The sequence below is a fragment of the Prosthecobacter sp. genome (assembly GCF_044232965.1).
Lineage (GTDB): Bacteria > Verrucomicrobiota > Verrucomicrobiia > Verrucomicrobiales > Verrucomicrobiaceae > Prosthecobacter.
This window is the reverse complement of the sequence record NZ_JBIIKX010000010.1, coordinates 1-55,776: the sequence shown is the minus strand read 5'-3', so window position 1 is coordinate 55,776 and position 55,776 is coordinate 1. Positions and strand designations below refer to the sequence as shown.

Sequence of the window (55,776 nt, the reverse complement as noted above, 5' to 3'; positions counted from 1 at the left end):
CCGAAGCTTATGACGTCGTCCTCAACGGCTACGAACTCGGCGGCGGCTCCATCCGAATCCACGAGAAAGACCTTCAAGCCAAGATGTTCAGCATCCTCGGCGTGAATGAAGAGGAACAGGCTCACAAATTCGGCCATCTCCTCGACGCCTTCCGATTCGGCGCTCCTCCGCACGGCGGTCTCGCCCTCGGCCTCGATCGCGTTGCCATGCTCGTCAGCGGCGAGGACAGCATCCGCGAAGTGATCGCCTTCCCGAAGAACAACAAGGGAGCCGACCTGATGACCGACAGCCCGACGACCATCGACTTCAAGACGCTGCGCGAGATTTACATTCAGAGCACCTTCAAGGAGAAGAAGCCAGAAGCAGGGCAGCCAGAATCCAAGTAGGTCGGCTTCAGCAAACCTGGAGTTGGCTGGCCCGATTGCAGCGCAACCGGGCCGCTTTGACGCAGAATAACCTTGTTGCGAAGCCTCCCCGGAACCGCCACACTCGCGGCCCACCTTCCCAGCTCAACGCCATGCGCTTCCCCGCGCTTTCCACCCTTCTTTTGCTTCTCATGTCGATCGCCAGCCCGTCGCATGCCGCCAGCGCCTCCGTCGAGTCCGTGACTTGGGGGAAAACCGCCGCAGGTGAAGAGGTAAAGCTGTTCACACTGCGCAATGTCGGTGGCATGGAAGCCAGGATCACCAATTGGGGCGGCTACATCGTCTCGCTGAAGGTGGCGGACAAAAACGGCAAGTTTGACGACGTGGTGCTAGGGTTTGACTCGCTGGACGGTTATCTCGCCAAGAATCCCTTCTTCGGCTGCATCACGGGCCGCTACGCCAACCGCATCGGCGGCGCGAAGTTCAAGATCGACGGTGTGGAGCACAACGTGACGCCAAACTCCGGCAAAAATCACATCCACGGCGGCAAACTCGGCTTCGACAAGAAAGTGTGGGCCGCAAAGGAGATCACTGATGGCGTGGAACTCAGCTACACCAGCGCTGACGGTGAAGAAGGTTTCCCCGGCACACTGAAATGTACCGTGACCTACACGCTCACGAAGGACAATGGCCTGCAAATCGGCTACCAGGCCACCACGGACAAGCCAACCGTCCTGAACCTCACCAACCACGCCTACTTCAACCTCGCCGGAGAAGGCAGCGGAGACATTCTGGGCCATGAGTTGACGATCCCAACAGATCAAGTCACCGCCACAGATGACGATCTGATCACCACCGGAGAAATCGTGAGCATCAAGGGCACGCCGCTCGATTTCACCGCGCCGCACACGATTGGCGAGCGCATCGGCGCGGACTTCAAGCCACTCATCCAGGGCATCGGCTACGATCACAACTACGTCCTCTCCGGCAGCGGCCTGAAGCTCGCCGCCATCGTGAAGGAAGCGAAAAGCGGGCGCGTGATGACCGTGCGCACGACGGAGCCCGGTGTGCAGCTATACACCGGCAATCACCTCAACGGCGTGAAGGGCAAGGGCGGTCATGTTTACAAAACCCGCCACGGATTCTGCCTCGAAACCCAGCATTATCCCGACAGCCCGAACAAGCCGAACTTTCCCAGCGTGATCCTGCGTCCGGGCGAGACCTTTCAGAGCACCACGATTTACCAGTTTTCTGCCGAGTGAGCGCCACCACCGTCCTGACCGATCGAGTCCCCCTGTTTGAAACCGAGCCGCCCGCCTTCGTGCAGGAGCAGGATTTCGCCGCCCGCCAGTATCGCGGTCGTCGCGACAACCAGGAGGACTACTATGCCTTTGCCGATGCCGCCGAACCCGAAGAGCGCAGCCTGGAGCGCCTGCTCCTGGTCGTAGGTGATGGCCTCGGCGCCCACGCTGGTGGCAGCGTGGCGAGCTACATCGGTGTGAACGCCTTTGTGCGCGCCTTCCATGAGCAAGACGGGCCGGTGGCATGGAAGCTCAAGCACGCGGTCGAGACCGCGAACGAAACGCTCGGCTTCATCACCAGCCGCATGCCCAGCGTGGCCCCGCCCATGGGCACCACGATGGTGGGCGCGCTCATCACGCCGAAGACCCTGCAATGGATCAGCGTGGGCGACTCGCCGCTGTTTCTCTTCCGTGAGGGTGCCTTGATCCGCCTCAATGCCGACCACAGCCTCTCCCCGCTCATCGACGCCCGCGCCGAGCGCGGTGAGATCACTCACGAAGAGGCAGCAAACCACCCCGACCGTCACACGCTCCAGGCCGCTCTGCTCGGCATGCCTTTGATGATGATCGACGCCCCCAATGATCCGATGCCGCTGAAATCAGGCGACATCGTCATCTCTGCCAGCGACGGCATTTTCACTCTCACCGACAAAGCTCTGGAAGAGCTGCTCAGCTTCGGCAAGCACACCACGGCGGACAAGATCGCCGACGCGATCATCTTCGCCATTCGTCGCATCAACAATGACCGTCAGGACAACACGACGGTCGGCGTGGTAAAGATCGCCTGATCAAAGGCCCAATTCGCGTTTCACGATCTCCACGCCGGCGCACATGCTGGCGAGCTTCTTCTTCGCGGCCCAGCGGGCGGTTTGGGAGAGGCCGCAGTCGGGGGCGAAGACGAGTTTGTCCGCAGGCGCATGTTTCAAACACGCACGCACCGCATCGGCGATCTGCTCGGGCGTTTCGATGTGGTAGCTCTTCACGTCGATGATGCCGACGGCGACGTCGTAGCGCTCGGACATGAGTTTGATGACGTCGAGCTCGGCGTATTCGCGGTTCGCCATCTCGACGTGGACTTCATCGCAGTGGAGATCGAGGAAGGCGGGGAAAAGCGGCGCGTATTTGCGCCAGCCGACGGGATGGCCTTTGAAATTGCCAAAGCAAAGGTGCGTGCAGATGCGGGCCTTGCCGTAACCGCTGGCGACGGTGCGATTGAAGATGTCCACGAAGCGTTTCGTGTCTTCTCGGTAGCCGTAGCAGCTCATGCTGGGCTCATCGACGCAGATTTCCTCCGCGCCTGCCGCGACGAGGTCGGCGATCTCCTTGTTCACGATGGGTAACAGAGCTTCGGTGATGGCATAACGATCTGCATAACGCGTATTGGGCGAAAGTCGGCCACTCAGTGTGTAGGGGCCGGGAACGGAAACTTTGAGCTTTTTGCCCGTGTGGCCCGCGAGACGCTTCAAACGCTGAAATTCCTCCACCGCGCCGAGTCCACGAGGTGCTTTCAATTCACCGACGATCTCGTGTTTGCCACGCTGGTCGTGTGCAGGCGGTCCAAAGCGTCGCGGACTGGCCGGTTCGAGTGCGATGCCCTCGATGAAGCCGTAGAAGCTCAAGTTGAAGTCAAAACGCGTCTGCTCGCCATCCGTGATGACATCCAGCCCCGCAGTGATTTGATCCTGAATCGCCACCTGCGCCGCGTCGTCCTGCATTTCCGCGATATCGGTCGTTCCGAAGCTGCCGAGGTGCTGCGCGGAGAATTCAAGCCAGCCCGGAAACGGATAGCTGCCGATGACAGAGGTGCGAAGCGGTTGGGATTTCATGTTGTGACCATGAAACGGCAGACGAGGCCGTCATGCCACGCATGAACCGCAAAGGACAACCGATGCGGCGGGAAGGTGCATGAAGACGTCAGCCCGCTTTCGGGAAACGGCGAAGGAGCCGACGCAAAATGACCAAGAGAACAAAAACCAGAGTGCCAATCACTGCTTCCACCAAGACCAACCCCGGCATTGCATTCATCCACTGAGTTCGTTTCCACGCCTCCCAGCCCTCAATAGGAGTTGAATAATCGAATGCGATTGCTCTGCTCGAAATTCCTTCGGCAGCCAAATCCACAACCAGCCACCCCAAAATTAGCATACACACGATTGGCCCAGCAACTGTGACAAACAGGACAAGCCAAATCAGAATGTTCGCGAGGCGCTTCATGACTTCTTTCAAGCTCCCAGCTTCGCATAATACTTCGCAATCCGCCGCGCGTGCTCGTCATACGCGGCCTCGAAGAGTTCGGTGGCTTTCTCGGCTCCGACGACAGCTCCGGCGGTCAGCACCTTCGGAGGTTGGCCGGCTTTCGTGAGACGATCTGCCACTTCGGCTTTGATGGCGTTCACGAGCAAACAGCCGCCGACAGTGCTGCCGGGAGCCACAGGTGTTTCGAGGCCTTCGATCTTCACCATGGCATCACCAACGGGCGCGCCGGTATCGAGGACGATGTCCGCGAAGTCCTGGAGCTTTTTGCCGTCGCGGTGGCGGCTGGTGCTGGCCTCACTGTGCGTGGTGCTGATGATGGCGGCGACTTTGACGCCGCGCCTTTGAAACTCCTCGGCCATCTCGACGGGGACGACGTTGCAGCCGCCGCTGGAGATGACGAGGGCGCTGTCGCCGGGCTGGAGGTCGAAATTGCGCAGGATGCGGCTCGCGAAGCCGCTGACGTTTTCGAGGAACATGGCCTGGCGCTGGCCGTTCGCCCCGACGACGAGGTTGTGGAAGGTCAGCGAGAGCTCGACGATGGGATTGAAGCCCGGAAAGGAGCCATAACGCGGCCACATCTCCTCGACGAGGATGCGGCTATGACCGGAGCCGAAGACGTGGACCATTTGACCGGCGAGGATGGTCTTCGCGAAGAGGTCAGCGGTTTGCTGGATGAGCGGGAGTTGGTCGCGAACGCGTTGGAGGAGGCGTTCGGAGGCTTCGAGGTATTGGAGGGCGGGAGTCATGGAGAATTGGGATCTTTGAACCGCTGATAAGACGCTAATGGGACGCTAATGGGATTCTGATATTAGCGTCAAATCAGCGTCAAATCAGCGTCCTATTAGCGGTTAAGAAGGTTAAAGACCGCACCGAGGCATCCGGCGCTGTCACCTAGCTCCGCAGACACGAGGCGAGCATGATTTCCGCCGGGACGCCATTCGAAGGTGTCGAGCATTTGCTGGAGAGGTTTGAAGAGAAGGTCTTTGGCACCGGTGGCGATGCCGCCGCCGAGGATGACGACTTCGGGATCGAGGACGTTGATGAGGGAGGCGATGGCGGCGGCGAGATGGCGGACGGAGGTGAGCCAGACGATTTTGGCGTGCTCATCGCCTGAGGCATAGGCATCAAGCAGCGCGTGCGTGGTGGCGTAGCGGCCTTCGCCGCGTTGGGCGATGGTTTGATTGCCGATGGCGTCTTCGAGACTTCCAGGCGTGTTGAAGTCATCGCATGGCGCGTTCGAATCGATGCTGAGGTGCCCGAGATGGCCAGCGCGGCCGATTTTGCCTTGGAGAAGCCTTCCGCCGCTCCAGATCGCGCCGCCGACGCCGGTGCCGAGTGTGAGCATGAAGACATCGCGGCATTTTATCGCGGCTCCAGCCCAGACTTCGCCGAGCAGGGCGGCGTGGGCGTCATTGAGGACGCGGCAGTCGCGTTCGAGAAAGGCTGCCCAATCGAACTTTTCGAGGCCGTGCATGCGTCCGGGCATCCAGTTGATGCATTGGTCATTTGGATTGGCCAAGCCGGGCGCGGAGAGGCCGACAGCAAGCTTGGAGCCTGCCTGGGCTTCGAACTCGTGGACGATCTCGCGCACGGTGAGGGCGAAGCGTGGGGTGTTATTTTCGAACTCGCCGTCCCGCGTGGGTTTCGAGAGCGTGGCGAGCGTTTTCGCGGATTGGGTATCCACGAGCGCGGCTTTGATGTTCGTGCCGCCGAGGTCGATGCCGACTGAGAGATTCATGGTTGGGTTGGCCGAAAAAACGAAAAAAGGAAAAGACTCTGAGGTTTGTTTTTTGATCTCTTTCGTTTTTTTCGGCTATCCAATCTGCCCTTCGCTCACCGTCCACCCGCCATCGACGGCGAGGACTTGGCCGGTGATGAATTTGGAATCGGGGGAGAGCAGCATGAGCGCGGCGGCATCGCAGTCGTCGGGATGGCCGATGCGGCCGCCGTCGAGGGGTTGCTTGGTTTTGATGAACTGCATGATGTCGTCGTTGGTGGCGGCGCGTTTGGACATCGGCGTCTCGACGAGGGCGGGGGCGATGACGTTCACGCGGATGTTTTGCGGAGCGTAGTAGGCGGCGATGGATTTGCTGAAGCCGATGATGCCGGCCTTCGCCGCAGCGTAGGCGTGGGAGGCGAAATATTTCGGCGAAGGCGAGTAACCGAGCACGCTGGCCATGTTGAGGATGACGCCGCCGGTGCCTTGCTTGATGAATTGACGGATGGCGGCGCGGTTCGAGAGGATGACGGAGTTCAAGTTGAGGTCGAGCGTGTAGCGCAGGCCGTCATCAGTCATTTCGTGGAGTGGGCCGTCGCCTTGTGAGCGTCCGCTGCCGCCGGCGACGTGGTAGAGGGCGTCGAGTCGATCAAACATGGCCACGGCACGCTCAGCAGCTTCGGGCGTGGCGGCATCGGCGGCGAAACCGCGGGCCTGCGGGCCGAGTTCGGCAAGCGCGGCATCCACATTCGCCTGCGTGCGGCTGGTGATGACGACGTTCGCTCCGGCGGCGATGAGTTTTTTCGCCGCAGAAAGGCCGAGGCCGGTGGTTCCGCCCATGATGACGATGTTCTGGCAGGAGAGGGAATGCATGGGCGGAATGTCGAATGACGATTGAAGAATGTCGAATAAGGAACGTTGATGCTGGCCTCATGAACACACGCCGCGCTTTCGTCCGCAATCTCTCTGCTTTGGCTTTTACGGCTCCGTTGATGGCGGAAACGCCGAAAGTGAAGAACAAGGTCTGCTTTTTCACGAAGCACCTCATCGGCCTGGGCTATGACGACATCGCGGGGCTGGCCGCTGAGATGGGCGTGGATGGCATTGAGGCACCGGTTCGTCCCAGCGCAGGCCACATCAAGCCGGAGCAGGTCGTGGATGAGCTGCCGAAATTTGTCGAGGCGCTCAAAAAGCAGAACCTCGAAATGATGATCATGACCTCCGGCATCAACGAGGTGAGCGCGGAGCAGCGCACGGAGGAGGTGCTGCGCACGGCGGCGAAAATGGGCGTGAAGCGCTTCCGCATGAACTACTTCAAGTATGACCTGAAGCAGCCGATCTGGGAGCAGCTCCAGGCCATCCGGCCGAAGATCAAAGATCTCGTGGCTCTGTGCAAAGAGATCGGCATCCAGCCGATGTTTCAGAATCACAGCGGGCAGGATTACTTCGGCGCTCCGGTGTGGGACATCTTTTCCATCATGCGGGAGTATCCGGCCGAGCAGTTCAGCTTCGCCTTCGACATCCTGCACGCCACCTGCGAGGGCGGAAAGTCCTGGCCGCTGGAGTTCAACCTCGTCAAAGACCACATCGGTGCGGCTTACTTCAAGGATTTCAAATGGGAGGGCCGCAAGCTCGTCACCGTGCCTCTCGGCGAAGGCCAGGTGGACCCGGCCTATGGCAAGATGCTCATGAAGACCGGCTACAGCGGCCCGATCTCCCTCCACGTCGAGTATCTCGAAGGCAATCCGAAGGATGCGGCGGTGCTGAAGGGCTTCCGTGAGGCGCATCTGCGGGATTTGAAGACGCTCAAGGGGTGGTTGGGGTGGGTGTGACGCATTGTGTTAGGGGCTTGCGGCTCTATCATGCGATCTCTATGCCGCATGGGTGATCTGAGCACTTTGGAGGAGCGCCAGAATGTTCTCCCTGATCGTGGGAGCAGTGGCTTTCAGATGATGGCGGAGCAGTTCAGGATTATCGACTCGGAGATCCACCATCTCATGGCAGTCACCCACGAATTTTAACACCTCGTCGATATTCAACGATCTAAGCGCTGCAATCGAGGCTTCATGAAGCGATGGGTGTTTCGATTTCAGTGCCGCCGCAAAGGTGGTGCTGCTGCTTTGATCGGAGGCCTCTGACCATGAGAGGGTCATGTCGATGAGGAACATCGTGGCGACAAACAAGCGGGTCTGGCAAGGTGTTGTGCCGGACGAAGCTCGAGTCTGCCAGTTCAGGAAATCCATTTGGGCACGGGTGATCCACATTCCCGGCCCGCCATCTGCGCCAACGGCGGCCTGCTCAAAAAGGTCGAGGTGCTGATGGAGCTGCTCAGACCAATCCGAAATAGATCCCTGCCACAAGATGCGCTTGAGGCAGTGCTCGGCGTGTCTGGCGAACCAGTTCTCGGTGTTCGCCATTATTAGCAGTTCCGTGGCGCTATTATCTTCCGGTGTTTCCGGGGCTTGTTGCACAGGTTCATGCGCAGGCAAAGGAAAGCCTGGGACCAGATTGAGGGCGGTACCAAGGTGTTCCCGGCGTTCAAGGTCTAGGTGCATAAGGTTGGTGGTTGTTGATCTTTGCGGCTCAAGACTTCTTGAAGCCGATTTTTTGGAGGAAAGTGAGTGTGGGTGCGGTTTGCGGTTCGGTGGTAGCGCCGACTTCATGAGCCTGTTCGATGGCACTGATCACGGGCGGAGTTCCAGCTTCACTTGAGAGCGCCGTCTTGGCGGTGTCGAGCCATTGTTGCTGCGGAGGTGTGGCCGTGTGGCCTGCTGCGCCGTCGGCCCAAATACGGTGGTCTTCGATGTGGATGCGCATCCAGCCATGCCGGAACATGTCTGCGTATCCCCAGGGGATAGGCCGGTCTGCTTCGTCCGATGCGGCCTTGAGGTATTGTGCGCTTTGCAGGTGATCGCTCACCTCGAACGCAGTGCCATCGGCACGGAGCCAGAAGCGATGGCCGGGGCGTGCTGACTCCGGAGGTGTGGGCGTGTTAAACGGGTCCATGGCTGGAAATGGGTGTCTCAAGGTTCGGATGTATCAAACCGCAGGCGAATCCGAGGATTCGAGAAAGCCGGCAAGCAGAGCTTGAGATTTGGGCATGCGCCTGTTGCCAAGGCACGGCACATCCACCTCGACCATTTCCTCCTCGGGTTCCGGCGGCCTAGCTGGCGTCAATGCCTCGATCTCCCGCAGCAGTGGAGCGATGTCCTCCGAGATGCCGACTTGCTCGGCTTGCTCAGAGAGAGAATACCACTCCTCCGCGTTGGCCTTCACCCATTCGGCGGCAGGGAATTCGAGGATGGTGCGCACCACGAACTCACGTTCTCCGGTGATGACCGCAGCGGTCAGGGGCGTGATGGCTGCTGGGCAGCGGTCAACGTTGAAGTATCCCCCCGCCAGCAGGCGCTGTGCGGTCAAATATTGCCGGGGCACCAGGTGGAGGCGGCCTTCCCGCGCGGCAAAGTGCAGCGGCGTATCGCCACAGTCCCCCATGTCCCAGGGGGATTTGCCATCGGCTCCCGGTTCAAAGAGTTCCGGCGGGACATTGGCCAGCGTACCATCACGTGCAGCGCGATGCAGCGTGACGATATTCCGCACCTTGGGTTCGTTGAAGATGGCGAGGAACCAGGTCTTCGCGAGTGACTCAACCAGTTCATCCACCGATTCAAAAACCGTGATCGACGAGTAATCATCATGGCTCGTCTTTAGACGGAGGTTGGATTTGCTCAGACCGTAGATGCAATGGTAATCCAGTCCGTTATCCCAGCTCTGATGCAGGTAGATCCATCGGCCGGGTGTTTCCTCGATCACCCGGAGGTTCGCTTCATTGATGTAAAAGAAGGAGCGCACATGGGCCACGTCTTCCAACAGGTTGCGATATTGCTTCGGCAGCAGTGTTTCCGCCGATTCGTGCGTGACCATCCACCCCGTGGTTTCAAACACCTTTTCACCGAGGTTCACGCCGTAGATCTGCAGAGCACCCGTTTCATACAGGGCCAGCCCGCGGTCGAGTTCCTCGCGGGTGAAATTGCGGCTGCTCATGCATGATTGCACCACGCGGACCCCGTCCGCAAACTCTGGGTTGTCCCGGTAGTCCACCAGCATGTCTTCAAAACGGCGCACCCGGCGTCGGTGCAGTTCTTCGCAAACGATGGCCGTGGGGTAATCGACACCGCAGGAGATGTCGTCAGGATTGAGCTGGCTGGTGGGGGTAGGCTGGGTGGATTCGGATGATGTCATTCAGCACCTTACCGACCCTTGAGTGCCAAATATTGGCATTCAAATGCGACCTACACGTTAATGAATAGCCAGCGCCGATTCTGATCCACTGTCAGCCAATCCACGTGATAATTGCCTTTAAGGACAATCTTTTCGTCCTTCTCACCGGTCGGTTTTTGAATCGATCCATGGATAGGTGAAAGTCCACGAAAGAACTGGTAAATACCGTCTTGCCTTGTCCCCTCCCAGAAAAGGCGGTCATCAACAAATGCCACAAAGAAGGTGTTGCGCACACCGGCACTTTTCAACTCCTCAAGAAACATGATATCTTTGCAAAAGCTGAACATTTGTTCTGGCACTTGGCCGTTGCGAGGAAACTTAAGTTCTATGGCACAGAGAGGCTTTGAAGCGGTAGAATCTTTGATGGTGATGTCGATCTCCTTCTTCGTGAAACGTTTGTGTTGAAAAAAGTGGTCCACATTGCGCTCAAACTCAACCCGAGTCCCATTCAGCTTGCCACGCAGGAAAATCCCCAACTCAAACTGGAGACTGAATTCGTTGTATATTTCAATGTCGCCTTGAGTCACCTGAAGGGTGAATTCTTTCAAGAGTTCGGGAATGTTTTTCATGGTTTAGTTAGGTTGACTACGATCAGTGCGGCGAGCGTAGAGGATGACCAAATTGCCCCCTGCGTAATTTTGTCCGCCTGTCTGCGCTTCGAATGATGTGCCTTTTTGTGGTGGCCTGCCCTTTGGAAGTTCTGAAATCTGATCACCTGAACGAAACAACGTTTTCATTGCTGAACTGCAAGTTGATCGTTCCGCATCCATATCTGCTGCAACATCGCCAGAACGAATTCGAACCATGTTTTCTCTAGCGGCACTAATGTCAGCAAGAATTTTTTGGCGAACATCGTCTGCGGTTGGGTGTTGTCTTTTCATCGTGAAGACGAAGGTTATCGAATGAGGCTGATTTGGCTATAAATAAAAATCCTGCCGCTGGATGCGTTTTCGATTCACCCGTATCTCAAAAAGTGGTGCCGTTCAAGAAACTCCTTTGCCAAAGAGCGGTAAGCCTCGGTTCCACGTCCCAGAGGATCGTACTCGGCAATCGTCTGGCCATAGCATGGGGCTTCAGCTAAAGCGGTGGATTCGGGAATCGCCATGGGGTAGGCCACATTGCAGGAACCGTCAGGTACCAAGTGGGCATGCAATTCGTGGGCGAGCTTATCGAGTTCAGCCGTATCACCATTGAATCTGTTGATCACAAAGCCTCCCACATGCAGCCCAGGATTGACCCCACTCTCAATGACTTGCTGCATCTGGCCTAGCAAACAGCTCACAGCAGGCAACATCATAAATCCCGGCTGGAGCGGGACGAGCAATTCATCCGCCACAGCCATGGCGGCACTCGTCATGACGCCCATAGAGGGTGAGCAGTCCAAGAAAATGCAATCAAAGTCCGGGAGTGCACGCAGCTCCGCCATGACCTCACGCAGTCGGGTCAAGTGTTGACCGCGCTGGACGAGGCAAACATCCACGCTAGCAAGTTCATAGTGAGAGCGAATGACGGACAGGTTCGGCAATCGTGTGCTGCGCACGACATCTTTGGGTGACGTTCCGTCCACCAGCGCCGAATACAGGCTTCCTCCTCCCTCCATGGCAAGCCCCAGGGCTATGGTTGCGCTAGACTGAGCATCCAGATCAACGAGGAGGACACGTTTACCCAACTCGGCCAAGCTGGCGGCGAGATTGATGGCGAGGGTGGTTTTTCCCACGCCTCCAAGGGGGCTGCAAATGGCAATGATGCGCATGATAGGAATGATGTTTCTTCAGCGGGTCAACCACCCTGCTGCTGATGAGCGAGCAAGTCTTCGAGGGTGATTAACCAGTTGATCTTGTGGGCACGTTCTTCGGGTCCCCCTGGAGCCCCTTGAAGTGAGCGGATGACTTCGGCCAGGTAATCCCTGCCCTCGGGCGGGGGGTGGCGAGTGATTCTCTGGTCGTAGCGTTTCTTGTACTCGGCGCTGCGCTCCGGCAGGATGTCGCGGGTGATCAGGAAGGAATACACCATCACCTTGCAACTGCATGGCAGGCAGCCCCGGTGCGTCTCACCCATTTCATCGATCAGATCCATCCATGGTTCGAGCTCTGCGGCTGGCAGTCCCCGCAGTACCGGCAGCAAGCGGTTGAAGTCTCCCATGCCGGCATGGCCCGCCCGGAAGGCGTGGGGCGTGTGCTCCTGGTTTTGATTCGTGATGACTCGGCGGATGGTTTCGGGGTCATGCGCACGGAGCAGGGCGCTTTCAGAGGTGTTGAATGGTGTCATGCCCAACCTTCGCACAACATGAGTGCCAGATCATGGCACTCAACGGCAGAATGGTCTGGCGCAGCCCACAGGGACTGCGCAATGAATCACATCGCGCCTTTACCAGTGGCGACCCACCGTTCAGCTCAAATCAACTCCTGCGCTTTTATAGCGTGCAAAAGGATCAGCATCCTCATTCCGCCAGTCCCATCCATGAGGCATCGAGTTTCTCAACCCTGCCGCATTCAATTTTGCATCCTCCTCTTTGGTGATCGCTCGCTGGCCCGCTTGGGCATAGAGATCAAGTAGCAGCTCCAAGCCTTCGATGCTCCGTGCTTCCAGCATACGGAGTATCTCTGAAACGATGTAGCCAGTTGGAATCACATGGTCCCACACATCCTTATTTGTGCCGGTTCTCGGGGCAAGGCGGCGCAAAGTCTGATTCTGCTGCCGGTTTAACATTCGTAATAACGTGGACGAAAATGTCAGGTCATTAACCCGGACGAGGAACTGCGCATATTCAATCAAAGCAGTTTTCGGATCGGGCAGCCCAGTCATCCTTGGGACTGGCATCTTGTAGTAAAGCATGTCCGTCTTCTTCTTGAGATCCTGCTTCATTGCGTAGGCGATCTTTTCGGGCAGTTGCTGCTGTTGGATATGAAGCTCAAGCTGCTCCCTAAGGGCTTGGTTTTCCGGGCTCATCCGTTGCATCTCTCGCTTGATACTCGCCTTGCTTCTTTGAGCGCCCACATAGCCGGTCCAGTGCGCCCAGATCATCACCATCGCGGCGGTGTCGAGTTCGCAGTATTGCAGCAGCAACTGTTTGCGATTGCTTTTGAATTCCTCGGTTAGCCCCTGAAGAAAGATGAGTTCCTGATAGATGCGGATGGCTCCGGTGCCTTCCTTGACAGACTCATCATCGTCTTTCTCCTCACCCAAGGGGAGTTCCGGCAGGGTCTTGTAAGGATCGAGCGCCTGACCGGATGCATCCGCCCGGTAATACTTGGCGAACCATGGATTCTCCCACAGTGCCGATGAGTGACGCCACACGGCAGGCAGCACCGCTTTGATTGACGTGCGTCCTAGCATCTCAGGATGGAAGTAGTGTGCCAAAGTAAGCTTGTGCAGATCACGGATGCGTAGCGAATGATCACGTTTGCCTTTGGCGTTTTCGGGGCCGAGAAGCTGGTCGATCCAGTCGGCGAGATCATTGAGCTGCTTCACCTCGGAGAAGCCAGACAGGCGCAGCGCTTCGCCTTCATCAGCGGCAATCCATTCCCCGATCTGCTCCATCACCTTGCGCAGCGTGGTCTGCTCATAAGGCGACCACACATATACCGTGCCGGTATCACCAATGCAGTCGCGCAGCGTACGGGCGAAGGTGAAGTTCGGAAAATCACGTTCGGTGTTGAGCCATTCCTGATGGGACAGCTCGCCCTGCTGGTTAAGGGTATGGCAGCTCCACTGGAAGGCTACCCTCTCATAAGGCCGAAGCCCTTCGTGATGTGGCAGGACGACGTCACAGGCTTCAAAGTCGAGAAAGTGAAAGGGACGGCCAGGACCAGCCTCGTGACTCTTGAGCACGTTCTGAAGTGCGATTGGCAAGTGCTCGCTACCCTTGCCGAATGAGTTCGACCACTGCATGTGACGGCGATCCCTGTAGGAACCCTCGTTGCCGAGTTGGTCTTGCTTGAGGTCAAGCAACGAGGCTTTCCCTCTGCGGATGAGTTCAGGCACGGGATCGGGAAATTTGGTCGTTCCTATCTGCCCAACGCGGTGCATGTCTAGAATGTGAGGCTGGACTGATGCCATGGTGCCCCAGCATTCGGCAAAGCCATGAGGTGCCTTCTCTTTGCCGGGGCCGAAACGGAATTCGCATTTGCGGCAGGTGTTGTAGAGATCAGCCACCGACTCCTGAACCCGCACGACTTGACCATCGGGACCGATCAGTGCGGCCCGTTCGTCGGCCCGTTTTACTACGCGATCCATGAGAAGACCGGTTTCGCTCGTCACATCCCGCTCAGTTAGCAGCGACGTGCCCTTCAATTGCTCACGATTGCCCGAGTAGTGGACATTGGGACGGGACTTGGGCTTTTCGTTGTCCCGAATGGCAGTGAAGTGGGCCAGCGTTTCGTTGGCCGTGGCCTTGCAGCCTTTGTTGATCACGCAGAGCCAGGGCTTCACCTCAAACTCCGGGAATGCGAGCCTCAGCACATGAAGCTGAAACGTCACATCCAGGAGATAGGGCATCCACTTGGCTGCGACATCTCCATTCTGCTTCAAGAAGGGGGAGTCGCCGTCATCTTCCTCATCCTCCTCGTTGATCGAAGACGATTTCACTTCGATGAGGTGCAGGATTTTGCCCTCGCGGCGCAGGATGTCGATCCTAGCGTAGAACTTTCCAAACAACGCTGCGGCCTCAAACAAGACCGCATTGTCGCTCGCCAGCAGGAGTTCCTGCGTCCGGCTGAACGCACGCTGTGGATCGCGTTCATCCACCAAATCCACTCCATGGGGGTATTGGGCCTTCGCCACGGTTTCTACCATGAAGCCCGAGTTGGCGAGGAACTTCAGGTACTCGTTGTCATCGACCGTGGTGGGATACCCGAGTTTGCGATAATGCAGCTTGGTGGCGCAATCGAAGGCGGCTTTGAAATCGGTCTTGGTGAGATAGGGAGAGGGCATGGCAGTAGTTGCTTACATGAAGAGGGTGAAGAGCCAGATCAGCAGGGCGATCACATTCACCGCGCAGACGAACCAGCAGGGCAGCAGGATGAGTCCCCAGCCAGCGGTGAATTCACCGGTAAGTTTCAGGATGATGAGAAGCGCCTGCACACACAGGACAGCCACGGCGAAAAGAATGGTCAGCAGGTATTGCATCGGCGGGAGGAATGGATGGGTTTAACCTTACCCCCTGCCGAGTGCCATATCCTGGCACTCGACAGGGTGGTTCCTCACTCTCAGGCCGCGAGACCCAGGGTGGACGATGGTGGAAGATGTTTATCCATGAGGTAGTGGAATGAACGTTCCCCCACCTCAAGGAACCGTTGATCCACTTTCACGATATTCAGATCCCATCCACCGAAGGATAAACGAAGATTCGGTTCCGGGTTCCAGGAACGGAGTTCCGATCGTGTTTCGTTGATCCACAACTTGGAACGAAGGTTCATCAAGATTTCACCCAGTTGGTTTTCACCCTCCAAGGTGGTATCACTCCCCTTCACCAGAATCATCCCCCAGTAAGGATCTCGTTTGGAGAGTTCCACGATGGTTTTGTTTCCCGATTCCAGGAGAAGGTTCCCGAACTTGATCCAGTTACACACCAGTTTGAGGTGGATCGTGGAATCCATGATGATTCCCTTCACCTCCTCCCAATCACTCCGAATCAACGATTTGTACTTCTTCTGTTTGTTCTTCATCAACATGGGATTCTTCTCCCCGAAGATCTCCCTCTGAACAGTGGGGTGATCCACGTACTTCATCGATTGATAAAAGTGTTCCGAGGTGGGAAACTCCAGAGATCCCACGGTGATGGGGAACTCCGGGGACATGTTCGAGAAACCTCCGAACGACTCCTTGGTTTTCGAGAAAACGACACAATCACTGATTTTGTTTGTTTTGATCATGCGCCAAAGATAGAAGTGGTTAAGTGCCAGATCTTGGCACCCAAGAGAAACCTCAAAAAACCAGTGCCATGCCAATTTCACCCGGCAAATCCCCCAAGGCTCACCGTGGCGCAGCGAAACCAATGTTCGAGAGAGTCAGCGCCCTTCTGGTCTTGCTGCGGACGAAGGGTGCAGCGGCTTCGAGGGAGGACTTGGCGAAGCAGCTGAAAAGGCATGGATACCAAGCCAGCGTGCGCACGGTGCAGCGGGACATCGACTTTTTGAAACAGCAGGGTCATGACATCATTCATTCCAAAAACGGTGGATACTCCTGCAAGGGGGCGAAGGACAAGCTGCGTGGGTTGCTTAATTCACGGGAGGAGATGCTGGCGAGCATTGTGGTCATGCGCGGAGTGCTGAATGCGATCAGCAAGCTCGACCCTTCCGCCGGAGCGGATGTGCTCTTATCACAGGCGGGTGAACTGCTGGAGAAGAATCATTTGGAATATGGTGAATTGAGCAACTTCATTTCAAGCGCGGCATTATCCATGCCGCAGCGTTTGGTGCCGATCTTCCGTACTTTGGTGAAGGGCTTGATTGAAAAAAGAGCGGTGCGAATCAGCTACACCGGCAACAAAGACCGGCAGCCACGCACCCGCGTCATTCACCCCTACCACCTGCTTGAGTTCGAGGGGCGCTGGCATTGCATCTCACACTGCACGGAAGCGAAAGAGATCAGAACTTTCATGCTGTGGCGGACCCACACCGCCGAATTGCTTGATGAGACCTTCACGCGTCCGGCTGAATTTGATGATCCCAAACACTGGGAGGAGAAAGCGAAAATCTACGGCGTCTGGTCCGGCGACGGCAAGCCGATGAACGTGAAGGTAAAAATGTTCGGCTATGCAGCGCGGATCATCCAAGAAGCGGAGCGCCGCCATCCGGGGATGACAATCACCGAATCAAAGACAGGGGATGGAACGGTGGAGGTCACGTTTCAGACCCACTCTTTTGCAGACGTAACGTCCTGGATCTTGAAGTGGGGGCCGTATTGCGAGGTGCTCGGGCCGCCAGCACTGGTGAAAGAGGTCCGAGAACTGATCGAACGAATGGGCAAACTCTATGACGCACATTGAGCCGTATGTGCCCGCAAACCCACCCCGGTGTGCCCACGAACCCAGCCCGGTGTACCCACATACCCAGCCTGGATTTGCCAAATCCGACCTCGGATTTCCAAAAACCGATCTCGGATTTGGCAAATCCGAGGTGGGGGCACCCATGATCCAAGACCGGATCGTGTTTGCGCCGCCTCAGACAAAAGCGTGGTGATTTGCAGTGGAACACGCCACGGGCCTTCGCCAGCTTCTCGCGCTCCCTCCGGGGCGCGGCGGCTTGCAAAATCGAGCTGTTTCGCCGGTTCCGGTGGTTGCACCACCGGCTGTTTTCTTTCGAGCCTCCGGCTCGGGATTGGTCCTGGGCACGGCCGCCTTCCAACTCGGCCAGTAGCAGCCCACACAGCCCTTGCGTGAGTGGCTAAGCGCCCTACACTCGGCGCTCCCTTTCCCCCAAACGCATGAGCACCCACGTCAAACTTTACATTCCCGGTCCCGTCGAAGTTTCCCCTGACACCTACGCTGCGATGGCGCAGCCGATGATCGGGCATCGCGGCAAGGGATTCCAGGATCTGTATGCCGAGATCCAGCCGATGCTGCAGACGCTGTTTGGCACGAAGCAGCAGGTGTTTTTGAGCACTTCCTCGGCCTGGGGCGTGATGGAGGGCTCGATCCGCAATCTGGTGAAGAAAAAGGTTCTCAATTGCTGCAACGGGGCCTTCTCCGACAAGTGGCTGGACGTTTCCAAGCGCTGCGGCAAGGAAGCCGAGGCCTATCAGGTCGAATGGGGTCAGCCGATCATGGCGGCGGAGATCGACAAGCGTCTCGCCACCGGCGAATTCGACGCGGTGACCTTCATCCACAATGAAACCTCCACGGGCGTGCTCAGCCCCATCGCGGAGATCGCGGCGCTGAAGAAGAAGTATCCCGACGTGATGTTCATCACGGATTCGGTGTCCGGTTTCACGACGGTGCCGGTGAATTTCGACGAACTCGGCCTCGACGTGTTGCTCACGGGCAGCCAGAAGGCCTTCGCGCTGCCGCCGGGGCTGGCGCTGTTCACCGCCAGCGAGGCCGCCATGGCGCGCGCGGCGACGATCAACGACCGCGGCTACTACTTCGACTTCTTGGAGTTCAAGGCGAACGGCGAGAAGAGCATGACGCCAAGCACGCCGTGCATTTCGCTGATCTACGGCCTGCGCCATCAGCTCAACAAGATCTTCGCCGAAGGCGTGGACAACCGCTACGCACGTCACGCCAAGCTCAACGGCATGGTGCATGAGTGGGTTCGCCGGAATGGCTTCGAGTTCTTCGCGCCGGAGGGTTATCGCTCCAAGTCGCTGACCTGCGTGGCGAACAACAAGGGCATCGACGTTGCGGCCTTCATCGCCCTGCTGAAGAAGAATCATAGCATGATCATCGACGGCGGTTACGGGAAGCTGAAGGGCAAGACCTTCCGCGTCTCCAACATGGGCGACGAGAGCGAGGCGAGCATCAGCACGGTGATCGCCGCGCTGGATGACTCGCTGGCGAAGCTGTGAGCCGACTGGAAGCAGATCGGGCGTTGCCCATCCCAGGCATTCGTGCCATCATCCGCCATGATTCTTGAGCAATTCCCAGAAGTGCGTTCGCTCTCATCGTCCGAGAAGCTGCTGTTTGTCTCAGAACTTTGGAACGACCTGGAGGAACATCCTTCAGAGGTTCCGGTGTCACGGGAGATACTCGCCGAGCTGGACCGGCGAATGGATCATTTCAAGCAGCACCCGGAGGAGTTCACCACCTGGGAAGCGGTGAAACAACGCATCCTGGGATCGGCCGCATGAAAGAACTGATTCTGCTGCTCCAGGCGGACATCGACATCCAGCAGGCTTACGAACGCTACGAGGACTATCAGAAAGGACGTGGCGTGTTGTTCATGCAGCAGTTGGATGTCGTGCTCGGCCTGCTGAAAAGACATCCAGAAAGCGGAGCACGCTACGCGCATCCCTACCGACGCATGCTGATGCGCGATTTTCCGTTTGGTGTGTTCTATGACGTGCAGCCTACGCGGATCGTGGTGGTGACGATCACCGATCTGCGGCAAAACCCGTCCGTCATTCATCGCAAAGTCTTTGGCCCGGCATGACTTCTCCCACTGTGAAGCCTGCTTTTGGCGGATTAAAACATGCGCGAGGTGAATCTGGGCGCATTTTCAGACGTTCTACCCTCTGACATGGCCAAAACCCTCCGCGCACTGCTTCCCCTCGTCATCCTAGCCGCCTGCGGCTGGTATGGATGGTGGCTGATCACGCATAAGCCGGAGATGAAGACGATGGAGACCAAGCCGGTGCTGGTGACGGTGGAGGGCATCACCTTGAAGAAGACGAGCTATCCGGTGCGGGTGGCCTCGCAGGGCGCGGTGCAGCCACGCACGCGCAGCACGCTGCTGCCAGAGGTGGCGGGGATGATCACGGAAGTGAGTCCTTCATTCCGCCCCGGCGGCTTTTTTGAGAAAGGTGAAGTGCTGATCAAGCTGGACCCTGTGGACTATGAAACCGCCGTGATGACCGCCAAGGCCGCCGTGGCGCTGGCGAAGGTGACGCTGGTGGAAGAAGAGGCGAAGGCCGAGCAGGCGCTGGAAAACTGGAAGGCACTGGGCCGTCAGGGCGCGCCGGGCGAGCTTGTCTCGCGCTCACCGCAGGTGGCGCGGGCGAAGGCCGATCTGGCCGCCGCTGAGGCACGCGTGGTGAAAGCGGAGCGTGATGCGCAGCGCACCGTGATTCGTGCGCCGTATGCCGGGCAGGTTTTGGAGCAGGCCGTCGATGTGGGCCAATATGTCGGCCAGGGCACCACTTTGGGCCGCATTTTTGCCACGGACTTCGTCGAGGTGCGCCTGCCGCTGCCGGAACGTGAAAGTCAGCATGTGAAGCTGCCGGAGCGCTATCGCGACGCCAGTTCCGCGCTGCCAGCGGCAAAGGTAAAGCTGCGCACGACTGCCGCAGGCAAGAGCGTGATCTGGGAAGGCCGTCTCGTGCGGGTGGAGAGCGCGCTGGATGAAAGCACGCGCCAGACCACCGCCGTGGCGCAGATCGACAATCCCTTTGCCAAACGCGCGGATGGTGCGCCGCCGCTGAAGATCGGCCAGTTCATCGAGGCGGAGATCGAGGGCGAGGCGCTGAACGATGTCTTCGTCATCTCCCGCTCCGCTGTGCGCGCGGGAGATGAGATCATCCTCATCACACCACAGAACACACTGAAGCGCATGTTTGTGGAGCCGGTCTTCGGCACCAGCCAGCACATCGTCGTGTCCGCGAATGCGGCGAAAGCACCGAGAGAGGGTGATGTGCTTTGTCTCACGCCGATCCCCTTCCCTGCGGACGGAGCACGGGTGAATCCAGTCATCGACGGAGCGCCGCCGAGCGAGAAAGTGGCCGACCAGAAAAAGCCGGAAAAGAAAGCCGCGATGCTGGTGCCAGAGGCGAAGCCGCTGCCGTGATGTCAGATCATCGCGATTGAATTTGTGACAGCGTGCTGGCTAGGCTGGCAAGCCACGTCACGCATTGCGCAAGATCGGCGGGGCATCGGAAATGCCTCCGTGCGTTGATAAAGGGTCATGATCAACCTCACCCGCCTTTACTGTGATGTCGCCCAGCCCATGGACCACCTGCGTTATGGTCGCGGTCACGGCTCGCCGACTTCTGCTGCTGAACGTCGCCCCATCGTTGTTTGGAACATCACCCGCCGCTGCAATCTGAAATGCGTCCACTGCTACCAGGACTCGGATTCCAAGCACTATCCCGGTGAATTGAGCTGGGAACAGTGCCAGGGCGTGGTGGATGATCTGGCCGAGTACAAAGTGCCCGCCCTGCTGCTTTCCGGCGGTGAGCCGACGATTCACCCGAAGTTCTTCGAACTGGCCGAATACGCCACCAGCAAGGGCCTGCGCCTCACGCTTTCCACCAACGGCACGCGGATCGATCCCGAGTGGGCGCATCGCATCAAGGACATCGGCTTCTCCTACGTCGGCATCTCGCTCGATGGCATGGGGGCCACGCACGACAATTTCCGTGGCAAAGTCGGCGCGTTTGACAAGGCGGTGGCCGCGTTTCGCAACTGCAAGGCCGTCGGCCAAAAAGTCGGCCTGCGGCTCACGCTCTCCCGCCACAACATCGCCGATCTCGACGGCATCCTCGACTTCATCGAGCGCGAGGACATCGAGCGCGTGTGCTTTTACCATCTCGTCTATAGCGGACGCGGTTCCGAGCTCATGGAAGTGCCGCACGAGGAGACACGCGGTGCCATCGACAAAATCCTCGATCGCACGGCCAAATGGGCCGCCGAAGGCCGGCCGCGCGAGGTTTTGACCGTCGATCAGCCGGTGGACGGCCCCTACCTCTACATGCGCCTGAAGCGGGAGAACCCGGAGCGTGCCGCCCGCGCAATGGAACTCATGAACTGGAACGGCGGCGGCGCGAACAGCAGCGGAACCGGCATCAGCAACATCGACACCCAGGGCAATGTGCATCCCGACCAGTTCTGGCATGAGCTCACGCTCGGCAACGTGAAAGAGCGCAAGTTCAGCGACATCTGGAGCAACCGCGACAACGCCACGCTCAACGCCCTGCGAAACCGCAAGGAACACCTCACCGGCAAATGCGCCGAATGCAGCTTCCTGGATGTCTGCGGCGGTGGTTTCCGCGTGCGCGCCCTGCAAATGACCGGCGACCTCTGGGCCCCTGACCCATCATGCTATCTGAATGACAGCGAGCGCAGCAAAGTCCTGGCCGCCTGACGGCCAGACCGGCAGATTTGACGACCTGCGCCTGCCGCCAAGGTGAAAAGAGCCGGGCATGCCAGACCGGGAAACCGGCGCAGCGCCGTATTTGGTCTTGATTCGACCTTGATCGGTGGAACTCTTGCCGCCCTCAAAACCGCAAACGACAACCGATCCAATCCATCATGGGCCAGCAACTTAACAAAATCGTCAAACGCCGCCGCCGCAAAAAATACCTCGAACGCAAGAAGGCGCTCGTCAAAGCCGGCGTCTCCCGCAAGGCCCGTGCAGCCAAGGCTGAACCCAAGGGCGTCAAGAAGACGGCCGCCAAAAAGCCTGCCGCCAAAAAAGCCCCCGCCAAGCCCAAGGCCGCCGAGGTCGCGGTCGAAGTCGCCGCAGAAACCACCGCACCTGTCGAGGCCGCTGCCCAGGAGTAATCTCCGGCTGACAGCACCTGTTTAAACCAAAACACCGTCGCGGCATGGCCGTGACGGTGTTTTGATTTTCAACGGATCAGCGGAACCACTGGCCGCCGGTCCCAGAACTGGATGACGAGGAGCCTGCGCCGAAGGCGTCATGATAGCCACGCTCAAAATTGGAGCGATAACGCGGATCATAGCGCCCCACATGCGCCGCCGGATCTGCCACCCGGCCGCTGGTGCGATCCCGCAAACCGTAGTCGTAGCCCTGGTTGTAGGCCGGATCACGCTGCGGCTGCTGTTGCTGCGGTGGCAGAGGATTCACCTGTGCCCCCTGGCCCGGCCACTGCAACCCGCCTGGGCTGCCTTGTTGTGACTGCGTGTAGCCCTGATTGTAGCCGTCCCGGTAGGCCAGCACCGTGTTGCGGTCGAAACGCGTGGTGTGGCGGCCATAATTGTTTGCCTGGCGCTGCTGCGCGTCCATCTGGCCGTCCTGCCAGCCACGTTCATACGCCATGCGATTGAGGTCCGTGCCGCGCTCCCGCATCTCCAGGCGCTGGTTCGGGTCTCCGTATGGATAACCGCCCTGCGGACCTTGCATCATCGGGTCAAGGCATTGCGCCAGCAGCAGCGGCAGGGTCAACGAGGCGAGAAGAGTGGCTTTCATATGAGACGAGCGTAGAAGCGCCCCGGTGCGCTGGCAACCGGGCAATCGACCGATAAATCCAGATGATAAAGTGCGCTCCCACGCCGTTATCTTCAGGGTTGTCCTGCCAGCCTTTTTTCGGCCATGCCTTCTATCCCATCCCTCCAGCGCCGCGCTTTCCTCGGCAAATCCTCGCAAGGCCTCGGTGCCATCGCCCTCGCTTCATTGCTCAAACCTGCGCATGCGGCACCGATGCGGGGCGTACTTGGCACTTTGCCGCTGCCGCAGAAGGCGAAGCGGGTGATCTGGCTGACCATGGCGGGCGGACCGTCGCACTTGGAGACGTTTGATCCGAAGCCGAAGCTCGCGGAGATGGACGGCAAGCCGATGCCGGAATCGTTCACGAAAGGGCAGCAACTCGCGCAGCTTCAAGGCAAGCCGCTGAACTGTTTCGGGCCGCAGCACAAGTTCGCGAAGTTCGGGAAGAACCAGATCGAGATCTGCGAGCTGTTTCCACAGATCGGCAGCGTGATCGACGACATCTGCCTCATCCGCTCGATGACCACGGACGCGATCAATCATGATCCGGCGCACATGTTCATGAACACCGGCTCGCAAATCGCGGGGCGGCCGAGCATGGGCTCGTGGATCACCTACGGTCTCGGCACCGAGGCGGCGGATTTGCCAGGATTCGTGGTTTTGACCTCGCTGGGCCAGGGCGGGCAGAACCAGCCCATCGCGGCGCGGCAGTGGAGCAGCGGCTTTTTGCCGTCGAAGTATCAGGGCGTGCAGCTTCGCGCCAAAGGCGATCCCGTGTTGTATCTGACGAACCCAAACGGCGTCACGCGTGATCGACAAGGCAGCGATGTGGCGGCCATCAACGCGCTCAACAAGCAGCACGACGCGCTCGTGGATGATCCCGAGATCGCCACACGCATCGCGCAGTATGAGATGGCCTTCCAGATGCAGGCCAGCGTGCCGGATTTGATGGATGTGAGTGCTGAAGGTGCCAAAACACTCGAACTCTACGGCTGCCAGCCTGGAGACGGCTCGTTTGCCTCGAACTGCCTGCTTGCGCGTCGCCTTGCCGAGCGCGGCACACGTTTCATCCAGCTCTATCACAAGGACTGGGACCACCACGGCGGCGTGAAGCTTGGCGTGGAGCAGAAGGCGAAGGAAATCGACCGCGCCTGCATGGCTCTCATCACCGATCTCAAACAGCGCGGCATGTTGGACGAGACGCTCATCGTTTGGGCGGGCGAATTCGGCCGCACGCCGATGTCCCAGGGCGGCAGCGGGCGCGATCACCACAACAAGGCCATGTCCGTCTGGCTGGCAGGCGCAGGAATCCAAGGCGGCATCGTCCACGGAGCCACGGACGACCTCGGCTACGCCGCCGTGGAGAAGGTCACCACCGTTCATGACATCCACGCCACGATGCTCCATCAACTCGGCATCAAGCACGATGCCTTCAGCTTCAAATTCCAGGGTCTTGATGCGCGATTGAGCGGCGTGGAGGGTGCGAAGGTGATCAAGGACATCCTCGCATGAGCTTCCGCACCCTTGAGATTTCGGACACGGCCCTGCTGGGCGGCGGCATTCATCACGTCACGGTGAAGTCAGCGGCGCTGCGTCGGCGTGCGGATGTGAGTTTTTATGTGCCGCCAGTGGTTCAGGCCGATAAGCTGCCGCTGGTGATCTTGCTGCACGGTGTTTACGGCAGTCACTGGGCCTGGTTGTTCAAGGGCGGGGCGCACAGGGTGCTGGACCGGCTCATCATGGAGGAGAACCTCCCGCCGATGATGCTGGCGATGCCTTCGGACGGTTTGTGGGGCGATGGATCGGGCTATTTGCGGCATCGCGAGGCGGATCATGCGGCGTGGATCGTGGATGAGGTGCCGGACGCGGCCGCAGAGATCGATGCGCGGTGCAAAGACGCGCCGCGCTTCATCAGCGGGCTGTCGATGGGCGGTTATGGCGCGCTGCGGCTGGGTTTGTTGAATCCGAAGCGCTTCATGGGCATAAGCGCGCACAGCAGCATCACCCATGTGGCGCAGATGCAGGGTTTTGTGGAGGAACCGCTGGCGGAGTTCGATCTGACCGATTCAGACCCGCTTTCAGTGATCGAATGCGCAAAACTGACCGCACGCCTGCCGCATCTGCGCTTCGACTGCGGCCAGGAAGATGCTCTGATCGAGCACAACCGCACACTGCATCACGATCTGGAGATGGCGGGCATCCCGCATGTGTATGAGGAGTTTCCCGGCGGCCACACCTGGGACTACTGGCACGCGCATCTGGCGGACACGCTGCGGTTTTTCAGAGCCTGTCTGGCACGTTAAGGCGCTGGCTTCCGGGTCACACGCGCTTTGTCGGTGTAAAAGACCATCGAGAGACTGAGATTCTCTTTTTCGCCGATCGGCGTGCCGACGAGCGGGATGGGCACTTTGTAGGCGAACTCGGGACTGGGGGCGAAGTCACGGTCAAAGGCGAGCATGGGGCCGCGCATGATGAGGTCACGCCACTCATGGTAGGGACCGGTGTAAATGTCGGTGACGCGCTCCACCTTGGCGGAGACGGGAGTCATGACGAATCCGGCCAGTTTCACACCACGCTCGGCGGCCCTGGCTTGCATGACCTCATAATCGGCACGCTGGGTGGGAAGATTCACACAGGGCACATCGGCATACCAGGCGACAAAGGCAGGAGAGTCGGAGATGACGAACTCGTCCTTTTCCAGCAGCAGGCGCAGGATGTAGGCGCGTTCAGGCAGGAAGGGCGGCCAGTGCGGCGGGATCTTGCTTCCCATTGTAAGGCCAAATTTCATCAGCACCGGCAGGTTCACCATCAACGGCAGCGCGGTCACGATCAGAGCGGCCAAAGGAGCGCCCCAGCGGGCCATGAACTCGCCACCGGCCAATTGAAAACGCGACCACAGGACCACCAGCATCGCGGACCCCAGGACAGTCATGGCGGGCATCAGCACGATGTAGAGGGCGTTGTCATCCCTCTCTCCATCTGCCAGGCCGAGCAGGCCCATGCCGAGCGCCACAAAGCCGAACACGATCGCAAGCGTCCAACTTGCGGCGGCGGCCTCCGCCTTCCGAAAACGGTGCATGAGCGTGACGAAGAACAACCCCGCAGGCACCACATAACCAAGATGAGCATACAGATGAGCGAGCTGATCCTGCCAGCCGAGGCCTACACGACGCAGCAGGTCATCCACCTGAAGCAACGGCACCGAGGGCGTGAAATCACGCAACAGCGAATCATGCGCCACCGAGGAGGACTGGGACTGGAAAAGAGCGCGGATGCCGCCGAGCGGATCACCGCAGAGCTGCATGTTCCACCAGCCCCATGCCACCAGCGCCAGCACTGGAAACAACGCCACCACGATGACTCCCGCCTTGCCTCGCGGCAAAAAAAACGCCACGCCGACGAGGATGCCAGGCACAATCCACAGCGCCATCCAATGCGCGAGCACCATCAGGGCGCACACGACGCCCAGCAGCGCCAGTGGCACGAACGCTGAGCGATTTTCCACCGCACGGCATGATGCTGAGGCGTAAAGCCGGAATGCCAGGGCAAACAGCGGCACCAGCAGCGCCCTGGGGGAGCCGCTGACCATCAGCTCCCACGCCGGCTCGCAGACCAGCAGCGCGAGGGCCGCGATGCTGGCCACTTGCTCATCAAACAAGCGCCGCGCCGCGCCGTGGGTGAAAACAATGGTCAGCAAATACCAGGTGACGCCGAAACAGGCGATCACACGGTCCAGCAGGTAGATCGCCCCGCCAGCCTGCGGGTCGTAGATCTGCCAGGGCTGAAGCGCACGAAACACACCCGCCCACAACAGCGGCTGCAGCGGCGGCTGGACGGTTTCCGGCATCACGGCCGGAGAGGGCTTCTTCTGCGCTTTTTCCATCTGCGCCCAGGCGTAGGGCTGCGTGACGAGGGTCTGATACGAACCCGTGCGCGCGATCTGCCGCGCCAACTGCGCCTGGTTCATGCCCTCCGCGCTGCTCAGACCGCGGAATGTCACGAACACATGCAGCAAGGCCATGATGAGGACGGCGGCGTAAAACACCAGTCGTAGCAGGCCGCCGGGGCCGGAGGAGTTGGGAGACGACATGCGTCCACCATTCCACACTCAGGGCACGCGTGCCAAGAACGATCTCGCGTCACTCGTGCGGCTCAAAGATGACACCCCCGCAGGCCTGCCGCCCCTCGGCTCCCGCGCAGCGCCAGTGCCAGCGCACCGCCGGTTTCACGAAAGAGCCAAGATCACCCTCCAGAATGCGGAACTGGCCCAGCAGCTCACCGCCATCCCGCACGATGAGCGAGCGTGCTGCCACGTTGCCAGAGAGCGTGCCTCCGGGCTCCAGCGTCACCGGCCCCTCGCAAACGAAATCACCGCTCGCCTGGCCGGAGATGGTGATGGACCTCGCCCGCACCTCCTGCAAAAACGTCACTTCGCAGCCTCGGATGACTTCCAGCCGGTCACACACGACGGAATCAGCGATGAGGCCGTCCGTGTCGATGGTCCGCGATGGCAGCTCCAGCGACTGCTGCTCCACACGCACAAGTTTTTTGGTGCAAACGGGACACGACGGCGTGGAGAAATCACCCGCCGTGGTCACCACGAACAAGAAATCGCTTTTGTCACCCGGCAGGGCACGCAGGGCGGCATCCAGCGCCGTGGCGTCCACCGCTTCGATCCGCAGCTCCTGCGCCTTGCGCAGCGCCGCCGGGCTGAAGCCCGCAGGAGCGATCAAAATCCCGCGTGTGTCACGCGCAGTGCGCACCTCATCTGCGAAACGCATCACGGTCTCCGGCGTGGCCCCCCATTCGTTCCAAGGAGCGATCTTAACCATGGCCCGGCGTGGTTTGGGCGACTTCGGTTGCTCGATCATGCCGAAATGCACCGCGCCATCCGGCAGAACGCGCGAGCCGACCAGCTCACAACCAGCCTCCGCCACCATGGCCCGGGCCAGCTCGGACATCCGTGCCCAGTCCAGGCTGGCGATCAGCTCCGGCGACCAGCCGTCCAGCCGGTCCGCGCCCCCCTGCGGCTTCTTGGAGAAGCCGGCTTCTTGGAGCGTGACGAAAGGATCGAGCATGGGACTGGATGACTAGATACTGGTTGCTGGATGGAGCGTCATTAGCGGCACCAAAGCCGCGCTCACCCAATAGTCCACCACTGCATTCATCCAGTCTCCAGGGTCGGGCATCCAGTGATCCAGCTTGCCGCGTCTCCAAAACCCTGTTTCTTCCGCGTCTCATGTCAAAGGCAGCGAAAAACGAAGAAACCAAGTTCTTTAACACCGGAACCACGAAAGACCCGTTTGTCTTTGCCTCTGGGAACACGCTGCCCGGCATCACGGTCGCCTACGAAAGCTACGGCAGGCTCAACGCCGACCGCAGCAACGCCATCCTGCTCTTCCACGCCCTTTCCGGCAGCCAGCACGCCGCCGGAGTCACCACAGCGGTGCCGCACACCGATGAGCGCTGGACAAAAGACATCCACCACGGCTGGTGGGATCTCTTCATCGGCCCGGACAAGGCGCTGGACACCAAACGCTACTTCATCATCTGCGCAAACTACCTCGGCGGTTGCTATGGCTCCAGCGGACCCGCCTCCATCAATCCTGCCACCGGCAAGCCTTACGCCGGCAGCTTTCCGCCTGTGCGTACCAGCGATGTGGTGCAGTCCCAGCTCGCCCTGCTCGACCACCTCGGCATCCAAAAACTCCATGCGGTGATCGGCGCGTCCGTCGGCGGCCTTTTGGCGATCAATCTGGCCACGCTGCACCCAGAGCGCGTGAAGCTCGTGGTGCCGATCGCCAGCGGCTGCCGCACCACCGTTTTGACGCGCCTGACCTTGTTTGAACAGGTGCTCGCCATCGAAAACGACCCGCACTTTCAGGGCGGCGACTATTACGAGGGCAAGGCACCTGAATACGGCCTCGCGCTCGCCCGCATGATCAGCCACAAGACCTTCGTGCATCTCGACGCCATCGAGCGCCGTGCCCGCCAGGACTTGAAGCAGGGGGGCGACACGCTCTCCTGGTACCGTGTGCAGCACAACGTGGAAAGCTACATGCTCCACCAGGGCAAAAAATTCGTAAAACGCTTCGATGCGAACACCTACCTGCGCATCGCCGACATGTGGCTGCGCTTCGATCCACTACGCGACGCTGGGGTGTCGTCTTATGAGGAGCTGTTCGCCCGCAGTGCCGCCGCCGGACAGCACTACCTCATCTTCAGCATCGACAGTGACTTCTGCTTCTACCCCGAAGAGCAGGCCGAACTCGTCAGCCATCTCGAAAAAGCCGAGGTTTCAAACATGCACATCACCGTGCATTCCGACAAAGGCCACGACTCCTTCCTCCTCGAGCCCCAGCTCTACACCCCGCACCTCGCCTTCACCCTCGACGGCCGTTGGAACAAAGCCTCCGTGGACCGCACGGTGCAGGAGGTGGAGTAAGCTCCTGCTGATTTCGACTCCAAACCGTCAATCAAAGTCGAGCTGACTTCATCTCATAATGAAAGGCTGTCAGTCCAAGTTGGATAGCTTGCTGCCGCAAGGATTTGAAGCACAGCAGAGCTTCCAATGCTTACACCTGCCACGCTCCGGACTCCACGCCCGGATACAGCCGCTCTAGCAACGACACCATGCAATCGTTCGTGAGCTGATGCGTCTGGCGGAACAGGAGGGCGGGTTGGGTCTCTTTTTGCACACCGGTCTTCCACAGATGGTCCAGCGCGTCGGAGTGTTCGTCGATCACGTCATCCACGGCCTCGCGCCAGTGCTGCGGCTGCTCGCTTTCCTGCCACTCGCCGCGACCACGACCGAAGTGGCAGACGGCGAGGTAGGTCAGCAGCGCAAGGCGCACCTGCTCGCGGAAATGCTCGCGTGACCAGCGCAGGCGCTGATCGCTGCCGCGCACGAGATTGTAACTGCGGATCAAGGCATACGCGCCGATGCCGGAGGCGATGCCGCCCAGCAAGGCACCACCGCCGAAGGTCATGCCACCGAGCTTGAGATCGGCGATGAGTCCGCCCATCGCGCCACCGGCAAAGCTGCCGACCACGCCCCAGATGCTCTCGGAAACGCCCTCCGGCAGGTGGAAATGGTCGCGGGCCACCTGACTCAGTGCATGACCGGCCGCACCCTGCAAACCGTGGGCCTCGATCAGCTTGTTCGTCGCATGCTCCACACGGTCGGCGAGCTGCGCGGCGAGTTTTTGCCGCGCGTCGTTGTACTCGCGGTTCAAGTCCTCGCGTTGCCAGCCCACGCGCTCCAGCAGCGTCTCTCCGCGCACCTCCACGCCGTCCAGCAGCGCGGCGGTGAGCTGTTCGGCGATGAGGCTGCCAGAACTGCGGAAGACCTCGATGTTGCGCTGCGTCCAGGCGCGTTTGATCTGCTGGAAGGTCGGGATTTTCGAGCCTTCCATCAGCGGCGCGAGCGACTCCATGAGCTTGTCCTCCTGCACCCAGCAGCGGGCAAAGGCATCCAGAGGCAGCACGGTGCGCACGATCTCAAACGGCTCCAAATGCGCACGCCAGGCGTCGATCTCCGCCGCCTCAAACTCGGAACTGCCCGGCGTGCCGGTTTGATTGAGCAGCACGACGACCGGCTTGCCCACCCAGCCGAGGATTTCCATCTCCGGGCCGATGTAACCGGCCGCCTCGGGCGGTTCGGCGGCGTTGACGAGGTAGAGCACCACATCGGCCTCCTCGCGCACGTTTTTGAGCGCCTGCTGACTGCACCAGAGCGGACGATCCGTGATGCGGTCCCAGGTTTGCGAGAGAAACCACAGCACCGGATTGCGCTCGCGCTTCAGACGCTTCATCAGGCGGGCGCTGTCGCCAAAGCCCGGCGTGTCCCACAGGCGCAGCATGAAGCCGCCGGTTTCGAGCAGCAGGTGCGATTCGTTGAACAGCGTCACATGCGGCGCGTCGCGCACCTCGCCCACGTCCTTGCGCAGCAGCGTGCGAGCCAGCGTGGTCTTGCCCGCGTTCGTGTGGGAGATGAGGCTCAGCGTGACGATGTCCGAGGCATCGCGCACACCGCTCTCCCCGCTCTGCGTTGGCGGAGCGTCCGAGGCTTTGAATCTGGAGAGCAGGGCGGGCACGAGAAAAGAAAACTTGGATAACATTACGACACGGCGGCAGGCATGCGTGCGGATTCTTTGCGCACGGCCACGATGACCTCGGAGGCGAGACCTTCGACCATCTGCGTCCACAGGCGCTCACGTCCGGCGATTTTTTCCGCAGACCAGCGACCGGCGAGACTGGTGCCATCGAGCAGCACGATCAGCTCCGGCTCCGCATGCTTCGTGAGCAGGCGCTGCCGCACATCGGAGACGAGACGCCGCTGCACCTCGGCCTCCGGCGTGGTGGCCATGCTGAAGAGCATCACCAGTCGTGCCGAAACCGGCTGCCACTCGGCGGCAAACTCATCCTCATCCCCGGCGGGAATGCGCACATACTCCGCCCGCGCCATGCCGCCGAAACGTCCGCGCACACCACGATCCCACACCTCGCGATGCGTCGGCGTGGCCTCCATGGCATGCACCAGCACCTGGATGCGCTCATCCCCGCCCTCCACGGCACGAATCAGCCCGCGCAGATAATTGCCCCAGCTCAACGAGCGCGCCCCACGCGTGATCCCGCGTCTGCTACGCGCCGCGCCAATGCCCGCCAGCAACAAACGAGGCACAATGACGAGCACCAGCAGCGTTCCGGCATACAAATGAATCCATGGCAACGCCGGAGCCGGTGTGATCGCCTTGCCAGCCGTGCGATGCATGCCGTGGATCTGCTCCAGCGGCACAGGCTTGCGCAAAACCGTCGAGGCCGGCTTGAACAAGGTGTCAAAAAACGCGCTCGCCTTATGGTCGTCCAGCAGCGTACTCTCCCACACCGCGCGGTATTCCTTCGACCAGCCACGCGCATACAGCGCCACCGCGCCGCCGAGAGCCAGCAGCGCCGCGGCCACATGCAGCCACAAACGCAGCCGCATCTGCAAGCGGCGCCACGCCAGCGGCCAAGCCAGTTCTTCAAATTTCGTGCGCACCCCCGCCGCGACGCCGCTTTCGACTTCCTTCGTCGCCTTCCCGGCTCGTGAGATACCATGGGCCAAAAATTCCGCCAGCCAGCCGCCGTGCCCTGCCAGCGGCGAGGCAGGCATCAGTTCAAACAGAACACCCAGAACGATCACCACAGCGTTCCACGCCAGCAGACCGACCAGCGGCAGCGCCAGCAGGTTGAACTCGCTCGATTGTCCCAGATCGGTGAACCCGTAGCCCGCAACCAGCGCGATCCCCCAGCCCGCCAGCGCCCAGGCCCAGCGGCCCTGCGGCACGCGCAGCAGTGCCAGCACGCGGATCAACTCGCCGCGCCAGCCCACGGCCTCGCGCTCCAGCCACTCGGCCCGTTTGTCCAGAAACGACTCCGAGCGCTCGTCCAACGAGTCGCCCTTGATCTCCTCGGAGGCCAGACCCGCCCGCGTGTGTGCCGTCGCCTCGCGACGACGCTCCGCGTTGACGAGAACGCCATCGGCATCGCCTTCTTCGAGTGCGCGCCATTTCAGCACGCGCTGCCATTCATTCCAATCCATGCGGGGGTTGTTTTTTGCGCACACTAAACGCGGCTTCGGGCGGAATCCAAGCACACGCTGAAAATCATGCCTTCAATTCCACCTCCAGCCGCCCGGCGGTCATCCGCAGATGCAGGTGCCCCAGCGCCGCAGCTTCGTTGCTGGAGTGGGTGACGTGCAAAACCGTGAGCGCATGGTCCTGCTGCACCTTTTGGAGCAGCGAAACAGCCTCCGCACGCATGCTTTCATCCAGGGCCGAGAGCGGTTCATCGAGCAGCAGCAGCTTCGGCTGCGCCGCCAGCGCACGGGCGAGCGCCACGCGCTGCTTTTCGCCGCCGGAGAGCATGTCGGGCAAACGATCTAGCAGCGGAGCGATGCCAAACTGCTCGGCGAGGCGGTTCACGCGTTGATTCAGCTCCTCCGGCGGCACACCGCGCAGTTTCGGCGCGAAACCGATCTGCTCCCGCACGCGCAAGCCGGGAAACAGCGCCAAGTCCTGCGGCACATAGCCGATGCCACGCTCACGCGGCTCCAGGTCCGTCACATCGACGCCATCCAGCAACACACGGCCGGAAGTCGGCCTGCGCAGGCCGCAGAGGATCTCCAGCAGCGTCGTCTTGCCGCAGCCGGTCGATCCCATGAGCACCGCGTAAGTGTTCGCCGGAATGGCGATGGTCACGTCCGCGAGGATCACGCGGTCGCCGGTCTTCCAGGTGATGTGATCGAGCTGAATCATACTTTTTCCCCCGTCGCCCGCACCGCCACCAGCACCAGCACCGCCAGCGCCACCATGAACAAACTCACCGCCACGGCGGCTTCGAGATTCCCCACGCTGAGTTCCAGCCACACCGTCGTCGGCAGCACTTCGGTCTTCATGCGCGTCGCCCCGGCGAAGACCAGGATCGGCCCGAACTCGCCCAGACTCCGCGCCCAGGCGATGCAAAACGCCGCCACCATGCCGCGCCGTGCCGCCGGCAACGCCACATGCCACAGCGCTTGAAACCGCGTGCAGCCCAGGGTCAGTGCCACATCCTCAGGCCGCGCCGAGAGATGCTGAAACGTCCCGCGCATCGTGCGGATCGCAAACGCCGCCGCCACCACGAACTGCGCCAGCACCACACCGCTGAGCTGATAGGTGAAGGGAATCGCCAGTTCGATGAGCTTGCCGATGCGCGTTTGGAAAAAGATCAAGAGACACAGCCCCACCACCAGCGGCGGCAGGATGATCGGGATGTCCAGCGCCGCATCCAGCCACGATTTGCCGCGAAACTCCCGGCGCGACATCAGATACCCCACCGGCACCGCCAGCAGCAGCGCGAATCCAGCCGCCAACGAACACGTAACCAGACTCAGCCACGTCGCATGCCGGATTTCCGGCGACATGAGCACCTTCAACCACGAGTCCGGCGTGCTGTAAGTCGCCGTGGCTCCGAGCAGGAAGGCCCAAAACAGCAGATAGCCCGCCGTGATCACGGCCAGGGCCAGCCAGCAGAGGTTGGAGCGGTTGAAAGTCATTCAGCAGGAGCCGCCAAACTAAAAGCCCCCTTCCCACTGCACAACTTCAATAGCGGTTCTTTCGCAATGAGCGGGATGGTTGGCTAGACGGACCCCAGACGTGGTGATGATTGGCAGAAGAATGAAGGCAGGAGAATCATGACCTTGGATGAGGTTCCGATCCAACTCCTCGCGGTGCGCCCTCAAGGAGAGGCGCTTTGCAAGCGCCTGGGCGGTTCCAAACCGCCTTTCCTTGGGATAGCCAAGAATCAGGCCATTCTTCTGCCCCCATTCTCCTGCCTGTCCTGCCTTGGATTTGCGGGTGATGGTCGATTCAGAGGGGGGCGGTTTGCGATTCATCCTTTGCACTGTAGTTCCGCCTTTAGGCGGCTCTGGGCATCACCAGACCGGCTAAAGCCGGGACTACAATACCCAAGCCCCCCTCCTACCTCCTCAGCGCGTTGATGAGCTCGTTCATTTTGTCGATGAGCTGCTGCTGCTGCACGGGATCGTAGTCCGTGCCGCTGGCGAAGTTCAGGTTCGCCACACCGTTGCTGTTGGCGCTGGTTCCGGCGATGGCGCTGCTGAGCTGCGCATTCGTCACCTCCCCCGGCGGACCTTGGGGACCATCCGCTCCAGGCGGCCCTTGAGAGCCGTCAATGCCGGGCGGACCTTGCGGCCCTTGGGGGCCAGGCGGTCCTCCCGGCGGTCCATCGGCTCCGGGCGGGCCTTGCGGTCCAGGCGCACCCTCGGCACCGGGCGGACCTTGCGGGCCTGGGGCACCCGCTGGCCCTTCATTTCCCTGCGGCCCTTGGGGGCCGGGAGCGCCATCATTTCCGGGCGGACCAGGCGCACCATCGTTGCCGTTGGTGCCCGACGGGCCTTGCGGTCCCGGTGGTCCGCCTGGATCACCCGGAGGCCCTTGGGGACCCTCTGCTCCAGGCGGCCCCTGCGGCCCGGCGGGAATGGCGTCGATGAGGTCTTTGAGGCCGTTGAACTGGCCGCGAAACATTGCGCCGGTAAGGTCCGCATGGTCGGCGGGGATGTTGGGGTCGTAGGGCATGGCTGTTGAGAAGACAATGAGACCAGGAGACTTGGAGTGGAGGAGTGGAGGAGACTTGGAGAGTTTGAGAAGAGGAGACCGGGAGGCTCAGAGTTTCGCGGCGCAGCCGCTCTCCACGTCTCCCAGTCTCAACGTCTCCCCGTCTGGCTTCGGCACTCAGCCCCCGAAGACGATGCTCACGATGTCGCTCTCCAGGCCGATTTCCTCGTCATCCATCATGCCGCGCGCCATGTACTCGCGGATCTCCGCCACGCCCGGCGTCGCCAGCGGCCGGCCATCAACGTACGGCGAGGAGGTGTCCACGCCGAGCTTCGTCCAGCCCAGCGTGCCGCGCAGACGGCCGTAAATCGCCAGTGCATCCACGCCCTTCTTTTTGAAGTCCAGCGTGATGAGGCCGCCCTTGATCTCCACGCTGATCACGGGTTTGTAGGTGCTCGGATCAAACTGGGAACTCGACGACGAGGACTGCAATTCCGCGTCCGCGCCGGAGGACTTCCAGTTCGGCAGCACCTTCAGCGTGGTCAGGATGCCACGGATGATGCCGAGCTGCGTGCCCTCCGTGTCGGTTTCCACGGCCTTTTTGCCGTCGAGCGTCGTCTTGGCCGAGTCGGTGTCGTCGTAGGCCGCGATAATCGCGTCGGCCGCCGTCGTCAGGTTGGTGGCCACGGGGGCCGTGCCGCCGCCTGCCACCACTTGCGCGGCGGACTTCGCACTGAGATTTTGCAGCCAGGCACGGCGTTGTTCACGTTTGGATGGAATGTAGTCGGGCATAATCGTGGTTGTGTTGGATTTGGTGTTGGAGCGCCGCCGTTTCCGCGGAGGGGTCACGGGTGCCGGAACGTTCGGCGGCTCATCCAGCCGGTGGCCCTCATCGAGCCGCCAGCCCTCATCGAGCCTGATAATTCCATTCGCCATGATCTTCGGATGCAGCGGACATGAATTGACTGACCTAACGCGTGAGAGTCTGAGTAACGGGGCGTCAAATGCCAAGATAAAAACGAGCAACGGCGCGAAAAAACAGCGAAATTGCCTCAAAACGCCCTTCCGCCACGCCGCCCGCTGTCCCGCGTGGCCGGTGCCCGCCGCGCCGCGCGCCACCTGCACTCGCCGCCACTCCAGGCGCTAAACAGCGGTCTGAAAACCGCCAAGAGCGCCGTCCGCGCTCACGACCGGCCAGACCGCGCTCCAAGCGTCAACTCTTCGCTCCCGTTCGTCCAGGCTGCGCTCCCATTCATCCAGTCCGGGCTCCCGGGATGCCAGGTACTGCGCTACTCGGCCAGACCGCGCTCCCGACCGGCCAGCCCACACTCACACCCATCCAGACCGCGCTCAGCGCCACCCAGTCCGCGCTCCCATTCAACCAGACCGCGCTCCGCGTGGAAAGGTCCGCAGCCCAGGAATCCCGCTAGCTTCCTGGGAATGCGGCCAAAATCCTGGGATTGACGGCTATAACCGGGCATAATGCCTGCATAATACCTAGCATCTTTTCTTTTTCCATTCCGCGAACGCCACCGAACTATGACACGCATCACACCCCTGCAATTCAAGGACGCCTTTCTCACAGCAGTCACGTCAGTGGATTCTCAGATAGTCGCTCTTTGGGACGAGCGCCGCGACTATACGGCCCTGATACTGGACATCGTCTTCCCAAAGATTGCCACCGAACTTGGGATTTCCGTATTCAACGCCAACTATTACTACCTCGACTCCATTTTCTACGCTGAGCGGGACGGCGGCCATTTTGGGCCTACTGCCACCTACGCCAAGTGCATCAGCATCGCGATGGAACACGAGCACGACGTTACCGGAACCGCAGTCGAGATGAACAAACTCCAACTCTTCAACGCGCCACTGAAGGTGCTCATCACCTACGCTCAGACCGAGCAGATGCGCAGCTTCTACCTTGACCGCTATACAAAGATTGTTCGCGAGGCGGACATTTTCGCCGACTTCGCCACTCTGCGTCGTTCGCTCGTTATTTTTGGAAGTCTTTCCGGACAGGTTGTCACTTGGTATTTCTACGCCTATGACTCATCGGGATTTCAAGTCATCTAACGGGCCTAGCAGGCGCTGCAGCGAACTCGCTCCGCTGTCACGCTGGCTGCTTCCTGTCGCCGCCTTTCCTCCGCCATGCAGCCAGCGCGCCAGCTCCGCGAGTCGCTGAGCTTGGGGTCGTTCTGCCAAAGAATTCACAATGCGACACTTACTCATCATGGCTGCTCTATTCTCATTCCTCGGTCGTCTGATGGGCGCTGAAGACAAGCCCGCATTTGAAGTTGCCCCAATCTACAAGGACATGCGGAACCTTCCGCTCAAGTTGAACGCGAAGGAGTTTCCTGACCTGAAGGATAAGCCTGTTCTGCAGTCCTGATGGAATCTGGATTTCCTGAGGGTGCTTACACCATTGCCGCTGCATTCGATGGCGCGGCCAGTTTATACTACTCTAGTGGGGGAGGATTGATCGGATCGGGGGAAAACGCCAATCTTCGCCCAGAGTCTTTGAAGGTCGTAAAGATGGCTGAGGAGTGTCTCAAGCACATGAAGAAGGTTGATGCGTTTCCGATTGTGAAGCCTGGAAGCACCACGTTCTACATCGTGGCCGCCGATGGCGTCTTCGGCTACACGGCCAAGGAGGATGATCTTGGCGAGAAGAGAGACAAGAAGTTGTCCGACCTTTTCCATCAGTGCCACTCACTCATCACCCAGATGCGCGTCGCAGACGAAAAAAGACAGGCAGAACAAGGCGGTGGTGGACAACCGGCTACCCGCCCCGAGTCCAAATGATCACCGTAGCCACAACCCCTTACCTCGTTGCGGAGTGGAGGCATAATTCTGGCATCTTTTCTTGGGCTGAATCCATCGACCCGTTGGGCCACCAGACTCAGATTTGGGCGGAGTCAATGAGCAAAAAGTTGGATTTGAGGTTGCTCACAAACACCCGAATCTGTTAATGAGCTCCTGTAGGCAACTTCGCGCATCCATTTTTGTGACCGACATGACCGACGAACAAACAAACAAGAAAGATGAATGGCCGAAAGAGGTTCTCATCAAAATGACCATTGAGGTCGCGGCTGATGACCTCGACCCCGATCTTGCAGACGATGACGATATCGTCTCCAACGAGATAGGTGAGTCGATGGAAACTGTCGAGATTGATTCATGGACAGACATTCCACGCGGTTACGAGCCTGTTCTCGATGACCCAGATCACATTGCAAGCTACGAGGAGTATATTCGTTCCCAAAAGTGACTATGACCGACCAGCCGCCCAAGTCGCCGAATCCAACCTCAGTTGGCGTACTCAGTGCCGCTATTCCGGTTCACGTCGTGACGTTGGCGCTTACCCACCTTCTGCGTTAGGTGTTGCTATCACCATTATATAATCCAGCGTGCAATGATGAACTGCTACTGTAGGTACTGCGGAACCAAGAGTTCAAGCGTCTCGAACCTCACCTTAAATCGATGCCGCAACAGTCCAAACGGCAAGCATGTTTTATATGAGGGTGGCGAGCTATCCCGCTATGAGTGCAAGTATTGCGGATCCACAAGTTCGAGCATCTCGCAGCTCACCTTAAATCGATGCCGCAACAGTCCAAACGGCAAGCATGAACCAGCAATTCAAGGAAGTCGGGATGTCGCGGCAGGGGGGGATCGAGATGCGGGGCGAGCAATCGCTGCGTCGTCACCAGCGAAATCCGCAGTTGGCGGAGGACGGGCCTCTATCGCCAGCTTGAAAACTTCAGCGTCGTCACCAGCGAAATCCGCAGTTGGCGGAGGCTCCACCTCCAAACTGCCACTAGGTTGCCACGTTATTATTTTTGCAGTTGTCTTCATATGGGCCGGAGTGTCCGCGATCTGGGACCATTTTACCGAGCCGCGCGATTCCGCATTGGACGATACTCACAGCACTTTTCAAAAATCCGACGAGTTTACGTCCGCCCGTAAACAGCAGTTACTCCATGCTGGGCAAACGTTGGAAGAAAACATCAAAGCCGCAAAGGAAAGGATTTCCAGATTGGAGAGAGAGGAGATAGAGCGTGCCAAGCGCGAAGAGCAAGCCGCGACCAAGGACCTTCGAGCAATCGGTCAGGCATATCCACAAACCCCTGAAATTGGCCAAAGAAGTTATCAAGCACGGCAGCAAATAGGCGAGATTGAGCTCCAGTATCAGTTCAAGTATGATGCGATACGAGACAAATACGAGGCCGCGTTGCGCCACCAGCAGGATGAGCTTGAACAAGCATACCAATCGGAAATCGCCGAAATCAATTCTGGAGTTAAAACTATCAGCCCAAAGCCAGAAACGCTGCGTGTAGTCGCGGTTTCACAATCAAATCCGCCTCTCAATTCATTTCTCGAGCCACCCCAGAATGCTAGCCAACCTGACGCGTTGTATTCGGTCGTAGGCATTGCCAGAGATGACACCCTCAATGTCCGAAGTGGACCGAGTGCTAACCACGAAATCGTTGCAAGGTTGCCAAACGGATCTAGTCAGCTCCGCATAGTCGCTGCGCCTGTGATGAACGGCACGACTGAATGGGTCCAAATCACGTTCGGCAACCTCACCGGTTGGGTGGCGAAGCTTTATCTGCGACCCGAAACACCAAATCCGCAACGCTAGCAACGGGGAAACGGTGTCAGGCTGCAACTGTCTGACAAACGGAATTGCGGTGAACCTAAGCAGCCGGATTGAGCCTTGAAAGCAGGACCGCGTGGCCAGAGATCAGCCGCAGCGGCAGGCACGCGTGTGATTTTTTTGAAGGTGCTGCTGAAGACGCAGGTTTCTGTCAGCCGGTCCCAACAGCCAAGCATCACCAGTCCACATCCTGCCCGATCTTCTCGTCGAGCCACTTGCGCAGCTTGTCGAGACCCTCGCCGGTTTCGGCGGAGACGGGGTGGATTTTGATGCGTTTGAAGCGGTCTTTCAGCACGGCGAGGTGCTCGACGCTCTCGGGCAGGTCGATCTTGTTGGCGATGATGCACCAGGGGCGTTTGGAGAGCTCCTTGGAGTAGAGCGCGACCTCGGTGCGCACGACTTCGAGGTCGGCGACAGGATTGCGGCCCTCGGTGCCGGCGGTATCGACGACGAAGAGCAGGACGCGGCAGCGCATGATGTGGCGCAGGAAATCATGCCCGAGGCCGATGTTTTCGTGCGCGCCTTCGATGAGGCCGGGAATGTCGGCGAGCGTGCCACGGCGATTGGGGCCGAACTCGATGACGCCGACCATGGGTTGCAGCGTGGTGAAAGGATAATTCGCGATCTTGGGCTTGGCGGCGCTGAGCTTGGAGAGCAGCGTGGACTTGCCCGCGTTCGGAGCGCCAACGAATCCGGCGTCGGCGATGCTGCGCAGTTCAAAGTGGAAGTCGCCTTCCTCACCGGGGGTTCCGGGGACGAATTCACGCGGGGCCTGATGCGTGGAGGTCTTGAAGTGGACGTTCCCCTTCCCGCCCTTGCCGCCTTTGCAGAGGACGTAGGTGGCATTGGTCTCGGTGAGATCGGCCACGGGCTCGTAGCGCGTGACGAGCTCGTCGGTGGCGTTGTCGTATTCCTGCGTGATGCGGCTGATGAGCGTGCCGGGCGGCACCTTGTAGATCACGTCCTTGCCGCTGCGGCCGGTGCATTGCGTGGCACCGCCCTTGGCCCCGTCCTCGGCGAGGAGGCGGTTGTTGAAGACGTAGTTGCGCAGGCTGTCGGTGCTGGGATCGACGAGCAGGATCAAACTGCCGCCATTCCCACCATCGCCGCCGTCGGGGCCGCCTTTGGGACGAAATTTACCCCGATGGAAGTGGGCGCTGCCATCGCCGCCCTTGCCGGCGCGCGCGTGAACTTTGATCTGATCGACAAACATGACCGCCGAGTTAGCCGGGGATGGGCCGGGGAGCAAGGCTTTGCTTCACCTCCCGGCTGCCTCCTCCACGGAAGGCTCCTGCGGGTAAAACAACTGCATGGCGCGGCGGATGGGCGGGCTTTGCCGGCTGGCCTGGTAAATCGCATCGGGAATGCGCCGATGTTTGGCCAGCAGGTGATAGGCGCCCAGGGCCTCGAAGCCGGCGTTGAGAGCGCCTTCCATCGGCAGGTAGCTGCGGCCATCGACATCGAGATTCTCCACCATGCCCCAGGGCGGGAAGTAGGCGGCCTTTTCCATGCGTTCGAGCAGGCCGTAAATGTCCGAGGCCTGCGGATGCAGCACGGCGGACATGAGGATGTAGTGCGGATGGATGAGCTTCTGGTCCGGCAGATCGACGCCGCCGACGTAGTAGCCGTTGCCCGCCTGGTTTTCACCAGCGGACAGGCCGTAGAGGCCATGACGCGCGGCCTGTGACTGCGGCCAGCGCTTGGAGATGTAGGCGCGCTGCGCTCCGAGCATGGTGCGGCGCACGCTGTGCCACCGCACTCCGTCATGGGCGTCGGGCTCGTCGCTGTCAAAGTCGGGATGAAACAGACTCTGCACCTCCGTGATGAAGCCGCTGCCCTGCCAGGCCTTGCCGGGGGTGCGCATCGGTGGCGGGCGATGCTGCGAATTGGCGATGCCCTCCATGAGCATGACCAGCGCCGTTTCCCCACCCCAGTCCTGCCAGCCATGCGGCAAAAGCGAGATGCCATCGTCCGCGAGACCATGCGAGAGGTGGCCGTCCGGCAGGCGCAGCAGGTCGTACTCGATGCGCTGCATTTGCAGGATCATGTCTTCCGCCACGGCAGGCAGGCCCAGCATCGTGGCCGCGAGCAGCATCGACTGCGCGTAGATCGCGGTGTCCACCGTGCTATACTCGGTGTTGGGATGAATGTGATACGCATTGTCCCGCCGCTGCACAAAGTGCGGCAGCAGGCCGCGCGCGGTTTTGAGCCTCTTCACCGCCTCATGTGTCTGCGTGAGCACCCAGCGGGCATAATCGGGCGTCACCACACCGAGCGGCTCCTGCGCGGCGGCGGCAGAAGCGAGAACATACATGCCGGTGGCGGAGACGGACTCAAACGCGCCTTCCTCGATGTGCGCACGATCGCGCACGAAGCCGGTCTCGATGGAATAGCTGCGCGCGATCTTCGCGTACGAGGCGAGGAACGCATACGCATCCCATGGCATCCGCGGCATCTCGACGCCGAGATAGAGGCCGGAGACTTTCACCTCAGCCCCCGGTTCGGCCGTCCACACGAGGGTCTTGCCATCTCGAACCGCCTCCGGAGCAACGGGATGCACGAACATGCGGTACTGCGGCTCGTTCAGCTCGATCATCTGCGACCAGCGGATCTCCTGCGTGGGGGATTTGATCTCCAGCTTGATCTTGCCGCGTCCGGCAGCCTGAATCATGACCGCGCTGACTCGCGGCTGATGTTTGGCGGTGATCGGCTCGGGGTAAGCACGGGTGAAATCCATCACACGGTTCGGATTCCGCGCCTGGCCGGCCAGGCTGTGCCACATGCCCGCCCACCCTTCCGGCTGCTGACCGAGATGTGCGACGATTTCGTCGGTGAGCCAGTCCAGTTCGTGCTCCGCCGGACCGTGGAAACCGAAATCGCTGCCAAGATGAGTGTAGGCGGTGAACGAGTTCAGCCGCTTCGTGCCAGCCTTCACCTGCTGCATCTCATCGCGATGGATGAAATACTCCTGAACCGGCTGCCACACAAGGCGTGTGCCGGGCTGCGCCATCGCCTGCGTGCCAAGCATCACAGCGATAGCTCCAATGGTTGTAAGGAAACGCATGAAAGCCTCCAGGATACGGATGAGCCGCATGATTTGCCACACTGGCAGCCGCAAATTCTTGATCGGGCGGGAAAAATCAACGCTCGTCGATCGGCACCACCTTCTGGCCGTAGGGCTTGCCCACATAGGCGCTCAGCGGACGGAACAGGCGGTTTTCGCTCCACTGCTCCAGCACATGGGCGGTCCAGCCGCTCATGCGGGCGATGGCGAAGATCGGCGTGAACAAATCGGTCGGAATGCCGAGGCTGTAATAGACGGTGGCGCTGTAGAAATCGACGTTCGCGTTGAGGCCTTTGCGCTCGCGCATGACTTCGGCGATGCGCTCGGACATCTGGATCCACTTCGACTCGCCGAGCTGGGAGGTGAGCTGGATCGCCATCTCGCGGAGATGCGGGGCGCGTGGGTCGAGCACCTTGTAAACACGGTGGCCGATGCCCATGATCTTCTTCTTCTGCGCCAGGGCGTCCTCAAGCCAGGCATCCACTTTGTCAGGGCTGCCAATCTCTTCGAGCATGTGGATCACGCCTTCGTTCGCACCGCCATGCAGCGGGCCTTTGAGCGCGCCAATGGCGGCGCTGATGGCGGAGTACATGTCGCTCAGCGTCGAGGCGACGACACGGGCTGTGAAGGTGCTGGCATTGAAGCCGTGCTCGGCGTGCAGGATGTAGGCGATGTCGAGGGTCTTCTCGGCCTCCTTGGTCGGCACCTCGCCATTCATCAGATAAAGGAAGTGGGCGGCTTCGCTCAGATCCTTGCGCACGGGCGGGAGTTCGAGACCCTGGCGGGAGCGATGGAAGTAGGCGGCGATGACGCCGATCTGCGAGGTCAGGCGGATGGCGGTGGCGAGGTTTTCGCTCACGTCGATGTCGTGACGCTTCAAATCGTAACAGCCCAGCATCGAGACCGCCGTTCGCATGACGTCGATCGGACGGGCGGTTTTGGGCGCGTGCTTGAGGAAGTCGATCACGCCCTGGGGCAGTTCACGCTCGGCGCGCAGCGCGGTCGTCAGTTTGTCCAGCTCGGTCCGGTTCGGCAGCTTGTTGTAGTAAAGCAGATGCACGACCTCCTCGTAGCTGACCTTGACGAGCTCGTTGATGTCGTAGCCGCAATAGAACAACACGCCCTCCGCTCCCTTGACCTCGCCAAGACGGGTTTCAGCAGCAACGATTCCTTCGAGACCTTTGGATACAACAGACATGGCGGTGGGGGCGTGGGTTTGGGTGTTACTGAGCAGATAGCGTGCTCAAACTACGGCTCAACCAAAGAGTCATTCACAAAAAAAGAATTCTGTGATCGGGGATGTCCGGCATCCCCTGCAAACAGGAGGCTTTTAGTCTTGTGAAAAGTTCGTCGCTGGCCTAGCTCCGCAGCATGGCCGAGCCTTTTCGTCTCCTCTTCGTCTGCCTGGGCAACATCTGCCGCTCTCCGGCGGCGGAGGGTGTCATGCGCGCCCTGGTCGCGGCGGAAGGACTGGCAGACCGCGTCGCCATCCGCTCCGCCGGCACCGCTGGCTGGCACGCGGGCAAGCTGCCGGACCAACGCATGCGCACTGCAGCACAAAATCGGAGTTACGACCTCAGCAGCCGTGCCCGGCAGGTGAGCGAGGACCATCTGCGTGAGTACGATCTCGTGCTCGTCATGGACCAGCAAAACCTGCGCGACATCCGGTCCTATGACCGCGAATCGCGATTCAGTGACAAAATCCGCCTGTTCTGCGAGTTCTGCACAGATCATGCGGAAACCGAAGTGCCGGACCCTTACTACGGTGGCGAGCAGGGTTTTGAACTCGTGCTCGATCTCCTCGAAGACGGCTGCCGTGGCGTTTTGCGCCACATCCGCTCAACCCTCGCGTAAAATCGCCTCGGCCACGCGCATGCCGTCCGCTGCGGCGGAAATGATGCCGCCCGCATAGCCCGCGCCTTCACCGGCAGGATAAAAATGCTTCACGCTGACACATTCGAGCGTCTGCACATCACGCGGGATGCGTGTGGGTGAAGAACTGCGCGTTTCGACGCCGGTGAGCACCGCGTCATCGAGCGCGAAGCCCGGCAGGCTCTTGTTGATGCGCGGAATCGCTTCCTGAATTGTTTCAATCGTGTATTCGGGCAGGCATTCGCGCAGATCAGTCCACACGACGCCCGGCTCGTAAGATGGCAAAACTTTGCCAGGGCCGGTGGAGGCGCGCCCTTCCAAAAAGTCGCCCAAGAGCTGCGCTGGGGCGTGATAATTGCCGCCGCCGAGTTCAAAGGCGCGGCGCTCAAGATTGCGCTGAAACTCGATGCCGCTCAACACATCACCCGCAGGCATGTCCTCAGGCCGCACATCGACCATGAAGCCGCTGTTCGCGTTCGCTTCCTCCCGCGCATAGCTGCTCATGCCGTTCGTCACCACCATGCCCGGCTCTGAAGTGGCCGCGACGACGAGTCCGCCGGGACACATGCAAAAACTGTAGGCCGCGCGGCCCGTGCCGCAGTGCGCCACGAATTTGTAGGGCGCGGAGCCAAGACGCGCATCCCCGGCCCATTTGCCGTAGAGCGACTTGTCGATCAGCTTCTGCGGATGCTCGATGCGAACGCCGATGGAAAACGGCTTCGCCTCAAACGGCACGCCATGACGGTGCAGCATGTGAAACGTGTCCCGCGAGCTGTGGCCGATGCCGAAGACGAAACGCGAGCCTTCGATGGTTGTGCCATCTGCCAGCGTCACCGCCCGCATCACGCCGTCTTCGATCACCACATCCGCCACGCGTGCGCCGAAACGAACCTCGCCGCCGAGCGCGATGATTTCCTCGCGCACATGCCGCACCACTTTGATGAGACGATCCGTGCCGATGTGCGGCCTGCTTTTGATCAAAATGTCCTCGGGAGCGCCTGCGGCCACCATTTCGCGCAGCAGCCACGGGATGCGATGCTCACGATCACGAATCTGCGTGTAGAGCTTGCCATCGGAGAAGGTTCCCGCGCCACCTTCGCCGAACTGCACGTTGGATTCGGCGTTGAAATCCCAGCCGCGTCGCCAAAAGCCGGTGACATCACGCGCGCGATCCCCGGCAGCCTTGCCACGCTCCAGAAGTAGCGGCTTGAGGCCCGCACGAGCCAGCAGCAGGCCGCAGAATAGCCCACACGGCCCCGTGCCGACGATGACGGGCCGGGATGAATCTGAACGCGCCACGTTCTGCGCGATCTCGTGATACGTCTCATCAGGAGCCGGGCCGATGCGCGGATGTTTGCCAATGCGCTTCAGCATCTGCGCCTCGTCCTTCACCTCGACCAGCAGCGTGAAACTGAACTCCACATGCCCGCGCCGCGCATCAATGGCGCGTTGTTTGACCTGAATGCGAATCACCTCGTCATCACGCACGTCGAGCATTTTCAGCACGGCGGAGTGCAGATCGTCTTCGCGATGATCGACGGGGAGAAGAACCTGGGAGAGCTGCAGCATGGGTGGTGCAAGCGTCTCGCTTGCAGAACAGGCAAATGCAAGCGGGACGCTTGAGCTACTTCGTGTTCTGCGGTGGCGTTTGCAGGGGCTGTGCCTGGAAGTGGAGGCAGGGTTTTACCCCACAGGGTTTCACCCCATTGCTGGCGGAGGGCGCAAGGCGCGAGGGTTGGCGGGTCAGGCGCAATGCAGACTCAAAACCAACCCACCAACATGACAACTCCCGACCAACGCATCGCAGTACATCCTCCTAAAACACGTCATTCGTTATGGCGAGCAACCTGTTGCAGTCTAGGCCTCATGGCAGCGAGCATGCTGCTGGAAGCACCGGCGCAGGCACAGAACCTGGGGGGGGCACAGACGTTTTCCGTGCTGGGGGGCTCCACGGTGACCAACACAGGGGCGACCATCCTCATTGGTGATCTGGGCGTGAGCCCGGGGCTGGCGATCACGGGCTTCCCGCCGGGGAGCGTGACAGGTACCATCTACACAGGGGCTGCCTCCCTGGCAGGCACGGCGCACAATGACACGATCACCGCCTACAATTTCGTCGCGGGGGAGGCAGCAAACACCATCCTCTCGGGCCAGGATCTTGGCGGAATGACACTGACGCCGGGGGTGTATAAATTCGACACTTCGGCCCAACTGACGGGCAATCTGTTTCTGGACCCGCTGGGCGATCCAAACGCAGCCTTTCATTTCCAGATCGGCACCACGCTGACGACGGCGGATTTCTCGGCGCTCACGGTCGTCGGGGGCCTGCAACTGCCCAACGTCTTCTGGCAGGTGGGCAGTTCGGCCACGCTAGGGATCGGCACGGCCTTTGGTGGCAACATAATGGCCCTAACCAGCATCACGATGACCACCGGGGCCGGCCTGTCAAATGGCAGGGCGCTGGCAATCAATGGTGCCGTGACCCTGGACACCAACAACGTCAACAATGGCGGCCTGGCTGGCGCGCCTGCGGGCATCAACGGCACTTATTGGAAAGGCGGCATCAACAATCTTTGGTCCGCCATGAACTGGTCACCAGACATCACCGGCGCGGTGAACCAGAACATCCCGGCGCTCGGGGCGAATGTGATTTTCTCCGTGACGGGTGTGGCACCGGCCAATCAGAACACCCTGCTGGACCAGAACCAGACCATCGACAGCCTGACGATCAATGACAGCGCGGCGGTGAGCATTTCCGGGCCGAACACGCTGACGATTTCCGGCGCGGGACTGGCGACGGGCATCCGGGTCAACAATGGCGCGGGATTGTTCACGATCGGGAGCAACCTCGTCCTGGCGGGCACTTCCCAGACCATCACCGTGAACAACACGGCAGGGATGGTGATCAGCGGCGTGGTCGGCGGCACCATCGGTCTGACGAAAGCCGGGCTGACCCAGCTCACTCTGACGGGTGCGAATGTTTACACCGGCCCCACGAACATCAATGCAGGCAGCCTTCAAGTGGGCAACGGCCTCACGGGTTCCATTTTGGCAAGCTCGCTGGTCACCGTGGCCCCAGGCGCCAATCTGCTCCTCAATCTGGTGAATGGCGGTGTATGGAGCAATGCGGTGGTCAACAACGGCCAGGTCCGCTGGATCGCCCCAGGAAACAACACCCAGGCGGCGGCAAGTGTGATCAGCGGAGCAGGCAGCATGCTGATCACCAGCCCGGGCACCACACTGCTGCTCGCGACGAACACCTTCACTGGCGGAACCACGATCAACACGCCCGGCACTGTTCTAGTGGGCAATCCTGTGGGCAACACCTCGACCGCTTTTGGCACAGGCACGCTGAATATTCAGCAGGGCAATGTGGACACGCTAGGTGCCCAGATTCTCCAGATCAACACTGGCGGTTATACGCAGAGCGGCGGCCAGATCCGCATGCATTTGCAGGGCACCGCTCCAGGCACCTACACACAGTTCAATGTGACGGGGACCGCCGCGCTGACGGGCGGCACGGTCTTCGTTTATGATGACAGCGGCCTGTATGTGCCCAGCGGCGCATCGGCTGGCAATCCGGCCGGCGACAGGCAGACGATCATCCAGACCACGGGTGGATTGACCGGCCAGTTCGCCTCGAACGCGCCCTTCTCCAGGTTCTACAATGCGCAGTTCAACCAGAACTTCCTCTACCACCAGGGCGACACGCTACTTTACCCGACGGTGACCTACGATGCCAACAACGCCTACATCACCTGGGTCCAGGCCCCGTTCAATTCGGTGCCAGGCCTGACGCCGAACCAAATCGCCACCGGCGGCGGCTTGAATGGCCTCCAGTTTCTGAACCCAGGGAATGCCGCCATCACCTACCTCAACGGCCAGCCCATCTCCTAACTGCCGGGCCTCTATGACCTGATCGCGCCGGATGAATTGACCGCGATTTTCCAGATCGGTTTTCACGCGGCTGAAATCCAGGCCTCGAGCATCCAGCAGCATCTGCAGCAAGTGCGTGACGGAGTCCGGCTGAACAGAGACAGCATGTCGAGAGACACCATCTCAAACTCGGCGAACGCCAGTGGCAAGGGCGTGACAAACACATCCTCTGTCACCGAGTCCTATGAGCGCCGCTGGAACTTCTTCATGGAAGGCCTGGGCGGCGCCGCCAATGTCAGCACCACCAGCAATGCGAGCGGTTATGATTTCAACACCGTCGGCACCATGATGGGCGCGGACTACCTGCTGAACGACTACTTCGCCTTTGGTGCCACAGGTGGTTACACCCGGTCGGACGCCAGCCTCGTCAATGGTGGCAGCATTGAAGCCGACAGCTTCCGCAGCACGGTGTACGCCACCTTGTTTGGCGGCGGCTTTTATGTCGAAGGACAGACCGGCCTAGCCTACAACTCCTATGAAACCGAGCGCGCCTCCCTGCTGGGCCGCGCCAGCGGCAGCACCGATGGCGTGGATTTCACTGCCCTGATCAACGGTGGCTACGACCACCACATCGACGACCTCACCCTGGGGATCTTTTCCTCCCTCGCTTACACACGGGTGAACTTTAACAGCTTCACGGAAACGGGATCTCTGACGCCCCTGAGCTTCCCTGATCAACACCAGGAATCCCTGCGCTCCAACCTCGGCGTCAGGGTCAGCTACTCGATGCCGGTGGGCCGCATGAGGCTCACCCCGCAGGCGCGCGTTTCCTGGCAGCACGAGTTCCGCGACAGTACCCAGTCCATCGACTCCAGCTTTGCCGCAGGCCCAGGCCCGGTCTTCGGCGTCAACGGTCCTGAGATCGGCCGCGACAGCCTGCGGGTCAGCGCCGGTCTGCACCTCCAGATCACGCCCACCGTGGGTGCCTACCTCTTCTATGGCGGCCAGCTCGCACGCACGAACTACAATTCACACAATGTGACCCTGGGCATGAACATCAACTTCTAGCCTGCCTCTGGCGAGGACGTGATTGTTCGTGACTTCTGCTGGCCTCTTTGGAGGCCAGCAGATTTTTTTTACGGCTCAAATTGGGCCAGGCAGCAGCCCCGCTCATCGGACGCTCAAGGCTTCAACACGCCCTGATTCGTGAACCACTCTCGGATGAGTTTGAAGACCTCATCACGCATCGTCTGGTCGATGGGATGTCCTTGTCCGTCGGCGATGAGGCGGTCGTTGGGCACTTGGTTTGCATCCAGCACCTGTTTGAGCGCGGCGGACTGCTCCGGTCGGACGACGTTGTCGTTCGCTCCATGCAGCATGAGAAAGGGCGCGCGGATTTTCTCCGCCGCCTGGGCCGAGGGCGCTGCATAGCCATCTTGCGGCGAAATGCCGCTGCCGGTGATCGCAGCGGCCTTCACCGCGTCCACTTTCGCCGAAGCGAGGCCGATGGTCACAAAACCGCCCATGCTGTGGCCGTAGGCAGCGAGGCGTGTGGAATCGACCTCGGGCAGCGTGCGCAAAAGATCGAGACAGGTGCTCGCACGGCGGATGTTTTCAGCGCTCGCGCCAAACTGCGCGCGATCCCCGCCCTGGCCGGTGTGCGTGTAATTTGGCGCGATGCACACCAGCCCCCATTGCACCATCTCACGCGCCTTCATCATCCCAAAGCTCTGCGCGTTGCCGCCGAGTCCGTGACTGATCAACACCGCCGGAAAAGGCCCTTTGCCCTCCGGCTTCAGCAAGATGCCTTCCATGCTGAAACCGCCATCGCGATAGGTCCAGCGCTCGCCATCAAGTTGGAAGCCGGCCTTGCTCAAAGTGCTTTCACGAACAGGTGGACGCACATCGCGACCTCTGACTCCAGATTCGGCAGTGCTTTCAGAAACACGCGCCTCGATCTCCATAACGCCGTTTTTCAGCCTCTCATCAAAGAACGTGGCAACCATCCCGCCAATGTCCTGACCCGCGAAACCCGGCCTGCCGTGGCCTGCGCCGTGGATCGTGTGAAAATGAGCGCTCACACCGGTCTGCTTGAGCGCTTCAAACAAAAGCTGGCTTTGATTGATCGGCACGGTGGGGTCTTTGTCGCCATGCACGATGAGAAAAGGCGGATCATCCTTGCTGACGTAGGTGATCGGGTTCACGCGCGCGGCTTTGGCCTTGTTTTCCAGCACCGCGCCACCAATCAGCTTCGCCTCGGGCGCGTCCACCGTGGCATGACGCTCATAACCCGGCGTGGTAACGAACACGGCGAAGTCCGTCGGCCCGTAGTAGTCGCACACCGCCTGCACGCGGCTGGATTGATCCAGGTTCGCGCCCACATCGAACTCCTTCACATCCCCGCTCGTGCCGAGCAGTGCCACGAGATGCCCGCCTGCAGAGCTTCCCCACACGCCGAAGTGTTTCGCATCAAGGTTATACTCCTTCGCATGCCCCCGCAGCCAGCGGATCGCAGCCTTGCAGTCCTCGATCTGCGCCGGAAACACCGCATGGCCGCTCAAACGATAGTTGATGCTCGCCACCGCATAGCCGCGCTCGATGTAACCGCCACGCAGTGGCGGACAGCCGTCCTTGCTGCCGTTCTGCCAGCCACCGCCATGCACCCAGATGATCAGCGGCAGCGGGCCGTCCGCTTTCTCGGGCAGATACAGGTCGAGCTTATGCCGCTCGTGCCCGCCTTCGACATAAACCAGGTCGCGATGCGATTTCACGCCCGCAGTTTGGGCAAAAGACCAGGTGGCAAAACACAAACATGCAGCGATGAATTTCATGGCCGAGTGAATGCACGCAGGCCGTGAAAGTTGCGCACGCCGCTCAAGGTTTCCGCACCAACGCCCGCACCTCCGCCGCCGCGATGGCCTGATGAAAGATGATCTGCGTACCAAGCTGCGGCGCGACCGTCTCAGCTCCGTTTTTTCGACGCGCTGGCAAGGCTTGCTCGACCACAGACTGAATTTCGGACACATGACCGACACCGTTGCCGAACTGGTCTATCAACGCTGAGCCGCTCGATCCCGGTGCCCAGTCCGTCGTGGTCTCCAACCACACGGGAGTGGGTGCAGCCGTACCTTCAGGAAGTTTCTCCGCCTCTTTTTTGCGCATGAACGGCCGCTTCACAAAACGGCTCACGATTCCCTCGCTGAAATAACCGCGCTTCCCGCTCGGGTCGCTGAAGCACCACACGGAATCGCCCGGAAACACATCCAAACCCAGCGGCAGCGGTGTCAGCGGCTTGTCTGACTTCACTCGAATGATGGCGGAGTCGGTGCCGTTGTTGCAGGCGAGCACTTCGGTGACAGGCAGCAGCACATCGTCCTCCGTGGCCGCCACGAGCCAGCCTTCTTTAAAATTCGCCGGCGGCGCGATGACATGCGCGCAGGTCGCCACCGCGCCATCGCCCGTGATCGCATAACCGCCCGCCAGATCGAGATGCCAGCGATCACACTTCGAGCAGAGGAAATATGCGCCCACGCGGATGTGAGACATCCTCGCCCGCTGCCAGCGCTCACGCGGCGCGAGCGGCTGTGTATCCGCTGGTGGCAAAACAAGCTCACAATGCGTCCGTTTCGACTGCTCCCCTGCTGTCGTCATCGAGAGCAGCGCGGATTCGCCCTGCAACTTCTTCGCCTGCTCCAGCAAGGCCGCGTTCGGACGCGAACCACGGCCTTCAGTATAAATCGGCACGCCAGGAGCCTGCGCCATCACGACGTTGGCCGCAGCCAGCGTGAAAAGAAGGATGCAGACTCTTTTCATGACGAATCAGCCGATCTTCTCGGAGCCAAAGTGACCACGCAGCGCCTCAGGAATCACAATCGTTCCGTCTACCTGCTGATACGTTTCGACCAGCGCCACAAACAAACGCGCCAGCGCCGTGCCGGAGCCGTTCAGCGTGTGCGGGATGCGATTTTTGCCGTTTTCATCCTTGTAGCGCAGGTTCATGCGGCGGGCCTGGTAGTCGCCGAAGTTCGAGCAACTCGACACTTCGAGATACGTCCCCTGCCCCGGTGCCCAGACTTCGATGTCGTAGGTTTTGGCCGAGCCAAAGCCAATGTCGCCGGTGCAAAGCTCGATCACGCGATAATGCAGGCCGAGCAGTTGCAGCACCTTCTCGGCATTCGCCGTCAGGCTCTCCAGTTCGGCCATGCTCGTCTCCGGCGTGGTGATTTTCACGAGCTCCACCTTGTCGAACTGATGCATGCGGATCAAACCGCGTGTGCCAAGGCCAGCGCTGCCGGCCTCACGACGGAAACAGGGCGTATAAGCCGCGTAATTGATCGGCAGCTTCTCCAGCGGCACGATCTCATCGCGATGCAAATTCGTCACCGGCACTTCGGCGGTCGGGATGAGGTAAAGATTGTCCTCCGGGCTGTGATACACCTGATCGCCGAATTTCGGAAGCTGCCCGGTGCCCTCCAGACACTCCGGCTTCACCAACAGCGGCGGGCTGATTTCCTCATAACCATGCTGCGTGGTGTGCAGATCGAGCAGGAAGCTGATCAAAGCGCGTTCCAAACGAGCACCCGCGCCGCGATACACCACAAACGCGCTGCCGGTGATCTTCACACCGGCTTCAAAATCCAGCATGCCCAGCGCGGCTCCGAGCACCGTGTGATCCTTCGGCTGAAACGCAAACTCTGGCTTCGCGCTCCACACGCGCACTTCGGGATTCTCCTCCGCCGTGCTGCCCACCGGACAACCTTCATGCGGCAGGTTCGGAATGCTCAGCAGCAGCTCACGCTGGCGCGCGTCTGCCACATCGGCCTCACGCCCGATTTCATCAATGCGGCTGCCGATGCCGCGCACTTCCGCCTCGATGGCGCTGGTGTCCTGGCCGTTCTTTTTGGCGATGCCAATCTCCTTGCTGATGCGGTTGCGATCGCTCTGCAATTTCTGCCGCTCCGTCTCCGCCGCGCGTCGCTGGGCATCAATCGCCAGCACTTCATCGACCAGAGACGCAAAATCGCCGCTGCGTCCGGCGAGGCGCTGTTTGACTTGGTCTGGGTTGTCACGAATGAGGCGGATGTCGAGCATAAGGGCGGGGAGGTTAGCGGGAGTGCGCGGCTTGTCGAGTGCGGGAAGGCATGGTTGACAGCAAGGCAGTCGGTCCGAACATCCCCCTGTGATCTATCTGGACTCCAGTGCAACCACGCAGATCGATCCAGCAGTGCTGGAGACGATGCTGCCGTTCCTTCGGGATTACTTTGCCAATCCGTCCGCAGGCTACTCCGGCGGCCGCACCGCCAGAAGCGCGGTGCATCGGGCCAGGGAGCAAGTTGCGGCGCTGATCGGGGCCGATGCAGGCGAGATCGTCTTCACCAGCGGCGGCACGGAGTCGATCAACGCCGTGCATGCCTCGGTGCGTTCCCTTTGGCCGGAGAAGCCCGATCTGGTGATCACCGGCACCGAGCATCCCGCCGTGGTCGAATCCGCGAAGCGCTGGAAAGATCAAGGCGGCAATGTCCTTTGTGCGCCGGTGCATCCAAACGGTCGCGTCGATCTCGATGCCTTGCGCCAGCTCGTTCAACCCGGCAAAATCGCGCTCGTCTCCATCATGTGGGCGAACAACGAGACCGGAGTCATCGCACCCATGCGCGAGATTGTCGAGATCGCCCATGCAGCCGGTGCCTTGGTGCATTCCGACGCGGTTCAGGCCGTCGGGAAAATCCACCTCTCTGTCCATGCGGTGCCGGTCGATTTTCTCAGCCTCAGCGGGCACAAGTTTCACGCGCCGAAGGGCGTCGGGGCGCTTTACATCAGCCGCCGGGCGCGGTTTGAGCCGCTCCTTGTCGGCGGCGGGCAGGAAAGAGAACGCCGCAGCGGCACCGAAAACGTTCCCGGCATCGTCGGCCTCGGAACGGCGGCGGAACTCGCAAGGCAGCACCTAGATGACGGCACCAAGGCCCGCCTCCACGCCCTCCGCGACCGTTTTGAGCACCTCGTCCACGCCGCCGAACCCGGCATGCGTGTTCATGGTTGCCGGGAGCATCGCCTACACACGACCAGTTCCATTTGCCTGCCAGAGATCGACGCCGCAGGCATGCTCATCCTGCTCGACAAAGCCGGCATCGCCTGCTCCGCCGGTTCCGCCTGCCACACCGCCGCTTTGCATCCCTCCCATGTCCTCGAAGCCATGGGCGTCAGCGCCCGCGATGCCGCCTGCACCCTGCGCGTCTCCTTCCACCGCTTCAACACCAAGCCCGAGGCCGAAACCGCCGCCCACACCGTCATCCAGGCCGCGCAAAAGATGCGTGCGATGCAGGGCGATTCCTGCCTCGTCACCTCCGCCGTCTAACCTCTCACTTCTCACCTCTTACTGCTTTCCCCATGGCCCACCGCTTCACCTGCATCGAACGCGTCCAGTTTTCTGACACCGACATGGCCGGCATCGTCCATTTCTCGAATTTCTTCCGCTACATGGAGCGCGTGGAGCACGCCTTCTTCCGCAGCCTCGGCTTCTCCATCGTCGATCCGCCGGTTGAGGGCGCGGAACGCGTCGGTTGGCCGCGTGTGCATGCCGCGTGCGACTACATGGCCCCGCTGCGCTTCGAAGAAGAGTTTGAGTGCGAGCTGCTCATTGAGGAAGTCCGCAGCAAGGTCATCCGCCACATCATCCGCTTTTGGAAAAGCGACGGCGAACTCGCCGCCGAAGGCCGCATCACCGCCGCCTGCGTCCGCAAAGACCCCGCCACCGGCAAAATGAAGGCCATCGAGATTCCCCAGCGCTTCCGCGACAAGATCGAGGCGGCGCCGCATGAACTGCTGCGGAGGCCGGAGAGAAAGTAATGCAGGCACTCTCCGCCATCCGATCCAAGCCACCGTCATGCTTCTTTTCATCCCTTAGGAGATAGAAACGCTCACCCAGGAGCAGCCCTGGGCCAACTGGCTACTCGCGGCTTCGTGCTGCCTCGTCTCGCTCGCGGCCATGTGGGGAATCCTGCCCGAGGAAACCCTCGAGACGCTGGTGCTGAATGGATGGTCCTTCCCCGGACTGGTCGGCCATGTGCTGCTGCACGCCGGCCTCGATCACCTGATCGGGAACATGATTTTCCTATGGGTTTTCGGCAACGCGATCTGCACCAACACCAGCAACTGGCTCTACCTCCCCGTCTTCCTTGCCTGCACGCTCATCGCGGCTGCCGTTCATGTGCTGGCTGACGGCTCGCCGGCCATCGGCGCCAGCGGCGCGATGAACGGCATCGTCGGCATCGTGCTGGCGATGTATCCACTCAACCGCGTGAATGTGTTCTGGCTATTCCTCGTGCGCGGCGGTTCGTTTTCATGCCTGCCTGGGTCATCATCCTGTTCTGGTTCGCTTTCGATGTCTGGGGCGTCGTTTCAGGCGGGGATCACATCGCCTACTGGGCGCACATCGGCGGCCTCCTCGGCGGTGTGGGGATCGGACTGCTGT

56 protein-coding genes and 1 pseudogene (1 of these 57 only partly in view) are annotated in these 55,776 nt (G+C 60.4%); 25 read left to right on the top strand and 32 right to left on the bottom strand.

The features are described from left to right. The 3 genes from aspS to ACILSI_RS06465 all read left to right on the top strand — a co-directional run. Positions 1–386, top strand: partial view of an aspartate--tRNA ligase gene (gene aspS / locus ACILSI_RS06475; RefSeq protein WP_395721041.1) — the 3' end only. 1,447 nt of this gene lie to the left of the window's left edge; only the last 386 of its 1,833 coding nucleotides appear in the window; its start codon lies beyond the left edge, outside the window; its stop codon occupies positions 384–386. 170 nt (positions 387–556) lie between these two features. After that, complete coding sequence (locus ACILSI_RS06470) at positions 557–1,627, top strand: aldose epimerase family protein (RefSeq protein ID WP_395721040.1); 1,071 nt, start codon at positions 557–559, stop codon at positions 1,625–1,627. Next, positions 1,624–2,454 carry a PP2C family protein-serine/threonine phosphatase gene (locus ACILSI_RS06465; RefSeq protein WP_395721039.1) on the top strand — a complete coding sequence of 277 codons (831 nt, stop codon included), beginning with the start codon at positions 1,624–1,626 and terminating at the stop codon, positions 2,452–2,454. Before ACILSI_RS06470 ends, ACILSI_RS06465 begins: the two co-directional genes overlap by 4 nt. On the opposite strand, the gene ACILSI_RS06460 is transcribed toward ACILSI_RS06465, so the two are convergent. The 5 genes from ACILSI_RS06460 to ACILSI_RS06440 all read right to left on the bottom strand — a co-directional run bounded on the left by ACILSI_RS06460 (position 2,455) and on the right by ACILSI_RS06440 (position 6,512). Next, a complete protein-coding gene (locus tag ACILSI_RS06460; protein WP_395721038.1) occupies positions 2,455–3,492 on the bottom strand; it encodes a methionine synthase in 1,038 nt (345 codons plus the stop codon). It lies immediately after the preceding gene. Between the two features lie 88 nt (positions 3,493–3,580). Next, positions 3,581–3,880, bottom strand: a complete 300-nt coding sequence (locus ACILSI_RS06455) for a hypothetical protein (RefSeq protein ID WP_395721037.1) — start codon at positions 3,878–3,880, stop codon at positions 3,581–3,583. An 8-nt stretch (positions 3,881–3,888) separates the two neighbouring features. Continuing rightward, the gene (locus tag ACILSI_RS06450; RefSeq protein ID WP_395721036.1) at positions 3,889–4,668 is read right to left on the bottom strand and encodes a sugar isomerase domain-containing protein; all 780 of its coding nucleotides are present in this window, start codon (positions 4,666–4,668) and stop codon (positions 3,889–3,891) included. A gap of 95 nt (positions 4,669–4,763) precedes the next feature. After that, positions 4,764–5,660: an ROK family protein gene (locus ACILSI_RS06445; protein ID WP_395721035.1), complete on the bottom strand. Its 897-nt coding sequence runs from the start codon at positions 5,658–5,660 to the stop codon at positions 4,764–4,766. A 75-nt stretch (positions 5,661–5,735) separates the two neighbouring features. Then, positions 5,736–6,512, bottom strand: coding sequence for an SDR family NAD(P)-dependent oxidoreductase (locus ACILSI_RS06440; RefSeq protein ID WP_395721034.1), 777 nt, complete (start codon positions 6,510–6,512; stop codon positions 5,736–5,738). A 59-nt stretch (positions 6,513–6,571) separates the two neighbouring features. Between ACILSI_RS06440 and ACILSI_RS06435 the strand changes: the two genes are divergently transcribed. Continuing rightward, positions 6,572–7,471, top strand: coding sequence for a sugar phosphate isomerase/epimerase family protein (locus tag ACILSI_RS06435; protein ID WP_395721033.1), 900 nt, complete (start codon positions 6,572–6,574; stop codon positions 7,469–7,471). A gap of 39 nt (positions 7,472–7,510) precedes the next feature. Here the strand turns inward: ACILSI_RS06435 and ACILSI_RS06430 are convergent, their stop codons facing one another. The 10 genes from ACILSI_RS06430 to ACILSI_RS06385 all read right to left on the bottom strand — a co-directional run bounded on the left by ACILSI_RS06430 (position 7,511) and on the right by ACILSI_RS06385 (position 15,793). Then, positions 7,511–8,194, bottom strand: a complete 684-nt coding sequence (locus ACILSI_RS06430) for a hypothetical protein (RefSeq protein WP_395721032.1) — start codon at positions 8,192–8,194, stop codon at positions 7,511–7,513. Between the two features lie 28 nt (positions 8,195–8,222). Continuing rightward, entirely contained in the window at positions 8,223–8,645 is a 423-nt protein-coding gene (locus tag ACILSI_RS06425) for a hypothetical protein (protein WP_395721031.1), read from the bottom strand. Positions 8,646–8,678: 33 nt separating this feature from the next. Further along, positions 8,679–9,881 carry an ankyrin repeat domain-containing protein gene (locus ACILSI_RS06420; RefSeq protein WP_395721030.1) on the bottom strand — a complete coding sequence of 401 codons (1,203 nt, stop codon included), beginning with the start codon at positions 9,879–9,881 and terminating at the stop codon, positions 8,679–8,681. A gap of 50 nt (positions 9,882–9,931) precedes the next feature. Then, positions 9,932–10,489 (bottom strand): hypothetical protein, encoded by a 558-nt coding sequence (locus ACILSI_RS06415; RefSeq protein ID WP_395721029.1) that lies wholly within the window; start codon positions 10,487–10,489, stop codon positions 9,932–9,934. 3 nt (positions 10,490–10,492) lie between these two features. Next, entirely contained in the window at positions 10,493–10,801 is a 309-nt protein-coding gene (locus ACILSI_RS06410) for a hypothetical protein (protein WP_395721028.1), read from the bottom strand. Between the two features lie 74 nt (positions 10,802–10,875). Continuing rightward, entirely contained in the window at positions 10,876–11,673 is a 798-nt protein-coding gene (locus ACILSI_RS06405) for a ParA family protein (RefSeq protein WP_395721027.1), read from the bottom strand. 26 nt (positions 11,674–11,699) lie between these two features. Further along, on the bottom strand, positions 11,700–12,188 hold the full coding sequence (locus ACILSI_RS06400; RefSeq protein WP_395721026.1) for a hypothetical protein: 489 nt from the start codon (positions 12,186–12,188) through the stop codon (positions 11,700–11,702). A gap of 120 nt (positions 12,189–12,308) precedes the next feature. Next, positions 12,309–14,714, bottom strand: a complete 2,406-nt coding sequence (locus ACILSI_RS06395; protein ID WP_395721025.1) for a DUF2779 domain-containing protein — start codon at positions 14,712–14,714, stop codon at positions 12,309–12,311. A gap of 150 nt (positions 14,715–14,864) precedes the next feature. Beyond that, entirely contained in the window at positions 14,865–15,047 is a 183-nt protein-coding gene (locus ACILSI_RS06390) for a hypothetical protein (protein WP_395721024.1), read from the bottom strand. Positions 15,048–15,127: 80 nt separating this feature from the next. After that, entirely contained in the window at positions 15,128–15,793 is a 666-nt protein-coding gene (locus ACILSI_RS06385; RefSeq protein ID WP_395721023.1) for an NADAR family protein, read from the bottom strand. Between the two features lie 68 nt (positions 15,794–15,861). On the opposite strand from ACILSI_RS06385, the gene ACILSI_RS06380 reads away from it, so the two are divergent. The 7 genes from ACILSI_RS06380 (at position 15,862) to ACILSI_RS06350 (ending at position 22,074) form a co-directional block, all read left to right on the top strand. Next, positions 15,862–16,908, top strand: coding sequence for a helix-turn-helix transcriptional regulator (locus tag ACILSI_RS06380; RefSeq protein ID WP_395721022.1), 1,047 nt, complete (start codon positions 15,862–15,864; stop codon positions 16,906–16,908). 437 nt (positions 16,909–17,345) lie between these two features. Beyond that, positions 17,346–18,425 (top strand): pyridoxal-phosphate-dependent aminotransferase family protein, encoded by a 1,080-nt coding sequence (locus ACILSI_RS06375; RefSeq protein WP_395721021.1) that lies wholly within the window; start codon positions 17,346–17,348, stop codon positions 18,423–18,425. Between the two features lie 57 nt (positions 18,426–18,482). Further along, positions 18,483–18,707, top strand: coding sequence for an addiction module protein (locus ACILSI_RS06370; RefSeq protein ID WP_395721020.1), 225 nt, complete (start codon positions 18,483–18,485; stop codon positions 18,705–18,707). Then, positions 18,704–19,009 carry a hypothetical protein gene (locus ACILSI_RS06365; RefSeq protein ID WP_395721019.1) on the top strand — a complete coding sequence of 102 codons (306 nt, stop codon included), beginning with the start codon at positions 18,704–18,706 and terminating at the stop codon, positions 19,007–19,009. Before ACILSI_RS06370 ends, ACILSI_RS06365 begins: the two co-directional genes overlap by 4 nt. An 87-nt stretch (positions 19,010–19,096) precedes the next feature. Continuing rightward, a complete protein-coding gene (locus ACILSI_RS06360) occupies positions 19,097–20,359 on the top strand; it encodes an efflux RND transporter periplasmic adaptor subunit (protein ID WP_395721018.1) in 1,263 nt (420 codons plus the stop codon). Between the two features lie 117 nt (positions 20,360–20,476). Next, positions 20,477–21,655: a radical SAM protein gene (locus ACILSI_RS06355; protein WP_395721017.1), complete on the top strand. Its 1,179-nt coding sequence runs from the start codon at positions 20,477–20,479 to the stop codon at positions 21,653–21,655. A gap of 167 nt (positions 21,656–21,822) precedes the next feature. Beyond that, on the top strand, positions 21,823–22,074 hold the full coding sequence (locus ACILSI_RS06350; protein ID WP_395721016.1) for a hypothetical protein: 252 nt from the start codon (positions 21,823–21,825) through the stop codon (positions 22,072–22,074). A gap of 76 nt (positions 22,075–22,150) precedes the next feature. On the opposite strand, the gene ACILSI_RS06345 is transcribed toward ACILSI_RS06350, so the two are convergent. Further along, positions 22,151–22,723 (bottom strand): hypothetical protein, encoded by a 573-nt coding sequence (locus ACILSI_RS06345; RefSeq protein ID WP_395721015.1) that lies wholly within the window; start codon positions 22,721–22,723, stop codon positions 22,151–22,153. Positions 22,724–22,846: 123 nt separating this feature from the next. Between ACILSI_RS06345 and ACILSI_RS06340 the strand changes: the two genes are divergently transcribed. Then, positions 22,847–24,253, top strand: coding sequence for a DUF1501 domain-containing protein (locus tag ACILSI_RS06340; RefSeq protein WP_395721014.1), 1,407 nt, complete (start codon positions 22,847–22,849; stop codon positions 24,251–24,253). Next, positions 24,250–25,044 carry an alpha/beta hydrolase gene (locus tag ACILSI_RS06335; RefSeq protein WP_395721013.1) on the top strand — a complete coding sequence of 265 codons (795 nt, stop codon included), beginning with the start codon at positions 24,250–24,252 and terminating at the stop codon, positions 25,042–25,044. The genes ACILSI_RS06340 and ACILSI_RS06335 overlap by 4 nt, the downstream gene beginning before the upstream one ends. Here ACILSI_RS06335 and ACILSI_RS06330 read toward each other — a convergent pair. Both ACILSI_RS06330 and ACILSI_RS06325 read right to left on the bottom strand, forming a co-directional pair. Continuing rightward, a complete protein-coding gene (locus ACILSI_RS06330) occupies positions 25,041–26,831 on the bottom strand; it encodes a hypothetical protein (RefSeq protein WP_395721012.1) in 1,791 nt (596 codons plus the stop codon). The genes ACILSI_RS06335 and ACILSI_RS06330 overlap by 4 nt on opposite strands. Before the next feature lie 49 nt (positions 26,832–26,880). After that, positions 26,881–27,819, bottom strand: coding sequence for a polymer-forming cytoskeletal protein (locus ACILSI_RS06325; RefSeq protein ID WP_395721011.1), 939 nt, complete (start codon positions 27,817–27,819; stop codon positions 26,881–26,883). Positions 27,820–27,980: 161 nt separating this feature from the next. On the opposite strand from ACILSI_RS06325, the gene ACILSI_RS06320 reads away from it, so the two are divergent. Beyond that, complete coding sequence (locus tag ACILSI_RS06320; protein ID WP_395721010.1) at positions 27,981–29,186, top strand: homoserine O-acetyltransferase; 1,206 nt, start codon at positions 27,981–27,983, stop codon at positions 29,184–29,186. Between the two features lie 130 nt (positions 29,187–29,316). On the opposite strand, the gene ACILSI_RS06315 is transcribed toward ACILSI_RS06320, so the two are convergent. The 7 genes from ACILSI_RS06315 to ACILSI_RS06285 all read right to left on the bottom strand — a co-directional run bounded on the left by ACILSI_RS06315 (position 29,317) and on the right by ACILSI_RS06285 (position 35,631). Next, a complete protein-coding gene (locus ACILSI_RS06315; protein ID WP_395721009.1) occupies positions 29,317–30,861 on the bottom strand; it encodes a DUF3482 domain-containing protein in 1,545 nt (514 codons plus the stop codon). Beyond that, a complete protein-coding gene (locus ACILSI_RS06310) occupies positions 30,861–32,324 on the bottom strand; it encodes a hypothetical protein (protein WP_395721008.1) in 1,464 nt (487 codons plus the stop codon). The genes ACILSI_RS06315 and ACILSI_RS06310 overlap by 1 nt, the downstream gene beginning before the upstream one ends. 64 nt (positions 32,325–32,388) lie before the next feature. Then, positions 32,389–33,039 (bottom strand): ATP-binding cassette domain-containing protein, encoded by a 651-nt coding sequence (locus ACILSI_RS06305; RefSeq protein ID WP_395721007.1) that lies wholly within the window; start codon positions 33,037–33,039, stop codon positions 32,389–32,391. Next, the gene (locus tag ACILSI_RS06300) at positions 33,036–33,818 is read right to left on the bottom strand and encodes an ABC transporter permease (RefSeq protein ID WP_395721006.1); all 783 of its coding nucleotides are present in this window, start codon (positions 33,816–33,818) and stop codon (positions 33,036–33,038) included. The genes ACILSI_RS06305 and ACILSI_RS06300 overlap by 4 nt, the downstream gene beginning before the upstream one ends. Before the next feature lie 18 nt (positions 33,819–33,836). Continuing rightward, positions 33,837–34,157 carry a hypothetical protein gene (locus ACILSI_RS06295; protein WP_395721005.1) on the bottom strand — a complete coding sequence of 107 codons (321 nt, stop codon included), beginning with the start codon at positions 34,155–34,157 and terminating at the stop codon, positions 33,837–33,839. Positions 34,158–34,242: 85 nt separating this feature from the next. Then, a complete protein-coding gene (locus ACILSI_RS06290) occupies positions 34,243–34,860 on the bottom strand; it encodes a hypothetical protein (protein WP_395721004.1) in 618 nt (205 codons plus the stop codon). Between the two features lie 156 nt (positions 34,861–35,016). Further along, positions 35,017–35,631, bottom strand: coding sequence for a hypothetical protein (locus tag ACILSI_RS06285; protein ID WP_395721003.1), 615 nt, complete (start codon positions 35,629–35,631; stop codon positions 35,017–35,019). Between the two features lie 747 nt (positions 35,632–36,378). Between ACILSI_RS06285 and ACILSI_RS06280 the strand changes: the two genes are divergently transcribed. The 4 genes from ACILSI_RS06280 to ACILSI_RS06265 all read left to right on the top strand — a co-directional run bounded on the left by ACILSI_RS06280 (position 36,379) and on the right by ACILSI_RS06265 (position 39,481). Further along, complete coding sequence (locus ACILSI_RS06280) at positions 36,379–36,915, top strand: hypothetical protein (RefSeq protein WP_395721002.1); 537 nt, start codon at positions 36,379–36,381, stop codon at positions 36,913–36,915. 315 nt (positions 36,916–37,230) lie between these two features. Beyond that, complete coding sequence (locus tag ACILSI_RS06275; protein WP_395721001.1) at positions 37,231–37,644, top strand: hypothetical protein; 414 nt, start codon at positions 37,231–37,233, stop codon at positions 37,642–37,644. A gap of 211 nt (positions 37,645–37,855) precedes the next feature. Next, entirely contained in the window at positions 37,856–38,110 is a 255-nt protein-coding gene (locus ACILSI_RS06270) for a hypothetical protein (RefSeq protein WP_395721000.1), read from the top strand. A gap of 480 nt (positions 38,111–38,590) precedes the next feature. Next, positions 38,591–39,481 (top strand): SH3 domain-containing protein, encoded by an 891-nt coding sequence (locus ACILSI_RS06265; protein ID WP_395720999.1) that lies wholly within the window; start codon positions 38,591–38,593, stop codon positions 39,479–39,481. A gap of 190 nt (positions 39,482–39,671) precedes the next feature. On the opposite strand, the gene obgE is transcribed toward ACILSI_RS06265, so the two are convergent. From obgE to ACILSI_RS06250, 3 genes are all read right to left on the bottom strand, one after another. Beyond that, complete coding sequence (gene obgE, locus ACILSI_RS06260; protein WP_395720998.1) at positions 39,672–40,709, bottom strand: GTPase ObgE; 1,038 nt, start codon at positions 40,707–40,709, stop codon at positions 39,672–39,674. 45 nt (positions 40,710–40,754) lie between these two features. Next, positions 40,755–42,560 carry a hypothetical protein gene (locus ACILSI_RS06255; RefSeq protein WP_395720997.1) on the bottom strand — a complete coding sequence of 602 codons (1,806 nt, stop codon included), beginning with the start codon at positions 42,558–42,560 and terminating at the stop codon, positions 40,755–40,757. A 76-nt stretch (positions 42,561–42,636) separates the two neighbouring features. Continuing rightward, positions 42,637–43,758, bottom strand: coding sequence for a citrate synthase (locus ACILSI_RS06250; protein ID WP_395720996.1), 1,122 nt, complete (start codon positions 43,756–43,758; stop codon positions 42,637–42,639). 173 nt (positions 43,759–43,931) lie between these two features. Here ACILSI_RS06250 and ACILSI_RS06245 point away from each other — a divergent pair, with 173 nt between their 5' ends. Continuing rightward, the gene (locus ACILSI_RS06245) at positions 43,932–44,414 is read left to right on the top strand and encodes a low molecular weight protein-tyrosine-phosphatase (protein ID WP_395720995.1); all 483 of its coding nucleotides are present in this window, start codon (positions 43,932–43,934) and stop codon (positions 44,412–44,414) included. On the opposite strand, the gene ACILSI_RS06240 is transcribed toward ACILSI_RS06245, so the two are convergent. After that, the gene (locus ACILSI_RS06240; RefSeq protein WP_395720994.1) at positions 44,400–46,001 is read right to left on the bottom strand and encodes an NAD(P)/FAD-dependent oxidoreductase; all 1,602 of its coding nucleotides are present in this window, start codon (positions 45,999–46,001) and stop codon (positions 44,400–44,402) included. The two genes, ACILSI_RS06245 and ACILSI_RS06240, sit on opposite strands and share 15 nt — an antisense overlap. Positions 46,002–46,298: 297 nt before the next feature. On the opposite strand from ACILSI_RS06240, the gene ACILSI_RS06235 reads away from it, so the two are divergent. Then, positions 46,299–48,329: an ice-binding family protein gene (locus tag ACILSI_RS06235; RefSeq protein ID WP_395720993.1), complete on the top strand. Its 2,031-nt coding sequence runs from the start codon at positions 46,299–46,301 to the stop codon at positions 48,327–48,329. A gap of 144 nt (positions 48,330–48,473) precedes the next feature. Continuing rightward, positions 48,474–49,376 carry an autotransporter outer membrane beta-barrel domain-containing protein gene (locus tag ACILSI_RS06230; protein WP_395720992.1) on the top strand — a complete coding sequence of 301 codons (903 nt, stop codon included), beginning with the start codon at positions 48,474–48,476 and terminating at the stop codon, positions 49,374–49,376. A 113-nt stretch (positions 49,377–49,489) separates the two neighbouring features. On the opposite strand, the gene ACILSI_RS06225 is transcribed toward ACILSI_RS06230, so the two are convergent. Genes ACILSI_RS06225 through serS form a run of 3 tightly spaced genes read right to left on the bottom strand, consistent with a single transcriptional unit; the run spans position 49,490 to position 53,399 of the window. After that, a complete protein-coding gene (locus tag ACILSI_RS06225; RefSeq protein WP_395720991.1) occupies positions 49,490–51,139 on the bottom strand; it encodes a prolyl oligopeptidase family serine peptidase in 1,650 nt (549 codons plus the stop codon). Positions 51,140–51,182: 43 nt separating this feature from the next. Continuing rightward, positions 51,183–52,121, bottom strand: coding sequence for a serine protease (locus ACILSI_RS06220; protein ID WP_395720990.1), 939 nt, complete (start codon positions 52,119–52,121; stop codon positions 51,183–51,185). Between the two features lie 6 nt (positions 52,122–52,127). Continuing rightward, complete coding sequence (serS, locus tag ACILSI_RS06215) at positions 52,128–53,399, bottom strand: serine--tRNA ligase (RefSeq protein ID WP_395720989.1); 1,272 nt, start codon at positions 53,397–53,399, stop codon at positions 52,128–52,130. A gap of 88 nt (positions 53,400–53,487) precedes the next feature. Here serS and ACILSI_RS06210 point away from each other — a divergent pair, with 88 nt between their 5' ends. From ACILSI_RS06210 to ACILSI_RS06195, 4 genes and pseudogenes are all read left to right on the top strand, one after another. Then, the gene (locus tag ACILSI_RS06210) at positions 53,488–54,660 is read left to right on the top strand and encodes a cysteine desulfurase family protein (protein ID WP_395720988.1); all 1,173 of its coding nucleotides are present in this window, start codon (positions 53,488–53,490) and stop codon (positions 54,658–54,660) included. A 32-nt stretch (positions 54,661–54,692) separates the two neighbouring features. Continuing rightward, the gene (locus tag ACILSI_RS06205) at positions 54,693–55,151 is read left to right on the top strand and encodes an acyl-CoA thioesterase (protein ID WP_395720987.1); all 459 of its coding nucleotides are present in this window, start codon (positions 54,693–54,695) and stop codon (positions 55,149–55,151) included. 139 nt (positions 55,152–55,290) lie between these two features. Beyond that, positions 55,291–55,614, top strand: a pseudogene (locus ACILSI_RS06200) (rhomboid family intramembrane serine protease); the annotation flags it as partial. A gap of 32 nt (positions 55,615–55,646) precedes the next feature. After that, positions 55,647–55,776 (top strand): rhomboid family intramembrane serine protease (locus tag ACILSI_RS06195; RefSeq protein WP_395721095.1); only part of this gene is annotated, 130 nt, incomplete at its 3' end.

What these genes read in the sequence shown, in the direction of transcription:
- ACILSI_RS06470 (WP_395721040.1), top strand. Translation starts at nt 557, where the DNA reads ATGTCGATCGCCAGCCCGTCGCATGCCGCCAGCGCCTCCGTCGAGTCC.
- ACILSI_RS06460 (WP_395721038.1), bottom strand. Translation starts at nt 3,492, where the DNA reads ATGAAATCCCAACCGCTTCGCACCTCTGTCATCGGCAGCTATCCGTTT.
- ACILSI_RS06455 (WP_395721037.1), bottom strand. Translation starts at nt 3,880, where the DNA reads ATGAAGCGCCTCGCGAACATTCTGATTTGGCTTGTCCTGTTTGTCACA.
- ACILSI_RS06450 (WP_395721036.1), bottom strand. Translation starts at nt 4,668, where the DNA reads ATGACTCCCGCCCTCCAATACCTCGAAGCCTCCGAACGCCTCCTCCAA.
- ACILSI_RS06445 (WP_395721035.1), bottom strand. Translation starts at nt 5,660, where the DNA reads ATGAATCTCTCAGTCGGCATCGACCTCGGCGGCACGAACATCAAAGCC.
- ACILSI_RS06440 (WP_395721034.1), bottom strand. Translation starts at nt 6,512, where the DNA reads ATGCATTCCCTCTCCTGCCAGAACATCGTCATCATGGGCGGAACCACC.
- ACILSI_RS06435 (WP_395721033.1), top strand. Translation starts at nt 6,572, where the DNA reads ATGAACACACGCCGCGCTTTCGTCCGCAATCTCTCTGCTTTGGCTTTT.
- ACILSI_RS06430 (WP_395721032.1), bottom strand. Translation starts at nt 8,194, where the DNA reads ATGCACCTAGACCTTGAACGCCGGGAACACCTTGGTACCGCCCTCAAT.
- ACILSI_RS06425 (WP_395721031.1), bottom strand. Translation starts at nt 8,645, where the DNA reads ATGGACCCGTTTAACACGCCCACACCTCCGGAGTCAGCACGCCCCGGC.
- ACILSI_RS06420 (WP_395721030.1), bottom strand. Translation starts at nt 9,881, where the DNA reads ATGACATCATCCGAATCCACCCAGCCTACCCCCACCAGCCAGCTCAAT.
- ACILSI_RS06415 (WP_395721029.1), bottom strand. Translation starts at nt 10,489, where the DNA reads ATGAAAAACATTCCCGAACTCTTGAAAGAATTCACCCTTCAGGTGACT.
- ACILSI_RS06410 (WP_395721028.1), bottom strand. Translation starts at nt 10,801, where the DNA reads ATGAAAAGACAACACCCAACCGCAGACGATGTTCGCCAAAAAATTCTT.
- ACILSI_RS06405 (WP_395721027.1), bottom strand. Translation starts at nt 11,673, where the DNA reads ATGCGCATCATTGCCATTTGCAGCCCCCTTGGAGGCGTGGGAAAAACC.
- ACILSI_RS06400 (WP_395721026.1), bottom strand. Translation starts at nt 12,188, where the DNA reads ATGACACCATTCAACACCTCTGAAAGCGCCCTGCTCCGTGCGCATGAC.
- ACILSI_RS06395 (WP_395721025.1), bottom strand. Translation starts at nt 14,714, where the DNA reads ATGGTAGAAACCGTGGCGAAGGCCCAATACCCCCATGGAGTGGATTTG.
- ACILSI_RS06390 (WP_395721024.1), bottom strand. Translation starts at nt 15,047, where the DNA reads ATGCAATACCTGCTGACCATTCTTTTCGCCGTGGCTGTCCTGTGTGTG.
- ACILSI_RS06385 (WP_395721023.1), bottom strand. Translation starts at nt 15,793, where the DNA reads ATGATCAAAACAAACAAAATCAGTGATTGTGTCGTTTTCTCGAAAACC.
- ACILSI_RS06380 (WP_395721022.1), top strand. Translation starts at nt 15,862, where the DNA reads ATGCCAATTTCACCCGGCAAATCCCCCAAGGCTCACCGTGGCGCAGCG.
- ACILSI_RS06375 (WP_395721021.1), top strand. Translation starts at nt 17,346, where the DNA reads ATGAGCACCCACGTCAAACTTTACATTCCCGGTCCCGTCGAAGTTTCC.
- ACILSI_RS06370 (WP_395721020.1), top strand. Translation starts at nt 18,483, where the DNA reads ATGATTCTTGAGCAATTCCCAGAAGTGCGTTCGCTCTCATCGTCCGAG.
- ACILSI_RS06365 (WP_395721019.1), top strand. Translation starts at nt 18,704, where the DNA reads ATGAAAGAACTGATTCTGCTGCTCCAGGCGGACATCGACATCCAGCAG.
- ACILSI_RS06360 (WP_395721018.1), top strand. Translation starts at nt 19,097, where the DNA reads ATGGCCAAAACCCTCCGCGCACTGCTTCCCCTCGTCATCCTAGCCGCC.
- ACILSI_RS06355 (WP_395721017.1), top strand. Translation starts at nt 20,477, where the DNA reads ATGATCAACCTCACCCGCCTTTACTGTGATGTCGCCCAGCCCATGGAC.
- ACILSI_RS06350 (WP_395721016.1), top strand. Translation starts at nt 21,823, where the DNA reads ATGGGCCAGCAACTTAACAAAATCGTCAAACGCCGCCGCCGCAAAAAA.
- ACILSI_RS06345 (WP_395721015.1), bottom strand. Translation starts at nt 22,723, where the DNA reads ATGAAAGCCACTCTTCTCGCCTCGTTGACCCTGCCGCTGCTGCTGGCG.
- ACILSI_RS06340 (WP_395721014.1), top strand. Translation starts at nt 22,847, where the DNA reads ATGCCTTCTATCCCATCCCTCCAGCGCCGCGCTTTCCTCGGCAAATCC.
- ACILSI_RS06335 (WP_395721013.1), top strand. Translation starts at nt 24,250, where the DNA reads ATGAGCTTCCGCACCCTTGAGATTTCGGACACGGCCCTGCTGGGCGGC.
- ACILSI_RS06330 (WP_395721012.1), bottom strand. Translation starts at nt 26,831, where the DNA reads ATGTCGTCTCCCAACTCCTCCGGCCCCGGCGGCCTGCTACGACTGGTG.
- ACILSI_RS06325 (WP_395721011.1), bottom strand. Translation starts at nt 27,819, where the DNA reads ATGCTCGATCCTTTCGTCACGCTCCAAGAAGCCGGCTTCTCCAAGAAG.
- ACILSI_RS06320 (WP_395721010.1), top strand. Translation starts at nt 27,981, where the DNA reads ATGTCAAAGGCAGCGAAAAACGAAGAAACCAAGTTCTTTAACACCGGA.
- ACILSI_RS06315 (WP_395721009.1), bottom strand. Translation starts at nt 30,861, where the DNA reads ATGTTATCCAAGTTTTCTTTTCTCGTGCCCGCCCTGCTCTCCAGATTC.
- ACILSI_RS06310 (WP_395721008.1), bottom strand. Translation starts at nt 32,324, where the DNA reads ATGGATTGGAATGAATGGCAGCGCGTGCTGAAATGGCGCGCACTCGAA.
- ACILSI_RS06305 (WP_395721007.1), bottom strand. Translation starts at nt 33,039, where the DNA reads ATGATTCAGCTCGATCACATCACCTGGAAGACCGGCGACCGCGTGATC.
- ACILSI_RS06300 (WP_395721006.1), bottom strand. Translation starts at nt 33,818, where the DNA reads ATGACTTTCAACCGCTCCAACCTCTGCTGGCTGGCCCTGGCCGTGATC.
- ACILSI_RS06295 (WP_395721005.1), bottom strand. Translation starts at nt 34,157, where the DNA reads ATGAATCGCAAACCGCCCCCCTCTGAATCGACCATCACCCGCAAATCC.
- ACILSI_RS06290 (WP_395721004.1), bottom strand. Translation starts at nt 34,860, where the DNA reads ATGCCCTACGACCCCAACATCCCCGCCGACCATGCGGACCTTACCGGC.
- ACILSI_RS06285 (WP_395721003.1), bottom strand. Translation starts at nt 35,631, where the DNA reads ATGCCCGACTACATTCCATCCAAACGTGAACAACGCCGTGCCTGGCTG.
- ACILSI_RS06280 (WP_395721002.1), top strand. Translation starts at nt 36,379, where the DNA reads ATGACACGCATCACACCCCTGCAATTCAAGGACGCCTTTCTCACAGCA.
- ACILSI_RS06275 (WP_395721001.1), top strand. Translation starts at nt 37,231, where the DNA reads ATGGAATCTGGATTTCCTGAGGGTGCTTACACCATTGCCGCTGCATTC.
- ACILSI_RS06270 (WP_395721000.1), top strand. Translation starts at nt 37,856, where the DNA reads ATGACCGACGAACAAACAAACAAGAAAGATGAATGGCCGAAAGAGGTT.
- obgE (WP_395720998.1), bottom strand. Translation starts at nt 40,709, where the DNA reads ATGTTTGTCGATCAGATCAAAGTTCACGCGCGCGCCGGCAAGGGCGGC.
- ACILSI_RS06255 (WP_395720997.1), bottom strand. Translation starts at nt 42,560, where the DNA reads ATGCGTTTCCTTACAACCATTGGAGCTATCGCTGTGATGCTTGGCACG.
- ACILSI_RS06250 (WP_395720996.1), bottom strand. Translation starts at nt 43,758, where the DNA reads ATGTCTGTTGTATCCAAAGGTCTCGAAGGAATCGTTGCTGCTGAAACC.
- ACILSI_RS06245 (WP_395720995.1), top strand. Translation starts at nt 43,932, where the DNA reads ATGGCCGAGCCTTTTCGTCTCCTCTTCGTCTGCCTGGGCAACATCTGC.
- ACILSI_RS06240 (WP_395720994.1), bottom strand. Translation starts at nt 46,001, where the DNA reads ATGCTGCAGCTCTCCCAGGTTCTTCTCCCCGTCGATCATCGCGAAGAC.
- ACILSI_RS06235 (WP_395720993.1), top strand. Translation starts at nt 46,299, where the DNA reads ATGGCAGCGAGCATGCTGCTGGAAGCACCGGCGCAGGCACAGAACCTG.
- ACILSI_RS06230 (WP_395720992.1), top strand. Translation starts at nt 48,474, where the DNA reads ATGTCGAGAGACACCATCTCAAACTCGGCGAACGCCAGTGGCAAGGGC.
- ACILSI_RS06225 (WP_395720991.1), bottom strand. Translation starts at nt 51,139, where the DNA reads ATGAAATTCATCGCTGCATGTTTGTGTTTTGCCACCTGGTCTTTTGCC.
- ACILSI_RS06220 (WP_395720990.1), bottom strand. Translation starts at nt 52,121, where the DNA reads ATGAAAAGAGTCTGCATCCTTCTTTTCACGCTGGCTGCGGCCAACGTC.
- serS (WP_395720989.1), bottom strand. Translation starts at nt 53,399, where the DNA reads ATGCTCGACATCCGCCTCATTCGTGACAACCCAGACCAAGTCAAACAG.
- ACILSI_RS06205 (WP_395720987.1), top strand. Translation starts at nt 54,693, where the DNA reads ATGGCCCACCGCTTCACCTGCATCGAACGCGTCCAGTTTTCTGACACC.